Source organism: Rhizobium sp. BK313, assembly GCF_014193655.1.
Lineage (GTDB): Bacteria > Pseudomonadota > Alphaproteobacteria > Rhizobiales > Rhizobiaceae > Rhizobium.
Genome location: NZ_JACHZQ010000001.1, coordinates 969,483 through 1,027,153 on the forward strand (window position 1 = coordinate 969,483; position 57,671 = coordinate 1,027,153).

The 57,671-nt window shown below is 57.6% G+C and carries 47 protein-coding genes and 6 pseudogenes; 21 read left to right on the plus strand and 32 right to left on the minus strand.

Features of this window, described 5'->3' with window-relative positions:
* Positions 1–413 precede the first annotated feature (413 nt).
* Positions 414–578: a DUF982 domain-containing protein gene (locus tag FHT86_RS38780; protein ID WP_409527581.1), complete on the plus strand. Its 165-nt coding sequence runs from the start codon at positions 414–416 to the stop codon at positions 576–578.
* 141 nt (positions 579–719) lie between these two features.
* On the opposite strand, the pseudogene FHT86_RS37805 reads toward FHT86_RS38780, so the two are convergent.
* Positions 720–905 (minus strand): annotated as a pseudogene (locus FHT86_RS37805) (IS110 family transposase); the annotation flags it as partial.
* 325 nt (positions 906–1,230) lie between these two features.
* On the opposite strand from FHT86_RS37805, the gene FHT86_RS04635 reads away from it, so the two are divergent.
* The 3 genes from FHT86_RS04635 to FHT86_RS04645 all read left to right on the plus strand — a co-directional run bounded on the left by FHT86_RS04635 (position 1,231) and on the right by FHT86_RS04645 (position 3,844).
* Positions 1,231–1,848 (plus strand): flavodoxin family protein, encoded by a 618-nt coding sequence (locus FHT86_RS04635; protein WP_133705725.1) that lies wholly within the window; start codon positions 1,231–1,233, stop codon positions 1,846–1,848.
* A gap of 6 nt (positions 1,849–1,854) precedes the next feature.
* A complete protein-coding gene (locus FHT86_RS04640; RefSeq protein WP_409527565.1) occupies positions 1,855–2,439 on the plus strand; it encodes a UdgX family uracil-DNA binding protein in 585 nt (194 codons plus the stop codon).
* Positions 2,440–3,361: 922 nt separating this feature from the next.
* Positions 3,362–3,844 (plus strand): hypothetical protein, encoded by a 483-nt coding sequence (locus FHT86_RS04645; RefSeq protein ID WP_166656751.1) that lies wholly within the window; start codon positions 3,362–3,364, stop codon positions 3,842–3,844.
* 716 nt (positions 3,845–4,560) lie between these two features.
* Here the strand turns inward: FHT86_RS04645 and FHT86_RS04650 are convergent.
* On the minus strand, positions 4,561–4,809 hold the full coding sequence (locus FHT86_RS04650; protein WP_246779386.1) for a hypothetical protein: 249 nt from the start codon (positions 4,807–4,809) through the stop codon (positions 4,561–4,563).
* Between the two features lie 1,983 nt (positions 4,810–6,792).
* On the opposite strand from FHT86_RS04650, the gene FHT86_RS04655 reads away from it, so the two are divergent.
* The 3 genes from FHT86_RS04655 (at position 6,793) to FHT86_RS04665 (ending at position 10,369) form a co-directional block, all read left to right on the plus strand.
* The gene (locus FHT86_RS04655) at positions 6,793–7,041 is read left to right on the plus strand and encodes a DUF6894 family protein (RefSeq protein ID WP_246779387.1); all 249 of its coding nucleotides are present in this window, start codon (positions 6,793–6,795) and stop codon (positions 7,039–7,041) included.
* 1,364 nt (positions 7,042–8,405) lie between these two features.
* Positions 8,406–8,837, plus strand: coding sequence for a hypothetical protein (locus FHT86_RS04660; RefSeq protein ID WP_133705728.1), 432 nt, complete (start codon positions 8,406–8,408; stop codon positions 8,835–8,837).
* 215 nt (positions 8,838–9,052) lie between these two features.
* Positions 9,053–10,369, plus strand: coding sequence for an NRAMP family divalent metal transporter (locus FHT86_RS04665; RefSeq protein WP_133705729.1), 1,317 nt, complete (start codon positions 9,053–9,055; stop codon positions 10,367–10,369).
* 412 nt (positions 10,370–10,781) lie between these two features.
* On the opposite strand, the gene FHT86_RS04670 is transcribed toward FHT86_RS04665, so the two are convergent.
* The 9 genes from FHT86_RS04670 to groES form a co-directional block, all read right to left on the minus strand.
* A complete protein-coding gene (locus tag FHT86_RS04670) occupies positions 10,782–11,078 on the minus strand; it encodes a DUF3175 domain-containing protein (protein WP_133705730.1) in 297 nt (98 codons plus the stop codon).
* A 52-nt stretch (positions 11,079–11,130) separates the two neighbouring features.
* Positions 11,131–11,445: a plasmid stabilization protein gene (locus FHT86_RS04675; protein WP_133705731.1), complete on the minus strand. Its 315-nt coding sequence runs from the start codon at positions 11,443–11,445 to the stop codon at positions 11,131–11,133.
* A gap of 422 nt (positions 11,446–11,867) precedes the next feature.
* Positions 11,868–12,197 carry a hypothetical protein gene (locus tag FHT86_RS04680; protein WP_409527566.1) on the minus strand — a complete coding sequence of 110 codons (330 nt, stop codon included), beginning with the start codon at positions 12,195–12,197 and terminating at the stop codon, positions 11,868–11,870.
* Positions 12,198–12,595: 398 nt separating this feature from the next.
* A complete protein-coding gene (locus tag FHT86_RS04685) occupies positions 12,596–14,803 on the minus strand; it encodes an amylo-alpha-1,6-glucosidase (protein ID WP_133705732.1) in 2,208 nt (735 codons plus the stop codon).
* Positions 14,804–14,816: 13 nt separating this feature from the next.
* Entirely contained in the window at positions 14,817–15,911 is a 1,095-nt protein-coding gene (locus FHT86_RS04690) for a glycosyltransferase family 4 protein (RefSeq protein ID WP_133705733.1), read from the minus strand.
* An 89-nt stretch (positions 15,912–16,000) separates the two neighbouring features.
* On the minus strand, positions 16,001–16,420 hold the full coding sequence (locus tag FHT86_RS04695) for a hypothetical protein (RefSeq protein ID WP_133705734.1): 420 nt from the start codon (positions 16,418–16,420) through the stop codon (positions 16,001–16,003).
* Entirely contained in the window at positions 16,395–16,703 is a 309-nt protein-coding gene (locus tag FHT86_RS04700; protein WP_246779388.1) for a hypothetical protein, read from the minus strand. Before FHT86_RS04700 ends, FHT86_RS04695 begins: the two co-directional genes overlap by 26 nt.
* A gap of 52 nt (positions 16,704–16,755) precedes the next feature.
* Positions 16,756–18,384, minus strand: coding sequence for a chaperonin GroEL (gene groL / locus FHT86_RS04705; RefSeq protein ID WP_133705735.1), 1,629 nt, complete (start codon positions 18,382–18,384; stop codon positions 16,756–16,758).
* A gap of 60 nt (positions 18,385–18,444) precedes the next feature.
* A complete protein-coding gene (gene groES, locus FHT86_RS04710) occupies positions 18,445–18,759 on the minus strand; it encodes a co-chaperone GroES (protein WP_133705736.1) in 315 nt (104 codons plus the stop codon).
* Positions 18,760–19,034: 275 nt separating this feature from the next.
* Here groES and FHT86_RS04715 point away from each other — a divergent pair, with 275 nt between their 5' ends.
* From FHT86_RS04715 to FHT86_RS04725, 3 genes are all read left to right on the plus strand, one after another.
* Positions 19,035–19,307, plus strand: a complete 273-nt coding sequence (locus FHT86_RS04715; protein ID WP_133705737.1) for an usg protein — start codon at positions 19,035–19,037, stop codon at positions 19,305–19,307.
* A gap of 94 nt (positions 19,308–19,401) precedes the next feature.
* A complete protein-coding gene (locus FHT86_RS04720) occupies positions 19,402–19,692 on the plus strand; it encodes a hypothetical protein (protein ID WP_133705738.1) in 291 nt (96 codons plus the stop codon).
* 3,892 nt (positions 19,693–23,584) lie between these two features.
* Positions 23,585–23,824 carry a DUF982 domain-containing protein gene (locus FHT86_RS04725; protein WP_133705739.1) on the plus strand — a complete coding sequence of 80 codons (240 nt, stop codon included), beginning with the start codon at positions 23,585–23,587 and terminating at the stop codon, positions 23,822–23,824.
* A 280-nt stretch (positions 23,825–24,104) separates the two neighbouring features.
* Here the strand turns inward: FHT86_RS04725 and FHT86_RS38625 are convergent.
* Positions 24,105–24,334 (minus strand): annotated as a pseudogene (locus tag FHT86_RS38625) (plasmid stabilization protein).
* A 409-nt stretch (positions 24,335–24,743) separates the two neighbouring features.
* On the opposite strand from FHT86_RS38625, the gene FHT86_RS04730 reads away from it, so the two are divergent.
* Positions 24,744–26,264, plus strand: a complete 1,521-nt coding sequence (locus FHT86_RS04730; protein WP_133705740.1) for an ATPase domain-containing protein — start codon at positions 24,744–24,746, stop codon at positions 26,262–26,264.
* Positions 26,257–27,939, plus strand: coding sequence for an ATP-binding protein (locus tag FHT86_RS04735; protein ID WP_246779389.1), 1,683 nt, complete (start codon positions 26,257–26,259; stop codon positions 27,937–27,939). The genes FHT86_RS04730 and FHT86_RS04735 overlap by 8 nt, the downstream gene beginning before the upstream one ends.
* A 99-nt stretch (positions 27,940–28,038) precedes the next feature.
* Here FHT86_RS04735 and FHT86_RS04740 read toward each other — a convergent pair whose 3' ends face one another.
* The gene (locus FHT86_RS04740) at positions 28,039–28,494 is read right to left on the minus strand and encodes a hypothetical protein (protein WP_133705741.1); all 456 of its coding nucleotides are present in this window, start codon (positions 28,492–28,494) and stop codon (positions 28,039–28,041) included.
* Between the two features lie 308 nt (positions 28,495–28,802).
* Between FHT86_RS04740 and FHT86_RS04745 the strand changes: the two genes are divergently transcribed.
* From FHT86_RS04745 to FHT86_RS37815, 3 genes are all read left to right on the plus strand, one after another.
* On the plus strand, positions 28,803–29,276 hold the full coding sequence (locus FHT86_RS04745; RefSeq protein WP_133705742.1) for an Hsp20 family protein: 474 nt from the start codon (positions 28,803–28,805) through the stop codon (positions 29,274–29,276).
* Between the two features lie 72 nt (positions 29,277–29,348).
* Positions 29,349–29,648, plus strand: coding sequence for a DUF982 domain-containing protein (locus tag FHT86_RS04750; RefSeq protein WP_133705743.1), 300 nt, complete (start codon positions 29,349–29,351; stop codon positions 29,646–29,648).
* Between the two features lie 45 nt (positions 29,649–29,693).
* Positions 29,694–29,933, plus strand: coding sequence for a hypothetical protein (locus FHT86_RS37815; protein WP_133705744.1), 240 nt, complete (start codon positions 29,694–29,696; stop codon positions 29,931–29,933).
* A gap of 90 nt (positions 29,934–30,023) precedes the next feature.
* On the opposite strand, the gene FHT86_RS38785 is transcribed toward FHT86_RS37815, so the two are convergent.
* Complete coding sequence (locus tag FHT86_RS38785) at positions 30,024–30,953, minus strand: sigma-70 family RNA polymerase sigma factor (protein WP_133705745.1); 930 nt, start codon at positions 30,951–30,953, stop codon at positions 30,024–30,026.
* A 220-nt stretch (positions 30,954–31,173) separates the two neighbouring features.
* The gene (locus FHT86_RS04760; RefSeq protein ID WP_133705746.1) at positions 31,174–32,064 is read right to left on the minus strand and encodes an SDR family oxidoreductase; all 891 of its coding nucleotides are present in this window, start codon (positions 32,062–32,064) and stop codon (positions 31,174–31,176) included.
* A 1,615-nt stretch (positions 32,065–33,679) separates the two neighbouring features.
* On the opposite strand from FHT86_RS04760, the gene FHT86_RS04765 reads away from it, so the two are divergent.
* Positions 33,680–33,967: a hypothetical protein gene (locus tag FHT86_RS04765; protein ID WP_133705747.1), complete on the plus strand. Its 288-nt coding sequence runs from the start codon at positions 33,680–33,682 to the stop codon at positions 33,965–33,967.
* Between the two features lie 26 nt (positions 33,968–33,993).
* On the opposite strand, the gene FHT86_RS04770 is transcribed toward FHT86_RS04765, so the two are convergent.
* From FHT86_RS04770 to FHT86_RS04785, 7 genes and pseudogenes are all read right to left on the minus strand, one after another.
* Complete coding sequence (locus FHT86_RS04770) at positions 33,994–34,221, minus strand: DUF6894 family protein (RefSeq protein WP_133705748.1); 228 nt, start codon at positions 34,219–34,221, stop codon at positions 33,994–33,996.
* A 75-nt stretch (positions 34,222–34,296) separates the two neighbouring features.
* Complete coding sequence (locus FHT86_RS04775) at positions 34,297–34,560, minus strand: hypothetical protein (RefSeq protein WP_133705749.1); 264 nt, start codon at positions 34,558–34,560, stop codon at positions 34,297–34,299.
* 150 nt (positions 34,561–34,710) lie between these two features.
* Positions 34,711–35,142, minus strand: a pseudogene (locus FHT86_RS37825) (alkyl sulfatase C-terminal domain-containing protein); the annotation flags it as partial.
* 95 nt (positions 35,143–35,237) lie between these two features.
* Positions 35,238–35,378 (minus strand): annotated as a pseudogene (locus tag FHT86_RS38395) (alkyl sulfatase dimerization domain-containing protein); the annotation flags it as partial.
* Positions 35,378–35,542 carry an alkyl sulfatase dimerization domain-containing protein gene (locus FHT86_RS38400; protein WP_281413634.1) on the minus strand — a complete coding sequence of 55 codons (165 nt, stop codon included), beginning with the start codon at positions 35,540–35,542 and terminating at the stop codon, positions 35,378–35,380. The pseudogene FHT86_RS38395 and the gene FHT86_RS38400, both read right to left, overlap by 1 nt.
* A gap of 227 nt (positions 35,543–35,769) precedes the next feature.
* Positions 35,770–36,039, minus strand: a complete 270-nt coding sequence (locus FHT86_RS37830) for a hypothetical protein (RefSeq protein WP_246779391.1) — start codon at positions 36,037–36,039, stop codon at positions 35,770–35,772.
* A 932-nt stretch (positions 36,040–36,971) separates the two neighbouring features.
* The gene (locus tag FHT86_RS04785; protein WP_133705750.1) at positions 36,972–37,895 is read right to left on the minus strand and encodes a PhnA-like protein; all 924 of its coding nucleotides are present in this window, start codon (positions 37,893–37,895) and stop codon (positions 36,972–36,974) included.
* Between the two features lie 353 nt (positions 37,896–38,248).
* Between FHT86_RS04785 and FHT86_RS04790 the strand changes: the two genes are divergently transcribed.
* From FHT86_RS04790 to FHT86_RS04800, 3 genes and pseudogenes are all read left to right on the plus strand, one after another.
* Positions 38,249–38,458 (plus strand): hypothetical protein, encoded by a 210-nt coding sequence (locus FHT86_RS04790; protein ID WP_133705751.1) that lies wholly within the window; start codon positions 38,249–38,251, stop codon positions 38,456–38,458.
* A gap of 59 nt (positions 38,459–38,517) precedes the next feature.
* Positions 38,518–39,402 (plus strand): SDR family oxidoreductase, encoded by an 885-nt coding sequence (locus FHT86_RS04795; protein ID WP_133707077.1) that lies wholly within the window; start codon positions 38,518–38,520, stop codon positions 39,400–39,402.
* 48 nt (positions 39,403–39,450) lie between these two features.
* A pseudogene (locus FHT86_RS04800) lies at positions 39,451–40,604 on the plus strand (zinc-dependent alcohol dehydrogenase).
* 488 nt (positions 40,605–41,092) lie between these two features.
* Here FHT86_RS04800 and FHT86_RS04805 read toward each other — a convergent pair.
* From FHT86_RS04805 to FHT86_RS04830, 6 genes and pseudogenes are all read right to left on the minus strand, one after another.
* Positions 41,093–41,347 carry a DUF982 domain-containing protein gene (locus FHT86_RS04805; protein ID WP_133705752.1) on the minus strand — a complete coding sequence of 85 codons (255 nt, stop codon included), beginning with the start codon at positions 41,345–41,347 and terminating at the stop codon, positions 41,093–41,095.
* Positions 41,348–41,606: 259 nt separating this feature from the next.
* A pseudogene (locus FHT86_RS37835) lies at positions 41,607–41,724 on the minus strand (ion transporter); the annotation flags it as partial.
* Positions 41,725–42,260: 536 nt separating this feature from the next.
* Entirely contained in the window at positions 42,261–42,551 is a 291-nt protein-coding gene (locus FHT86_RS04815; RefSeq protein WP_133705753.1) for a hypothetical protein, read from the minus strand.
* A 181-nt stretch (positions 42,552–42,732) separates the two neighbouring features.
* Positions 42,733–42,945: a hypothetical protein gene (locus FHT86_RS04820; protein WP_133705754.1), complete on the minus strand. Its 213-nt coding sequence runs from the start codon at positions 42,943–42,945 to the stop codon at positions 42,733–42,735.
* 85 nt (positions 42,946–43,030) lie between these two features.
* Positions 43,031–43,555 carry a sigma-70 family RNA polymerase sigma factor gene (locus FHT86_RS04825; RefSeq protein WP_246779392.1) on the minus strand — a complete coding sequence of 175 codons (525 nt, stop codon included), beginning with the start codon at positions 43,553–43,555 and terminating at the stop codon, positions 43,031–43,033.
* Positions 43,556–43,650: 95 nt separating this feature from the next.
* Positions 43,651–43,929 carry a hypothetical protein gene (locus tag FHT86_RS04830; protein WP_133705756.1) on the minus strand — a complete coding sequence of 93 codons (279 nt, stop codon included), beginning with the start codon at positions 43,927–43,929 and terminating at the stop codon, positions 43,651–43,653.
* A 235-nt stretch (positions 43,930–44,164) separates the two neighbouring features.
* On the opposite strand from FHT86_RS04830, the gene ligD reads away from it, so the two are divergent.
* Positions 44,165–46,822, plus strand: coding sequence for a DNA ligase D (gene ligD / locus FHT86_RS04835; protein ID WP_133705757.1), 2,658 nt, complete (start codon positions 44,165–44,167; stop codon positions 46,820–46,822).
* Positions 46,823–46,831: 9 nt separating this feature from the next.
* Positions 46,832–47,875: an ATP-dependent DNA ligase gene (locus FHT86_RS04840; protein WP_133705758.1), complete on the plus strand. Its 1,044-nt coding sequence runs from the start codon at positions 46,832–46,834 to the stop codon at positions 47,873–47,875.
* Between the two features lie 498 nt (positions 47,876–48,373).
* Here FHT86_RS04840 and FHT86_RS04845 read toward each other — a convergent pair whose 3' ends face one another.
* The 4 genes from FHT86_RS04845 to FHT86_RS04860 all read right to left on the minus strand — a co-directional run bounded on the left by FHT86_RS04845 (position 48,374) and on the right by FHT86_RS04860 (position 57,554).
* On the minus strand, positions 48,374–50,725 hold the full coding sequence (locus FHT86_RS04845) for a glycosyltransferase family 4 protein (RefSeq protein WP_133705759.1): 2,352 nt from the start codon (positions 50,723–50,725) through the stop codon (positions 48,374–48,376).
* Positions 50,722–53,910, minus strand: a complete 3,189-nt coding sequence (locus FHT86_RS04850; RefSeq protein ID WP_133705760.1) for a glycosyltransferase — start codon at positions 53,908–53,910, stop codon at positions 50,722–50,724. The genes FHT86_RS04845 and FHT86_RS04850 overlap by 4 nt, the downstream gene beginning before the upstream one ends.
* A 55-nt stretch (positions 53,911–53,965) precedes the next feature.
* Positions 53,966–56,197: a UDP-galactopyranose mutase gene (gene glf / locus FHT86_RS04855; protein WP_246779393.1), complete on the minus strand. Its 2,232-nt coding sequence runs from the start codon at positions 56,195–56,197 to the stop codon at positions 53,966–53,968.
* Between the two features lie 190 nt (positions 56,198–56,387).
* Positions 56,388–57,554, minus strand: coding sequence for a glycosyltransferase (locus FHT86_RS04860; protein ID WP_133705762.1), 1,167 nt, complete (start codon positions 57,552–57,554; stop codon positions 56,388–56,390).
* Between the last annotated feature and the right edge of the window lie 117 nt (positions 57,555–57,671).

The following is a 57,671-nucleotide window of genomic DNA, read 5'->3' on the forward strand; positions in this document are numbered from 1 at the left end:
ATGGTGCATTCACGGAGAGTGTTGCTGCCCGCCGAGCCTGATCGGCGCCGGAAGGTGAAGGCATAGTTCGGACGATGGCCACCCGAATATTGATCATGGGCGAGCCATTGGTGGCACCGGTCTCCTTCGGATAAATGGCAGGGAATAATCGCATGGAGAGTATGCACGAGTGACATCCAAAGATTGCGCCCCGACAGTGACCGGTCCGAGTTGGTCTTGGGCGATTTTTCAGCCAGTCCGGAATGATTGCGTGGCGAGCATTGCTTGTGTCGCGCCGTGTGGAACACCACGCGTTGGCCGACGTTTTAGCCGCGGAGGAAACACCCATGTCGAAACATCTCTGGAACGGCACAGTGACGGTCGCAACCCGCGACCCCGGCAAATACGTGACTATCAACGATACAAAACGAGCGATGCAATTTCTACTTCAGGAATGGCCAAAAGACAAACCGGATAAGCTACATGCTCTGGCGAAGAAGATTTTGATCAATGCGCACGAAGGGCGGGCCTCGGTGGATGACGCCCGCGACGCCTTCATGGCGGCGGCCGTCGCGATTGGAATCTTGTGGAGAGACTGACATCGAGCAGAAGGTTTTTGACCAGCGGCCGGGGGATGCCTCGTTGAAGCAGGGGTACTTTCTCGGGAGCGGCCATCGGAAGGGTGTGGCAGCAAGACGTTCCTCCGGACCATAGCAGGTCGACTCGGGGCCCGATTGCGCATCCTCGATGATCTGCGTCAGCAAGGCCAGGTTCGCGATTCCCTGCGGTGCAACTACCCCGTGCTCAGCCCAGTGCGCGCGGAGGGCGTTGATGAGCTGCGTTCTCTGACGGACGGACAGATCGCGTGTGCGGAAGATCATCGAGGAGGCCTGCTGACCATGTGTCTTCGGAACCACGAACCGCATCGCATCGACCGGATTGACGCTTGCTGCAAAGACTTTGATGAGGACTTCGTTGGCAGCCGGGGACGGACGATCCATCTCCTCGATCGCCATGACTTCCGGTCTGCCGACGATGGATGCGCACAGCCTGCATGGATGAAACTCCATGTTCGGGATTTTTCGTTCTTCAAACGGAAACCGCATCCGCAAAGCGATTGTTCCCTGGCAGTCGGCACGCAGGGAACAACTCACCTGATGATCGGTTTCGCTTTGCGAACCGGAGGCACAAACGCACCCCGAACATGAGGTCGTTGGAATGGCCGACCCGTTTTCGCAACAGGAAGCAACCATGTCTTTGAAAGCACTCGCCTTGAACGGCACCCTGAAGTCCTCGGATTCTTCCGAGCCATCCTCCACTGGCAAATTGCTCGAACTCATTGCTGAAGAGTTCAAGAAGCACGGCGTCGAAACCGAGACCATTCGACTTGCCGATCACAACATCAAGCCGGGCGTGACGTCGGACGAGGGCGAAGGCGACGCCTGGCCGGAGATTCGCAGACACGTTCTGCAAGCAGATATCCTGCTCGTCGGCACGCCCATCTGGCTCGGACAGCCGGGCAGCGTCTGCAAGCGGGCACTGGAACGCATGGACGCATTTCTCGAAGAAACCGACGATCAGGGCCGCATGGTGTCTTATGGCAAGGTCGCCGCCGTCGCCGTGGTCGGCAACGAAGACGGCGCTCATCACGTTTCGGCGGAACTCTTCCAGGCTCTCAACGATGTCGGCTTTACGATCCCCGCCAATGCGGTGGCCTACTGGGTTGGAGAGGCCATGGGATCGACCAATTTTGTCGATCTCAAAAAGACACCCGAAGCCGTCCAGACGATGGTATCCATGCTGGCGCGCAACACGGCCCATCTCGCCAAGCTTCTGAAGAAATCCCAATATCCGGGCGAGGAGGGGTAGCAGGCAATGCCGACGACCACCCACAAGGCGCAGGTCCCGCCTGCTTTTGCAGAACCCCATCCACAGGTAACAAGTTTGAGCGCGCTCCGGCGCCAAGCTGGCACCTGTGAACGCTGCGATCTCTATAGGCATGCCACCCAAACCGTGTTCGGCGAGGGCCCGTCCGGGGCGAGGGTTGTGCTGGTTGGCGAACAGCCAGGAGATCAGGAGGACATCGCCGGCAAGCCTTTCGTCGGCCCCGCGGGCAGGCTGCTCGACGAATGTCTGCAGGAAGCCGGTATTGATCGTTCGCTCTGTTACGTGACCAATGCGGTCAAGCATTTTAAGTTCGAACGACGCGTCAAACGGCGCCTTCATGCCAAGCCGAACGCCGGTGAGATACAACGTTGCGCCTGGTGGCTGGGCGGGGAACTAGAGCTTCTGCGGCCTGACCTGATCGTGGCGCTCGGGGCGACAGCCCTCTACGCTCTGATGGGGCGATCTGTCGGACTTACAAAGGAACGAGGCCACGTTTTTGCCGGCAGCAAGCGGCACGCCTGTCCTGGTTACGATCCATCCGTCCTACCTGCTCCGAATCCGCGACCGAAATGATCGCGACAGCGAGCGGCGGCGCTTTATCAGCGACCTCAAGAGCGTTCGCGATTACCTGGATGTCCCGATAATAACGGCAAGGCGAAACGCCTAAAGATCGAAATTGCCGACGGCCGGAAGTTCCGGTTGCGAGCCGACCTGCTCTTCAGCACCAGGCGACGGGGCATAATTATGCCCTAAATCAACTCTCGGGCGCGGCAGCGCCCGGTTTGCTGGATCATTAGCCCCGTCGTTCACCGGATCGGGGCTTTTTGTTTTTTGTCTATTTGAGGGGAAAAATAAAAAAAGCCCCACTATGAGTGGGGCTAAGTGTGCGGAAAGGAAGCTAGGTCACTAGCCCACGCGCGTAACGATCCAATGCGTTTTTTGTTCCATCGCCGTTCGGCAAAAAGCCCGCCGCGACGGGAGTTGGGAAACGTCGCGGCGGGTCGTTTTGCAGCATCTGCCACGCTGCAAGCCGTCGGGAACCGGCGGCATATATCAAACAAAATTTGCGAGCTCTTGTTCCTGCCGCGGCTCTAGTTGTCGAGCCTCACCTGATGCGGTCGAAACACTGCTCTCCGTAAAAGGCAGCGGAAAAATCTGGCTCGCCAATGCGTGCCTTTGTTTTTAATCAATGGTTTGAGTGGCAGACCGAAACGTGACATGGATCGCGGGCAATGGAGGAAATACCGTGTTTTCGCTATTGCCGCATGGGTCTCCGCTTCTTTTATAACCACCGCGTTTGCTGGAAACTGTTATCATTCCTGAACGAGCCTCTGAAGGCTCTAGCTGTGGCGGCCGCGCTGATGACCAAAAGTCGGGCGGCAAATACCGATCATATATGCTTTTAATCATGACAGTTAAGGCGTCCTTCGAGGCGGCTTTTCTCAGAACATCACAATGAAACTGGTATCGCACTGGCGGCGAGACAGGAGATACTATGCCAAAACCGTCTGCTCAGATCCAAGAATCTCCCAGCCTCTGGAGCGACAACGAGCTCCGTTCAGAGATCAGGAGCTACCCAGATCAGGGTCCAAGAAAGATCGCTGAAAAGTATCTCCACATCGCACTGGGCGAGATGGAATATGTGTTCAGATCAATGCAAAGAATTCTTTTGGCGCGTTACATCGGGGCGGGATCGTTCGCAATTGCTTTCAAGAACGGAACGATCTTCACGGTCGGACCGCCGGTGTTCGATACCTGCAAAGGCTGCATGGCATCCGCTCCGATCATTCCTGCGGTCGAAAATAGGTCGGCAAACTCGGCCTATTATACATGGCGCACAAAAACCGCCGCTGGCAGGGGCGTGGCCAGCGGCGGCTCGGCTTGGAGGTGGTTGGTCAATCCGCGCGATTGCCAACCGATAGCTCAACATCGAGCTTCTCAATTTGTTCCATCGATACGTGCATTTTTTGTCTTTTGACTGCGGGGAAAATGCCATCGTGCTCAAAGCAATACCAGCGGGTTTTCGCCTTGGCCGGGTTCATAGCCGTGACCGCCCCACTTATTGCAGCCATTATGTTCGCACCAATGCTCGAAATGAATTGGCTCGTGCGCGCGGCCGTTCGTCGGCCTTGAGATCGTCGTCCATTCATCCATCCCGTTGAGTCGCTTTAGTGCGTCATAATGGCCTACGGAGTCGCGTGTCGCCTTTCCAGCAATCTCTGGTGTGACCATGACGCGAATTTTAAACAGTCCGTGACCGGACGGCGCGTGACGCCTTTCTTACGGCGCTGAGGAAGCGGGTACTCTTCAATCGATAGCTCGGCCAACAATTCGGGAAACATCAAATCGAAGCCAGCCGCTGCGGTTTGGGACGCAAGCGACGGGCCAAGGGTATCGCCGTTTGGTGAAGTGCGATACCGGGCGGCCCCCCATGCCACCATATAAGCCGGCCTAGGTTTTTTGAACGATGTGCGGACAGGACAATAGCGCCTCTGGAAAACCTCACCGCTACGGGGGGCGCAACGGTGAGGTCGAAAACCCAAGGCAACTAATGCTGAGGATACGGCATTAGGCTAGGGACAGGGCGACCGAAGGGGATTCAGCCACCCATCACAACAATATGCTTATTAGCCGCGACTAACAAAAGCAAAATATCGAAATCCACAATCGCCTTGTTCCCTCACTGAGGAAGTTTTATTTCCGCTGCGGGTGGGGACTGGCGAGGGTCACGAGCTTGTCCTCGTCATGTATTCCCTGCTGGTACAGTGCAATAATGGTTGCTGCTGTTTGTTCGGCGTCTTCATTATCGCGCGCGATATTCCATTTTAGTAAAATGGCATCAAAAGCGCGTTGACAGACGGCCAGGTCGGTTGAGTCCAGAACAATGCCAAGCTTACCGAGATACTTGCTGATCATTTTCGATTTGATGGTCTCGTTTGTCATCGCCACAATTGGCGGTCAACTTATCGTCTACTTAAAATGACTTCATGACAATACCGTTTTCGGCAGCGGATATTCCAGCCATCGTTGCTCATAGCAAAACCAGCGGGTTTCGCCTTTACCAACATCGCGCCGGAACCGCCCCACTTCTTGCAGCCGGGCTCCTCGCACAAGCGTTCAAAATGAACCGGCGCTGCCAGCCTCGTATCGGCTCGCGTGTTCTAAGCATGTTCCGCCCATACGCGGAATAGCGATATATCACGCCTTCACAGCCGTAAGCCGTCCATATGACGCGGCGGTCCGCTAACTTGTTCTGTCCCACTTCACCATCTTCACCTAGGTCGCACAGTCACGTGGTCTGGACTGCTCCGGTGGGTCTGAACCGAACTGGCCGTGAGAAGTCGTACAACTTCCGCGGCCAGCTCTCTGACATCGTAAACTATCGCTGCCCCGTGAGCGATAGTCGCCGTCCTGACTATTGAGGTTCGATCGGAAAGCGTGACTAGAGACGCCATCTTTTCAGGGTTTACGAAGACAGGCATCGCGGCTTGCCCAATCAAGGTCAATTGCACAAGTTTCATGGTCTCTCTCCGGGAATGAGAGTTTTTATCTTAGAAAACGCACCATTATTGGCTTAAGTTTAGGGCCGACGAGCGCTGTGCCGGCTTTGCCACTCGGAGAGCCACATTCTCGTTATTCAAGAATAGGATGAGCGAAGAGGGTAGGGAGCCGCAGATCAGTGTACTGTGGACTTGATCTTCCCATCCATACGAGATCTCGGATAGATCTCGTTGAGGATCTCGGCCAGTTGCTGGGCCCGACTCTCACTTAACCCATGTAGAATCTCTCCACCGAAACACGCGGGTGTCTCAACATCATGATCCCATACCGTCCAGTGATCGGTCGGATCGCAGACAAGATCGAATCTAAGACGTGGAGTGGGCATCTTGGCAGCTCAGTTCGCTGAGGTAATAAAAGTCTTAGGCCGGCATGATTAATTTTCTTTTGAGATTGTGGAGTAGTGGAGAAAAGTCTTTTGCGCAACTTGGGCTTCTAGTCCGACCAAGCTTTATCTGACTGGTTCACCCGCAGAGCGTTCATTCCTGGATCATCTCGTTCCGAGGGAGCCCGTCGCCGGTGGGACCTCGACGACGGGCCTGGGAAACGGGAGGACGACATGGGGCGAATGCGCCTCCCTGTGGCAAGTAACCGAGCCGCGCGCTCATTGTTCCAAAGAGAGAAAAAAGATCATCACGGATTGTAATTCTTCGCAGCAGTGCGCTTGTCGATGTTCGATTGCCTGCACTTCTACTGCGCGCTCCTCGACTCGAGAACAGCCGCCTTTCATCGGTGTCCCCGAAAATCTCGTTCTCAAAATGTTCTGGGTGAGATGGAGAGTAAAGCCCGTCACCCAGGGAGTGCGTGACGGGCTACCGCGGAGGCTACGCCGCGAAACGAACTAAAGGGTGCGGTAAAGTTCGAACCGCAGGCTTGCTAGTATGTTCCCGCCGCTCGCAAGAAAAACAGGACTTCGTTCGGATCGCCTTAACGATGGCTTCAACTTCACCGTTCGTGATTAGCGCCAGCATATGAAATATCGCCCGGATCGATAAGGGCGCCCGCCATTTCCAGCTCGTGCCGACAGGCCACTAAACCCGTGCTTGCAGGTTTCCCTCACTGCTGAGCAGGCGCCGTTGCAGGCGGTGTTGCGGTTGTTGGCGGCTGTATCGAGGTAATCTCCGTGCGAGGCCAAAAGCTCCACGCCAGTGCGGCGATCACAATTACAGCCAAGATAACTATCCACGGCGCCCAGGTACGGATGGGTGAAGCGGGTCTAGGGTCACGCGTCGGTCTATTGAAATCATCGTTCATGGTCTCCTCCACATCCTTCATCGAAAGCTGTAGGTGGCGGAATATAATTTATAGCTAAAGTGTCGGTGGATCAGACGCCGCCGTCAAGAGTTGGGCGCCGGAACAAACCATCGGTTGATCAGTTTCAGCGGCATGCCAAAGTATTATTTCCATATCCGCACCAGCGACACCTTCCTCCCGGACGATCGAGGTTTCGATTTTCCAGACTTTGAGGCGGCCAAGAGAGAAGCGATGACGGCGGCCCGCGAAATGATTGCGGAGATGGTGATCGACGGCGACCCTATCGATGGCATGCGGTTTGAGGTCACTGACGAAAGCGGCAATGTCGTCCTGACATTACCGTTTAGATTTGTACTTGACTGATCGGGGAAGCCGTTCGTTTTGACAGACATTAATCGCGGAATAGTTCCCAACCGTCGGAAGCTGAGCGCCTCGGCAAAACGTTCGTTCCATAACCTACTCAAAATGGCGGCAGCCGCCTGCAACCCGTCAGGCAGCGGGCATCGGCAGCGCAATACCAGTGCCTCGAGCCGTAGCCGCCGCCATTTGTATTGCCGGCTCATCCGCATTATCGGTCACCTTTTGGTTTCCATTTAGTGGCAAAAAATTTTCTGCCGAGATGGGGCAAGATGGACAAGTTAAAAGCCCGTCACCAGGGGCGCGTGACGGGCTCTTACACCGCACGGGAGGCGACAGAAGGGACAACCCTATCGTCGCGAGGAGCCAAACTGCGGTCTTGGAATATGTTCCCGGCGAATTATCAGGGCTGTTTTCGCATTGTGGCATTATGCGAAATCGTCAAATTGGTTCGGCCCGTCGCCCCCCCAAGCGACGGGCCTGGTTGCGTCGTCAAAGGTTGGGTATAGCCGACGCAGCCGCGAGTTCCGGCGCCCCCCGGCATCTCGCAAGCGACTAAACTTTTTTGTCTAAGATTTGTTCCTGGCGAAAATCGAGGAAGTGGCCCGCCGCGGGCTCTGAGGGAATGATGCTTTGCGGCGGGCCGGGGAAACCGAACCAGTTGAGACAGGAAGGTGGTTGATTTCCTCGCCTACCGAACTTTTCGAAGGAAATAAAGTTCCCATTCATTGCCAGGACCCCAGAGCGTATCAGCTGTGGGTGGCGGGCAGCTGATCAATGAAGGGTCGGCCGCTTCCGATAGTCAGGGTGGCGAGCAGGCTGACCGCTTTCGCGGCTACGTCCTCGGCGAGAGAGATATCGTTGACAGCATTGCCAGCCGATACGGCGCGAATTGCATTGGCAAAGGACACCTCATCACTATCTCGAGGGCTTCGTTGCCTTCGGCGCCGGCGCATCTAGCATGACACTCAAGGTTCGATGCCAAACTCTCCAGCACCGCTCGCCGGTCAACAGGTGACATCTCGCGAGTTTGCCGGGCACTCACGACCGTGGCTTCCTGGCTTCGCGGGCATTGCGCAACCGTGCGGTTTTCTCGTCGCGCAAGCGTCGCTCCTCATCTATCATTTCGCGCGCAATATTGGCTCTATTTTCGAAAGCCTTCCGTTGAGGACTTGGCTTGCGCCGGCACCTTGCTTGAAGGGGCCGCCCGCCAGAGCATGCCTGCATCTGGCTGTGTCAGGCTTTTGCGGTGTCTAAGACCGTGGCATAGCCCACCAAGACTACCCGTGCTATGTCGGATTTCGAAATCGGATACCGGGCCCAAGGTTTTCGCCCGGCTGTGCCTCGTGCAACAACGGCTCGAAACGCGAGTGCTCAGCCTCGTCAGCAGCCCGTTTGTGGAAATCCACCTTCCGTCCCGCAAGAAACCGCTGATTGCCACGACGGAAGAAGAAATCGAATGCTGGCTGGAGGGTGATGCGTTCGCCGATCAACGCGAACGCGCCAAGCGGGATCTCGCCGAACGTCGCGAAAACTGGGACGCCGTCGATGAATTTGTCGGCTATAGCGGCGCCAAGACCGCCGAGACGATTTCTTTCGATCACGAAAGCCGGCTTGTGGCCGCACTCTGGGCGATGCCCGCCCATACCCTGCCGGCGATTGCGGGCAAACTGCACTCAATCATCATGCACGGGGCGCCGAGGCTCGACACCGACGATTTTCCGTGGCCGCAGGTCCGCTCGGTTCTCATCAATCTGCTCGGCATGTGCCAACCATTAGCTACTCGGGCTGTCGGTCCTTGATCAGGTCGAAGACGGTCACGCCAAGCGCCGTCGCGAGCTTATCAAGCGTGCCCAGAGTAGGAGATTGCTTGCGCAATTCCAGCGCGGTGGTCGAGGTCCGGTGCATACCAACCCAGAAGGGATCCGGGTGTCAAGTTCGTGCTTCGGGAACTTCCAACTTGCAGGAGTGTTGAGCGTGAAATCCGTCTTAAAATCAGGCGGAAAGGAGAACACTCATGCCAACCCCGCAGGATGACGGCGACAACCGCGACAAACTCAATTCTGTCGTGGAGCCAAGTAAGCCGCGCATCCTGGAAGTCCTCGGGCCCGGGCTCATAACCGGCGCTTCAGATGACGACCCGAGCGGCATCGCTACTTACTCTCAGGTTGGAGCTCGCTTTGCCTACGGCGCGACCTGGACGCTGCTCTTTTCCTATCCTCTGATGGTGGCGATCCAGATCATAAGCGGAAGACTGGGGCGAACCACTGGTCGTGGCGTGGCCGGCAATCTCCGGAAATACTACGCCAGCGCGCTTGTGCTGCCCTGTGTCACGCTTCTGCTTCTCGCGAACACCATCAATATCGGTGCCGATGTCGGCGCGATGGGAGATGCCGCCAAGCTTGTGCTAGGCGGCTCGTCCCTGCTCTATGTCGTTATTTTCGGCCTCGCTTCCGCCGCGCTGCAGGTGTTTCTGAAATACGAACAGTATGTGCGCGTTCTCAAATGGCTGAGCCTGGCGCTACTCGCCTATGTGGCAACCCTCTTTGTCGTCAAAATCGACTGGACTGCATTCGCAGTGGGATTCTTCATCCCACATATCACATTTTCGGCAGACTTCCTGACGGCGATTGTTGCCATTTTCGGCACAACGATCAGCCCATATCTCTTTTTCTGGCAGGCTTCGGAGGAAGCGGAGGATCTGAAGGAAAAGCCAAAGCGCGACCCGCTCAAAGATCACCCCGAGCAAGCGCCGGAGGCCAATCAGCGGATTACACTGGATACATTCATTGGCATGGGGGTATCCAATTTCATCGCGCTTTCGATCATGGTAACGGCCGCCGCCACTCTGAACGCCCATAACATAACCGATATCAATAGTTCCGCGGACGCCGCCAAGGCTCTGGAGCCTATTGCCGGCAAATTCGGCGAAATCCTTTTTGTCATCGGCATTATCGGCACGGGCCTGCTTGCCGTGCCGGTTCTTGCCGGATCCGCTGCGTACGGTCTGGGCGAGGCCTTGAAATGGCCCACGGGACTGGCGCGAAAACCCAGGGAAGCAAAGGCTTTCTATTGGGCTATTACCGTTGCAACGATCCTGGGTGCTGCATTGAATTTTAGCAGCATCAATCCGATAGATGCTCTGTACTGGAGTGCGGTGATCAACGGAGTCGTCGCGGTCCCGATCATGGTCGTGATGATGCTGATGGCGACCAATTCAAAGGTTATGGGTGACCACACGATCGGGCCCTGGCTCCAATTTTTCGGATGGCTCTCGACCGCCGCCATGGCTCTTTGTGCCATTGGAATGGTTGCCGCATTTTTCATGAAATAAAAGTCAAAAGGCTCTCCCGCGCTTATTTCGACGCGCGGCGGGCCCAAGCATACGGAAGATGCCCGAGGCCACGACGAACGGCCTGGTGCTTTCGCGGCGGCAACGTTCCCCCGGTGATCTGCGGATCATCAGCGACACCGGAATCGCGGAATTATCCGGCGAAGCGAACTGTATAGGAACCAAATGTGCCGACAGCTGGTAGTTCGGCCTACGGCGCGAGCTATACGATCTAGAAATTGTCAGCCACCTCGCCCAGAGATTGCAGCACCAGACACTGAGGTCAGCCGGCGGTATCGGCTTGGTCGATAATCGCTAGAAACGATGCCTGCAAAGCCTGCTGGCCTTCGTGGTCGTCGGCCGGGGATTGTCATTCGGCGGTTTTATCATTCTCTGGATCACTGCGTGGCGCTCGTCAGCGCTTTGGCTGCTTGCCAAAGTCGTGCCGTAGCTCGTCCTTGGCACGCTCCAGCCTCGAAAGTCGGGACTTGGACAACTGTTTACCGGCGCGATTGATGTAGAACGTCAGCATCGACATCGCGGACTGGAATGCGGTTGCCTTTCGGCGGGGACTTTCCTCGGCAGAGTGTTTGAGCGAGTCCGCGATCTTCTTGGCGCTCCGTTGCTTGAAGACCCCGCCTTCAAGGTCCATCGCGTCGCTATTGTCGGTCACGCCCTGTGACCACTTCTGTTTTGATTTCTTTTTAGGCATGGGGAAACCTCCTCAAGATAGCGGCGCCATTGGCGGTGACGCCGTATCCAGTTCAATGATGGGAGTGCTGCTCGTTGCGTTTTCGGGTCGCAGCCGCCTTTTTGGCGGAAGCGGAACGCTCTTCCTTGGTTCTCGATGCCGCCGCCGCGCCGCCCTTGCGTCCACCGTTTTCCGAGGAGGCATGGTTATCGGCGTGGCCGCGGCCGGAGCCGGATTTCTTGCCGCCGCCGCTTTCCTTGTTGACGGTGGCCCAGGCACGGCGTTCGACTTCCTTCTCGGAAACGCCACGATCCTCGTAGCCTTCCTCGATGTGCTCGGCCTTGCGCTTCTGCTTGTCGGTATATGCCGACTTGTCACCTTGGGGCATTGAAAATCTCCTTGGGCTGATACGAAAAACGGGAAACAGTATTTGCGCGTCAAAGTTCCACCGAGCTTCCGTAGGCCGGCGGAACAACACCAAATCTACATCTGGCGATGCGTACTTCGAGGTCAGCATCAAGCAGGCGAGGAACGCTCCGGGCATTTTTGGTGCACGCGGAACCAATGCCAGTTGCTGGGGTTTGTTGCCTATACCCTCTGACCACGACATCGAAAGGCATTTCCATGACACAGACGACGTTCCGGGAACCGCCTCTGAGATTAATATCTTAGAGCACGCTTCAGGTCTGGGAGTCACAACCCAGATGCGGGCTTACGAAGATAGAGACTGAGCCAGTCGAGCGGTCGAACGACGTCCGATGTAAAGTCGAGGGAGGCAGAAACCACATTACCCAATCCGCCGTGCTCCTGCTACAAACGTATCAGAATCTGTGCGATCTCCGTCAGAGCCGTTGGATCTCGATCGCGCGGACGACGATCGCGTCCTGCCGAAACCGCTTCCAATTCCTTTCGATAAGACGACCACCATGAGCGGTCGAGGTCGTCGACCATAGCCTCCGCGACGACAATGCGATCATGTTCGACGTCCCCGTCGTCGTCCCAGAGACCTTCGGCGGGGGACTGGAGATGCAGGGTCACCCCGCCAAACTTGGTAGTTAGCTCGTCGCGAACAAGGTCGAGGTTCGTCCGGTTTCGACGGATGTGCGTCACGGGAAGAAGAATTTCGACAGGATAGGGCATGGACAGCCAACCGTTGTTCCGCCTGAAGGTTCCAAGGAGCGATGTGTTCGCCGTCGCGGTTACCCCTTTCGCACTTCTGTGCGCGACTTCACGCTCGACCCGAGTTCCACAGGTGATCCTTCAAGAGCCGGTTAGAAAGGAGGGGTGATGTCACATGCATGATTCAGCGGGTTGACAGTTCTTGCCCACCGTTCGGGATTGCATTCTTTCGGTGCGCGCTGCGTTTCCTGTTCAGCGCTAATCCTGGAGTGATTGCGTCCGATGGCAGACCATAAGCTTTTAACATACAAGCAAAAGCGGAACTTTAAGCCCTCCCGTAAGCCGAGCAGATCATCGCGACGGGTGCAACGCAGTCTGAACTCTCCGAAGCTTTTGCGTGTTGTGCTTATTGCGGGCCTTTATGCGGTCGTAAGCACGCGAACATCGCCGCGGCGATCGATGACATCGACCACAACCTGTTGGCCCGAGCGGCGAATGGCGACGTCGGCCGAGCCGGTACCAACCTGCAGGCGCCGCAAGATGACCTCATTGAGAAAAGCCGGTAGCCGCGGCTCGTTGAGGCTGATGAGCCGGCCGTTCGGCTCGAAATCGAGACCCAGGCAAGACTGCAGCAACAGGAGAGGGGCAGCCGCCGCCCAGGCTTGTGGCGAGCATGCGACCGGATAGAAGGTCGGGCCCTGCGCGCGCTGCCGCGACATCCCGCAAAAGAGTTCGGGGAGCCGCCGCAGATCGATATAGGTCGACGCCGCAAACAAGCCCTCGAAAATCCGAATGGCTTGAGCGCGGTAGCCATAACGAACGAGGCCACTGGCGATCAAGGCATTATCATGCGGCCAGATCGAGCCGTTATGATAGCTCATCGGATTATAGCGTGCTTCGCTTGAGGCGATTGTGCGAATTCCCCAGCCGCAGAACGACGAAGCGCCCATCAAGGTGTGGGCAACAACCTTCGCCCGTTCCGGATAGGCAATACCGGTAAACAACGCGTGGCCGGCATTGGAGGAGCGGACCCGGCAGGGACGCTTGTCTCCGTCGAGCGCCAGTGCGTAGGTGCCGAGTTCCTCGTCGAAGAAACCTACGTCGAAGATCCGGCGCAGCCCTTCCGCCCTTGCCAGGAATTTCGACGCGCGTTCCGGCCGCCCCAGCCATCGAAAGATCTCCGCCGCGGCCTCCCAGGCGCCATAGACATAGGCCTGCACCTCCGCGATCGCTATTGGCCCTTTGGCACGCGTCCCGTCTGCATGGAACACGGAGTCGTGGCTGTCCTTCCAGGCTTGGTTGATCAGCCCTTCTTCAGTCTGCCGACCATATTCGACGAAGCCATCGCCGTCGCGATCGCCGTATTCGTCGATCCACGTCAGTGCTGCCTCGATATTTGTGAGAATGGTCTCGAGGGTGGCAAGGTCCCCGGTGCGATTCAGGTATTCGCCTGCCAGCATGACAAACAGCGGTGTTGAATCGATGCTGCCGTAATAGCGCCGGAAGGGCACTTCGCCCAGTTCCGCCATTTCTCCGTAGCGGACCTCGTGCAGGATTTTGCCAGGCTCGGCATCAGACGCGGGATCGATCTCGGTCGCCTGATTAGCCGCCAGATGGCAGAGCACGCCTCGGGCGATATGCGGATCGAACCACAGCGTTTCCAGTGCGGTGATCAGGGCATCGCGTCCGAAGACGGTGCTGAACCATGGAATGCCGGCATAAGGGTAGGGGCCTTCCGGTTTGTCGGTCAGCAGCATGTATAGATCCGAGACGCTTCGCCGCGCGACCTCATTGAAAATGTCGTTGGACGTCACGATCGAGGCCGCGCGCGACGAAGAAGCGCGCAATGCCCGGCGGGCGTCACGCAGCCCCAGAAAGAAGGAACCTTGGCCCGGATCGCTTAGGGTATGGTCGCAGCCAATATCGAGAAAAAGTGATCTTGTGTCATGCGGCTCGAGAACGAGATTATAGATGATATGGTCACTGCCGATGTGGTCCGGTCGAGGGGCAAAGGACAGCCGGGCGAATCGCTTTCGGTCGTCAAGCCCCATATAAGAGAGCGTAACAGTGTCGTGCTCTATAACGGCGGGAAGGTGGTGGCCCTTCCGCGCTCTTGACGTCCCCCGGACCTCAAACAGATCGGCGAAATCGCTGGCAAAAGCTATTTCGACCCGCACATGCTGCCGCCGCTCGTCATAGTTTTTGACGGCCAGGCGTTCATAGCAGTGCTGGTTCCACAGGAAGCGTGTTCTACGAATGTGAATAAGATCGTGCGCAAGGACGAGTTTCCCCTTCTCGTCGAAGAGATCCGGATTGGTCAGATCGCAGGTCATTGTCGCATTATCGTCGCGGAGCGTCGACGACAGCAGCATCGGCCGCTTGCCGTTGATGGTCAGGAAAAGATGCGACAGATATCGCGTATCGCGGTGGAAAATGCCCTCCGGGCTGTCGGGCCCGGCGAGTGCATCCCCATTGTGATCGAACACGGCAAAGATGTCGCCGTGCTTGAGGGTAAGAGGCCGCCGCTCCTGCAAAGAAGCCGTCGCCGGAATGAAGAACTGGCCCCCTGGGGCGGCCGGGCCTGCCGACGCATCGGCTGGATTGCTGTCTGCAGAGATGCTCGCCATACCAACATGTCTCCTATGCCACGACCTGGAGATCAAGATCCTGTCCGTTGGCACGGCGCAACGGCGCCGCCTTGGTGCGAACACCGGGCAGATTGCGATAAATGTGGAGGTAATCGCGCGCCATTCGCCGAGCAGAGAAGCGCTTTTCGAAGGTCTCGCGTACCTTGCGACGATCCATACGCAGCGCCCATTCGACGTTCTCGGCGGCTTCCGTCACGCTATCGACCAGGATGCCCGAGATACCGTTGTCGACAACCTCGGGGACTGAACCACATCCGAAGGCAATCACCGGTGTGCCGCAGGCCATCGCTTCGATCATCACCAGTCCGAACGGCTCCGGCCAGTCGATCGGGAACAGCAGTGCGTCCGCATTGCCCAGAAACTCCGCCTTCTGATGTTCGTTGATCTCGCCGATGAACTCGACGTTCGGATGGCTCCTGATCATCGGCTCGATCATCGTTTCCCAATAAGCCTTGTCTGCATTGTCGATCTTTGCGGCCACCTTTAAGGGCATGCCAACTTTTGCAGCGATTTCGATCGCCCGGTCGGGTCGCTTTTCGGGAGATATCCGCCCCAGGAAGGCGAGGTAGTTGCCTTTGGGCTCCTTCGTGAAGGGCAGCATGTTGAGAGGCAGGCCATGATAGACCGTCCCCGACCAGTTGACCGGTGGCATTGGCCGGCGCTGGTCGATGGAAATCGACACCAAAGGAATATCGGAAAAGGCCCGGTAGAAAGGCTTGAGATCGGGCAGGTCCAGACGTCCATGCAATGTTGTGACCGTGCGATCGGCGAATTCCCGAATCAGGGGGAAATGCAAGAGATCGATGTGGAAGTGAAGTACATCGAATTCATGCGCCCGCCGCCGGATTTCCTCCAGCATCACAACCTGATGCGGCAGATGGTCTTTGATGGCCGGATTGAGCCGCAACGCGACATCCGAGCACGAAATCAGGCGCGCGTTGGTGAAGGAGTCGCCGCTGGCAAAAAGTGAGACGTCGTGGCCCTGGGCGACAAGTTCTTCGGTGAGATAGGAAACAATACGTTCGGTTCCCCCATAGAGTTTGGGCGGAACGCTCTCGGCGAGTGGGGCGATCTGAGCGATCTTCATCGGCAAAACCTCCTCAACTGAGTAAAGAGTCGACGGCAAAAACCGGGTTCGCGTCCTCGAAGAGGGACGCGGCAAGTCAGATAGGATCTCTACATCTCGAATAGCTGTCGGCGAAATTCTCCTTTCCGATAGCTGCATGGGCCAACCCCGCCAAACCGACGCGATCGCGGCCTGCGACGATGGGTCGTGGGGACGTCGAAGGAACTGGACGTGCTTTGCGTGGCAGATTGCTGATCACGCGCATCGAGGCTTCTTAGCGCTTCGATGATCTCATCGTAAGACACGGCTTTATCCGTGCCGGGATACAGACGAAGCGCTGGAATGGACTCGATGGCAAAGATATCGGACGCCCAGGAAGCAAGAATGGCGCGCTTCTCGTCATCGCTGATGTCGGCGGCGAGCACGTCGCGAGGGTGACCGAAATGACTTCCCGGATGAAGCAGATGCGCAGCGCTTATTGCTGCGTCCGCGTCCGGACTCTTTTTACTGTTGTTGATGTCCTCTCTCATTTTCTGGCTCCATAGATAAATCGATGGTTCCTGGGTTGATATTCCGGAACTTATCAAGATGCGCGTACCGCTCCTTACGAGCCACCGGTATGTCGGCGATTTTCATCGCCTCTGACAGTAGTGCGTCGCGCTCTCGCACGCCCCTGTTGAACAATCTGGCGACTGTTGTCGTCAGCGTTCCGATAGAGAACGGGTCGTCCGTTACCCCTTTCGCACGGGCAATCTCTTTTACGACGCTGGCGCACAGGCGCGCCTCTTCTTTCGACGGCAAGTTCAACGTCATTTAACGCTCCACATGCAGCCCGCCCCCGCGAAGGGGCGGGCCTCATCGACCGTTAGAAGTCCATTCCGGCGCCAGCCGGCATAGCCGGCGCAGTTTCCTTCTTCGGCTTCTCGGCGATCATCGCTTCCGTCGTCACCAGAAGACCGGCAACGGAGGCGGCATCCTGGAGCGCGGTGCGAACGACCTTGGCGGGGTCGATGACGCCCATGGCGTAGAGATCACCATATTCGCCGGTCTGAGCGTTCCAGCCGAATGAGAAATCAGCCTTCTCACGGAGCTTGCCGACGACCACCGAGCCTTCGGCGCCGGCATTCTCGGCAATCTGACGGACAGGAGCCTCAATTGCGCGACGGACGATCTCGACGCCGACCTTCTGGTCCTGGTTGGCGGTCGTGAGATTGTCGAGTGCCTTGACGGCCCGCAGCAACGCCACCCCACCACCCGGCAGGATGCCTTCCTCGACCGCTGCGCGGGTTGCATGCAGCGCATCATCGACTCGATCCTTCTTTTCCTTCACTTCTACTTCCGTCGAGCCGCCGACGCGGATGACAGCGACACCGCCCGCCAGCTTGGCAAGACGTTCCTGCAGCTTCTCGCGGTCGTAATCGGAGCTGGTCTCCTCGATTTGCGCGCGGATCTGGGCAACGCGCCCATCGATTTCCGATTTCGAGCCGACGCCATCGATGATGGTGGTGTTCTCTTTCTCGATCGCCACCTTCTTGGCACGGCCGAGCATATTAAGCGTGACGTTTTCCAGCTTGATACCGAGATCTTCGGAGATCACGGTGCCGCCGGTCAGGATGGCGATGTCTTCGAGCATGGCCTTGCGGCGATCGCCGAAGCCGGGAGCCTTGACGGCAGCGATCTTGAGGCCGCCGCGCAGCTTGTTGACCACGAGCGTTGCAAGAGCCTCGCCTTCGACGTCTTCAGCGATGATCAGCAGCGGCTTGCCGGACTGGACGACCGCTTCAAGCACCGGCAGCATCGACTGCAGGTTAGAGAGCTTCTTTTCGTGGATCAGGATATAGGGATCCTCGAACTCGACGCGCATCCTGTCCTGATTGGTGACGAAGTAAGGCGAAAGATAACCGCGGTCGAACTGCATGCCTTCGACGACTTCCAGTTCGGTTTCAGCGGTCTTGGCTTCTTCAACGGTGATGACACCCTCGTTGCCGACCTTCTCCATTGCTTCCGCGAGAAAGCGGCCGATCTCATCGTCGCCATTGGCCGAGATGGTGCCGACCTGAGCGATCTCGGAGTTGTTGGAGATCTTGCGGGCGTTGGTCTTCAGTTCCTTGACGACAGCGTCGACGGCAAGATCGATACCGCGTTTCAGGTCCATCGGATTCATGCCGGAGGCCACAGCCTTGGCACCTTCCTTGACGATCGCCTGGGCAAGGACAGTCGCCGTTGTGGTGCCGTCCCCGGCTAGATCGTTCGTCTTCGACGCCACTTCGCGCAGCATCTGGGCGCCCATGTTCTCGAACTTGTCTTCCAGTTCGATTTCCTTGGCGACGGTGACGCCGTCCTTGGTGATACGCGGCGCGCCGAACGACTTATCGATCACGACGTTCCGACCTTTCGGACCGAGCGTGACCTTCACGGCGTTGGCCAGCACATCGACCCCACGCAGCATGCGTCCACGGGCATCGGTGTGGAATTTGACTTCTTTCGCAGCCATTTTTTCACTCCTTCGATAGGCAGCTATTTGACTGATAGGTTGAATTAAAGACTTATTGCTTCAGGCGGCTTGCTTCTGTTCCGCCTGGGCTTCGATGATGCCCATGACATCGCTTTCCTTCATGATCAGCAGGTCTTCGCCGTTGATCTTGATCTCGGTGCCGGACCATTTTCCGAACAGGATGCGATCGCCGGCCTTCACGTCGAGCGCCTGGATCTGGCCGGCCTCATTGCGCGTGCCGGGACCGACGGCGATGACCTCGCCTTCCTGCGGCTTTTCCTTGGCAGTGTCGGGAATGATGATGCCGCCCTTGGTCTTTTCTTCGGATTCGACCCGGCGGACGAGAATGCGATCATGAAGCGGTCGGAACGACATGTTTTCCTCCGTTGAGCAAAAAAGATGACGTTGATCCCTGGCCGGACCGGATGACCAGTCCGGGCGGGTACGAACCTCGAATGAGCGTTCGCGAGGAAAATTTATTTTCGGGATTTTTCGATTTCAAGAGGTCAGAATGAAAAAATTAGCACTCGTGTTACATGGCTGCTAACACACTGGAAAGAAACAGCAAAGCTTAGAGGAGCGTTCAGAAATCAGTTGATGACCGCAAAATTTTGCGCCACTTTTGCAATGTCATGAAACGGAGATGAAGCATGCAATTCTCATCGGATCTGGAGCGTCAGCTCAATGGCTATGGTCTCACCACCGCGCACATCCTCTACCGCATTCCCGATTTCGAATCCGTGCTGCAAACCTACGTCTGGCAGGACTACGATCTCGCACCTGATTTTCCCGAAATGCACAGGTTCCTGGACTTCTGGCGCGACAGCCTCGACGGGCCGCTGCATTCCGTCCGTTACACCCACCAGCGCCTGATCGGACCGAATGAATGGCGCCGTGTCGAAGGCGAGTTCAAGCTGCACTGAGGTCTTGAATCCGGATTTTTCTCTTCTTAGCTGTTTCGCGATCGAGGCTAGATGAGCTCGGTCGCATCGCACGTCGGTTCAGAGTGAGACAGATATGGAAGAGAAGATCAAGATTATCGAAAACCTCAGCATCGAAGAACGCGAAGAGGTCTTTGTCGATATCGCACGCGTCCTTGAAGGGACTGCACGTGAAGCCTTTGTTGAGGGTGAGCGCCGCTTCGCTGTGCTTTCCGCCAATATGGCCGAGGCGATCCGTATCAATGCCGACGAGTTGGCGCGCGACGATGTGCGGAACGCCACGCGCGTACTGCAGCAGGCGACGGCCATGATCTCGCGGTTCAATGCCGTACATCCCTATCGGATGACGAGTCACTCAGTCCACTAAAGATGTGAACCCGCCAGGAATTCTGAGTCCGCCCGCCACCAAGGTTTGAGCCTATCGACTGCCAAATTACGATAGCAACCCCCGCTCTGGCGCGCACAATTAGGGAGTTGATGGAGACTTTCGCTGAATGTGGAGCGAGCCGTGTCGTCGGCAATCGCAGTTGGTGTCGGCGCAGCGCTGCTGGCAGACGCTTACGCTTCAAAGCATGAGCGGAATGACGTTGATGCTGCTGGCGGCCGGAGGATTGCCGTTCGCCGATTCCATGAGCGAATGTTTTGTTGGAATGCGCAGAACGAGAATCGTAACCGATGTTCCGCCATCATGCTCGCCTTTGGGAAGGTGCCATCGAAATCGCCGCAGGTGGAAGATGGTCTTCGGCCTCCAGGGCGAGACGCTTGTCATGCGGATCGAGCGATCACCCTTCGTGAGCCCAAAGACTTGAAAGCGTCGAGCGCCAGGCCCACAGTCCGCTGGACCTCAGGGATCATGCTGGACCTAATGTCGGCTGAAACCTCGATCTACCCCTTAAGCGGCGCGTCAGAGTGCGAAGGAAACGTTTCTTCGCATGACGCCACATTGCGCCAATGGGAGCTAAGCCATTACTCGCACTCTGCTCATCCTCTCTCAGCTGGACAAAGCTAAGTGAGAAGTCGTCCAGCCATTTTTCGTGTCAGAGACTTGAACAAAGATCGGCCTTTTACCAAATCAAAAACACCAACCTGACGGCCAGTACTCTCAAACCCGTATCGAAAAAGACGAGCCAAGACAGGAGGTTCTAATGGCGCGTGGCATGTTTGAGAAGCCCATTCACCTCAGTGAAAGAAATTGTAAACCAGGAAGAGGCGCGCGACCGGAGTTTTTCTCGCAGGTCGTGCCCTTTTTCCCCGCGAGTGACAGCAACTTTTTCGATCTGTTGCGGGCGCTAGGCGAATTGGAACTGCCGGAGGACTGCCATGCAGCAGCAGCTTAGTAGAAAGCGAGCTCCCAGGGGCGCCGGCCATATCAAGGATCTAGTTGCCGCAGTGTCGCTCCTTCTGAAAATCGCGTTCAATGTGATCTTTTGGAAGGTTATGCACAGTAAGCGAGCCTCAGACGTGGCGTTCGATCGCTCGTGATTGCCAGACCAGAAGATTAAGCGGTGCAAACATTCGAGGGGTCGCACTCGCTTTTCGTTCCTTTTGAGTACCACCCATTGCGATCGACCCAGGGGACGGACAGCCTCCCCGGGCGACTAGTGCCCTGTACCCTGTCGGACGCCGGCAAGCGCGAATTCGCGCACTTGCGCCGAGCGCTCAACAAAAAAATAATGGAGCTACTTGCTGGGCGGCCGGTAAGACGCGGCTGACCCAATGACCTTTCGAACTCGCGAAACCCACCACCGCCTCTTCTTTCAAAACACTGAATCTCATTCGGCAGCTGCACCAAGGCTGTGGAAGATGGTCTGCTGATGAAACGGGCACATGACGTCATTTCAGCGTTTTGTAAAATGACTGGATAAATGCAGGGAGGATTTCATGCTTAAGCCGTCTCAGTATAGCGTTGAGAAAGAAAAGACCTGCGGCGAGTACACCGTGACCACCATTGAAAAATGGTCGAGTGACGAAGAGAGAGAGAGAGTACTTCACTGACGAAGAGAAGCTGACTCTTATGCAAGGAGGAGCAACGCCGGCTCGGGCTGGGCTGGTGATACGCTAGGAAGCGTGCGTTGCACACGGGTCGACCGCGCCTTGAAAGTTGGCTGTCGTAGATCCTCCCAGGCGCGCCCCAAACAGCTGCCCCTGACAAGGCAAGCGGGGGCAACGGACGCATGATCCTCGGTCCGCAGCATCGAGCGAACGCCTTCGCAGCGAGTGCCGCCTCGACATACGCGGTAGGGGCGAGCTCGGCGCTTCCATGGGAAGAATAGCGCAGCGCATCTACGCTTTGCAATACCGAACTCACGATGACCCGGATACGGCCAGCGATGGAGAAACGCCGCAAACGCTGCGTTCGGTTCGTCTCTCATAGCAAAGCGACAGCAGATCCCGCCACGAGGACCTGTCCACCAAAAATAGGTGGACACCAAATCATGGACGATACTACTAAACTGCTGGTGTAGACTGTTGGTCGTGACAGCCGCCGTCGATATGACCCTACCTCTCGAGATGAGCTCGTCGCACGGCGTGAATGCCAATCTCGTTCGGAAGTGGATAAAGAAGGCCAGAGAGGAGCGTCCTTGCCTTTGGTCTCGGCATCCAGTTCATATTGCTCCAGATATCTCAGCAGCGAAGGCGCTCGTTAGACCGATTGCGCGGCGAAGGATATGTGTTCTCCTGCGCTGAATAAGCGCATAAGGTTTTTTCGGGCGACCGTCATAAAAAGGGCTAGCCGAAGCGGGGTAAGGTACGGTCATCAACAAGGATGCCCGCCACCCTCAATATTCTTTCGCTTCCGGAGTTCCCGCGGCTCGACTTCCCGCCGATCTCCGTCGGAGACGGAACCAAACAATCCGTCGACGTGTTAAAGCTTTACTGTCAGGAGGCTGAGATGGATCTGGTTACGACACTAGCAGCATGCTTTGCAGCTTGCTCGTTTGTCTTCATAGTTCTCACGCTGCATTGAACTCCCCCGCATCTTCATCCATTTCTCGGATTGAGCGCCGACCGCAGGTAACCCCTCGGCGCTGCAGTCGACATAGGCAGCCCGGTTGGACCGATCTCGAATCTGTTACTTTCCGTATTTGTTCGGGTCCCCAACTAATGGGTGATTGCCAAACGCACGCCGAAACGCACAGTATAGAAACCACCTTGGCGGCGGCGCGAGCGGTTTCAGCTTCAATGCCCTTTTATAATAGTGAACGTAGCCTTGATAGTTTGGGTCCCTGATCCAAGGCAGTCGCCCCTCCGCGATTTTGACAGGAACCGTGCCGCAGGCTCTGCGTTTCCTGCGTGCAATCTCGACGGAGTCCGCGATATGGACCAAACACGACGAGACGACGATGCTTGGGCAAGGCGATTTTCCAGCCGTGCGCTGGAGGATGAGCATGTCCAGCATCTGCGGTCACTTCCAGCGTTTGAAGCGCCATCCAAACCAGATGCCAGACTTCAGACCCTTCTGGAGAGGCTGGCGCAGGCTGAAGCTAAGGGAAGCGATATATAATCCTTCGCTGCTCGACCTCTAAAGCTCAACGCGCCTGCAATGGCTTCACCGCCTCGCTCCACTTGGCGAGCTCCCTAGGCGTCGCGTTGACGATATCCTGGGATTTGCTGATCAATCAAGGCCTCTCATCATTTTGAGCCCAAAATCTGGGGCGCCGCGGCGCGTCGAATTGATGTAGGAGAAGCGAATGACGCGAGTTCGGTTGGCTGGGCAGCGACAGGACCGAGGCGGCGTAATATCACGCAACCGTGCGGCTCGAGCTGCGACGAAGCGATTTTGACTAGCCACTCTAGCCCGCTGACCACTTGCTCCCTGTTGGCCTCATCCGAAAAAGCTGATTTCCTTCAGGCCAGCTTCCGGTGGGACGGCTGGCCGGAACCCTTCACGGCATGGCGGAGCAAAAGGCTACCTGGGACTTCAAAAGTTGAGATGATCTGAACTCCGGCGGCAAGCTGGTGCTAGTTCGCCGGGGGTGTCCATTGGAGAGTGATGAGCAGCGGGGGGAGGCTAACGAGAACCGGCTTCGATTCGATCACGGCAGTCTCGATCTGACATCTCGCGCGACACCAACGAGCAGCAGGAACGATTCGTCGGGCGCTGTTCGGGAAGGCTGCTCTAGCACGAGACGAGACGCTTTCCCGCTGCCACCCTCCGCGAGTACGTTTCCTGACCGAAGTCTTGATCCTGCAGATCCCGGTGCCATCTTGAATTCGTATGGCCGCCGCCAAGAGCGGTCTTTTCGGAGGAGATAACAATGTCGGAAAAGTGGAATATACCAATCGAGGTCGGCTTCGGCGTGTCGGGATACAGAACCGTGAATGGTCCATTCGACGCGATGATTGTCCTAACGGACCTATGGCCAAAGAGATCCGGCCAGCGCTTTATCAAAGCTCGCAATGCCTGTAGAGCAGCCATTGCTGGTCGCATCGGTGTTGAGGATGCCCGAAGAGAGTTTCTCGCCGCAGCAGAAGAGGCCGAACTCAGCACCCACTAAGGTCGAAGTATTATTCGAGGTGTTGTTCCCCTTAGTCGCCCGCGCGACGCTGTTCCAGTCCGCAGCGTTCCACGACCTCGCCCAAACTGGACCTCGATACGCCTCTACAAGGGTCGGACGCCTCAGCAAAAGTAATACACGTGCTGCGAAGGACAGCGGCTGAAAATCGCGATGGAGTGCAGCATCCTCTGGACAAGTGCGTCGCTTTCCGATGGGCCGACACTCCCGCCTGTCCCCGCGGTTAGCTGGATACACGGGAGGCTAAAAAGTCCAAAACCAACTAAGTTAAGGTGCTCCTGAGGCCGGCGGTCGCTTCGCGAAGAGCGGCCCAAAGTGGCTGCCGCCGCAGCAGCGCCTTAGGTCCACCCTTTGCGGAGGAGGCGTGGTTTTCGGCCTGACCTCGGCCGGATCCGCATTTTTTGCCACCGCCCCTTTCATTGTTGAGAGTGGCCCAGGCGCGGCGCTCCGCTTCCTTTTCGGAAACGCCACGATCTTCTAGCCTTCCTCGATGTGCTCGGCCTTGCGCTTCTGCTAGTCGCCATAGGCGGACTTTTTGCCCTGGGGGTCTGGAATGTCGCCTTCGCTGATGTGAGACTTGAAACGCATGGAAATCCCTGGTCTCCGACCAAAGTTCCGCACTTCGCCATCTCGCACGGCGGCCGTCACGCCCAGACCGATCGAACGTTCGCTTCACGAGATGTTAAATTTCGGAACCAGCCTCGCGCTCCGAAGTTTTTAGTCGGGATCGCAGGGGCGATCTCGAACAACCCAAGGAGGATCCTGCCTGCATCGTAACCGCGTGATGGCCGGAAAGGGTTGTGGACTCGTGACCGTCCTAGCGCCGCCATCACAGCCACTTGAGGCTCAACGCCAGCGATCTATATCCTTTCACCTCTAAGTCACGCTGCACAGGTAGGACATGTCCGAAAGATCACATGAAGTGGAGACCATCGACGCGCCGCGCATTTCCAGCGGTGTGGAGGGGCTTAATCTCATCCTTGAGGGTGGCCTGGATGAAAACCGCTTGTACCTCTACGAGGGCCGCCCCGGCACAGGCAAAACCACGATAGCTCTGCAATTCCTCCTAGAAGGCGTCCGGCAAGGGGAGCAGGTGCTGTATATCACGCTGTCGGAGACGGAACGCGAACTGCAGCTTGTCGCCAAACGCCACGGCTGGTCCCTCGACGGCGTCACCCTCTTCGAGCTTGTTCCTCCGGAAACGACGCTCGATCCGGATCGCGAACTCACGGTGTTTCACCCGGCGGAGATGGAACTGAACGAGACGACGAAGCTCATCCTCGACCGGGTGTCCGAGCTCAACCCAAAGCGGGTCGTTATCGACAGCCTGTCCGAGTTGCGTCTGCTTGCCCATAGTCCCCTGCGATACCGGCGACAGGTGCTTGCGCTGAAGCACTATTTCACCAGCCGGCAATGTACAGTCATTCTTCTCGACGATTTGTCGTCTCAGCAAAACGACCTTCAGCTTCATTCCATTGCGCACGGTGTCGTCCTGCTGGAGCAGACCGCGATCGATTACGGCGCAGAGCGGCGGCGTCTGCGGGTCGTAAAAATGCGCGGCGTCAAGTATCGCGGGGGTTATCATGATTTTATCATCGAGAAGGGCGGGCTCCACGTCTTCCCCCGGCTGATCGCAGCGGATCACCATAATGCATTTGAGGAGGAGTTTACCTCGAGCGGCATCGCAGAACTCGATCAGATGCTGGGTGGCGGGCTCGAACGGGGGACAAATGCCTTGTTTCTCGGCGCGGCCGGCGTAGGCAAGTCGTCGCTCGCGCTGACCTATGCGTTGGCAGCTGCCGACCGGGGCGAGCACGCCGTCATTTACGCTTTCGACGAAGGACGAGGAACCCTGCAGGCGCGAGCCAGGACTCTCGGCTTCGATTTGCAGGCACATCTGCAAAGCGGGATGATCCGCTTGCAGCAGATCGATCCGGCGGAAATGTCGCCAGGCGAATTCACGGCCAACGTCCAGAGAAGCGTCGAGAACGACGGTGCCCGCGTCATCGTTATCGACAGCTTGAACGGCTACATGAATGCAATGCCGGACGAGCGTTTCCTGATCCTGCAGATGCACGAATTGCTGACCTATCTCGGGCAGCGCGGTGTCATGACGATCCTTGTTCTCGCTCAACATGGGCTCGTCGGTCCTCTCGAAGCGCCGCTCGACCTGAGCTACCTCAGCGATGCCGTTGTGATGCTGCGTTATTTCGAGGTGAACGGCACGGTGCGTCGTGCGATCTCGGTCGTCAAAAAGCGAAGCGGCAAGCACGAGCATAGCGTTCGCGAATTCAGCCTGTCGGATAAAGGGATTCGGCTTGGGCCGCCGACGGCCGGCTTCATTGGCGTGCTGGCGGGATCGCCCCATTTTACCGCGGCTCCAGCAGTGAGTTCAACTAACGGACATGATAGCGTTGAGTGAATCCGAGCCCGACCCAGTTCTCGTTTTTGCGCCGGTCGGCAGGGATGCGGCCGCTTCGGTCGACCTGCTCGCGCGCAATGGGATCGCTGCAAAAGCCTGTCGCGATCTTTCTGCTTTCGTGGCAGCACTTGAAGCAGGAGCTTCAGCAGCGTTTCTTGCCGAAGAAGCGCTGTTTGGAACACATGCCAGCTCGTTATACAAATGGGTCTTCGACCAACCCCCGTGGTCGGATCTTCCCTTCATCCTCCTCACAAGCCGCCAGGAACAAGTGGGCATCGAAGCATGGCGGCAGGAGCTGATTGCCAGGTTACGCAATGTTGCTCTTCTGGAGCGGCCGGTCCAGGCGCTGTCACTGGTCAGCACGATACAGGCAGCGCTTCGTGCACGAACGCGGCAGCTGGAACTTCGCGCGTTGCTCGAGGAACGCGAGCGTTCCGCACAGGAGCTTGAGCAACTCGTCGTGGCCCGAACACAGGAGCTCGAAGCGGCCAACAAGGCCCTGCGCGACCAGATGCGCGTTCGGGCACAGGTCGAGGAGAAACTTCGTCAGGCGCAGAAGATAGAGGCAATCGGCCAGTTGACGGGTGGCGTTGCTCACGACTTCAACAACCTCCTCATGGTCATTTCCGGCGGCCTCGAAATGCTTGATCGGCAGGCGGACCCGGCGAGGCGCAAGCGGCTGATGGACGGCATGCGGCAGGCTGCTGAAAGAGGATCGGGCCTGACACGACAGCTGCTGGCCTTCTCCCGGCGTCAGGATCTCAAACCGCAAACCGTCGACCTGGCGCGGCAGATCGGCGGCATGCGCGAGTTGCTCGACCGGAGCTTGAGGGGCGACGTCCACGTCGTCATTGATCTCTCACCAGACCTGTGGCCGGTCGAGGTCGATGCCAGCGAACTCGAACTCGTGGTTTTAAACCTCTCGGTCAATGCGCGCGACGCGATGCCAAAGGGGGGCACGATTAAGATCACTGCTGAGAATGAGGCGGCACGGGCAGAAGGCAGCGGTCAAGGAGACTTTGTCCGCCTCGTCATCGCCGACGATGGTTGCGGAATGACACCTGAGGTGCAGGCGAGGGTATTCGAGCCTTTCTTCACCACGAAGGACATCGGCAAGGGGTCGGGCCTTGGTCTCGCGCAGGTTCACGGGTTTGCTCAGCAGTCCGGTGGGAAAGTAGAGATCGAAAGTGAAGTGGGGAAAGGAACCACGATCTCGCTGTTGTTGCCGCGCTCCCCGAACAGTCCTGCGTCTGATCAGCACAACCTTGTCGATTTGCATGTCGCGAGCAGGCGGGCAGAAGCAGCCGGCAACGTGCTGCTGGTGGAAGATGACGACGAAGTCGCTGCGCTCGTTGCTCAGATGCTCGACGAGCTGGGATTTCAGGTGGTGCGGGCGGCGACAGCTGCAGCTGCACTTGGCGCCTTGGCCAACGGCCGCACCGTCGACCTCGTGTTCTCGGACATCATGATGCCAGGCGGGATGAACGGCGTGGAGCTCGCGAGGGAGATCCGCCTGCGTCGCAACGATCTGCCCATCCTGCTGACCAGCGGTTATTCGGAGGCGGCCAAACAAGCGGCGGAGGCACAGGGGATTAAGATCCTGCGCAAGCCCTATCAAATGGCCGAACTCGAAGAGGCGCTCCGGCAAACTATGGCCGGTGAAGACAGCACTTGAGCCTGCATCACGCGCCAGCTCTTGTCGGTTGCCCATTGCTTGGATACTCGCACATCTTTTCAATGCAGATCAAGAGTGTTGTGTCGCGCCGGGCGATCTTCACCGCAACGACCAGGCCATCGAATGAGCACTGCCTCCCGATTCCCCGCCGAACGCCTCCAGCAGGTGTTCGACAGCGCCGTTGATACCGGGATCATCATTGCTCGACGTCGATGGCACAATCACCGGCTGGAGCAAGGGCGCTGAAGCTCTCCTGGGTTGGTCGCAAGACAAAATGCTCTCAGCAAGAGCCTGGAGGCGAACTTTCCGCCGGAAGGAGGAGGCGCCGCGCTCATCGAGGCGGAACTGGCCGACGCCAGGTCCAAGGGAAAGGGCAGCGGCGAAGGATGGCGGATGCAGATGGGCGATGGCCGCATAGGGGCAGTCGGCAAGACAACCCCGATAATGGATGATAAGAGAAAGCGTGTCCGTTTCGTGAAATTTCTGTGAGATCGTACCGAGAAGCGCGAGATTGAGATGGCGCTGTGGGAGCGTACCCGCGCTCGAGATCCTCAAGCGAGCGGGAGCAGACCTCGCTCGCGAGAACGACCAAGAGAAAATTGACCAACTGGTGACGGCAATCTGCGGCACGCGTCCTACAAATGCCTTCGGGAAGTCCAGGATAATGCTGTGGTTTACGAGTTAGATTGACTGGCTTCGGCCACGCCAAAAAAGGCCAGAATTTTTTCTTGCCGAGCTCTTGAATCCGAAAATCCCAGAAACCAAATCGATTGCCGCCAGCCGCTGATGAAAGGGCTGGCCCTTGCTGGGAGCGCCATCTTTCGGCGCTTCTGTATCCATGTTGCTTCAAGGAGGATATGGCTATGGCGACATCTTACGACTACGCACCTCTTTTCCGTTCGAGCGTCGGCTTCGACCGGGTTTTCAATCTTCTCGAAAACGCCCAGCGCGCCCGCTCGATCAGCGACTGGCCGCCCTATGACATCGTCAAGACCGGCGATGACAGCTATCGGATTTCCGTTGCTGTGGCAGGCTTCGTCCAGGACGAGCTCGACATCACCTTTCAGTCCAACCTTCTGACCGTTACCGGCAAGAAGCAGGAGACAGCCAATGAAGGCTACCTGCATCGCGGCATCGCCGGCAGGCCGTTCGAACACCGGTTCGAGCTGGCCGATCATGTTAGGGTGGATGGCGCGGACCTAAGGAACGGTCTGCTATCGATCAATCTGGTTCGCGAGATCCCGGAGGCACTGAAGCCGCGCAAGATCTCCATCCAGAGCGCTTCCGCTTTGCAGTCTGCTGCGCCCGCACAGATCGAAGGGCAGAAGGTGGCTTAAACCGCATTGTCCGCAGGAACAAGGGCGCCGTGGATACGGCGCCCATATATCCGGGTTGGGAAGGAGAGAGCGATGAAACCCGATATGTTTAAACAGCCTGTTTCTATTGTTGTCGGCCTCGGCTTTCCGGCCGAGGTTTGCAGCGTGATGGACGCCTACCGGCATCTTTCCGAGTGGCCGGCTTCACTCCGGGATACCGCGCATTCGGTCGCGCTCAAGGCGTGCAGTGCCGCACTGCGTGGGGAAATTGAAGCGGATACCGCTCGCGGCCTATTTGCCGCATTTGCCGAGAAACACGATCTGCTGGCGCCGGAAACCAATGTGATCGCCGCCTCACGCCTGCGGCGCGACCGTGATCCGCACGTGAGGTGAGGACCGATGATGCGCAACACGTTGCAGTAGGCGGCCAGCAGCGCGATGGCTATGGGGCCAACGGTCCTGCTTCAGGGTATGCAACTTCGGCGGCCGATCGATTTAGTGAGAGCGCCTACACTTTCAGTTGACGACAAGCGGGCGATCCTCGCGGCCTGGGCGTCGGACTTTTACGCTGTGGAGTCAAAACCGGCCCTCCGTCAACTGCCCGGAATGCCAGAGCCGGTCTCAATCGATGAGGTGCAGTCTGCGCTGAAAGAACTCGATCGATGCTACGGTATCTGATGGCTTGCGCGTTCAGTCGGCCTGCTTCATCGACTTGGACAGCCGATTGATCGCCTGTTCGAGCGATCGTTGGCCGTTGCCATAAACCTGCTAGGCGCGGCCTCGCCATCTAGCCAGCGAAATGGTACTCTCTAACAATGGCTTTTCTAAATCTTGCAAATATGACAGACAATAGCGCCGATGGCGTTGCCAGGGCGATAGATGTGTGGGAAGCATGCCACCTGAACTCCGAAAGCACCGGTTCCCAACGGGGGCCGAGACGCCGGCTTCCACAGCGGCATCCTCGCTGGACAAGCCCGGCGCCACTTCTCGCCAGAACCGACACAGGTTCTCGAAGTAGCGCGAGACCTCCTGGCGCCCCTCCATTCGGACACGCGAGACGAGTTCAAGCCGAACATCGTCCGCAAGCATATCGCGCACTGCGTCAAAGTCTCTGGCGTTGAAGCAATCGACATACTTCGCAAGTCGCCTCAGATCATCCTGACTCAAGACGGCCGGCGGTGTCCTAGCGTCCACGTTGCCAACTTCGCGAATGCGAATCCGACCGCGATGCAATGAGGCCTTTACTGCTGGAATGCTCAATCCTGTGATCTCGGCGACTTCTCGCAGGGAGTAGCCCAGCACGTCCATAAGAATGACGCAGCCGCGGTGTGAAATCGGCAGGTACATGAAGGTCTTGAGGCCGGCTGACGCGATAACTCGTGCATCTGCCAACACGCGATCGTCGATAGCCATGTTTGGATCTTCCTCAGAACGCAGAACGTCCTGCCGCCTCCTGCGACGTATAAAATCGACAGAAGCATTATGGGCTACCCGAAAAAGCCAGCTCTCGAGATCGAGGATTTGCTTCTCCGCCCAGGTCTCAATGGCTTTAACGAGGACTTCTTGGACGATGTCTTCGCCATCGATTGCAGATCCCACCATCCGAGAGCAGTAGCGATGAACCTTGGGGCGTAGATCGCCCAAACGTTTCTCGAATACTTGGTGGTCGTGAATGTCATTAGGGATGGCTGACGTCATCTTCCAGTCCGGTTTTGGGCGATATCGATTCCAAAGCCGTAGGCGCCCACGACTTCGACTTCATTGGCCAACGGTCGCTCTTGAATTCGCATACTGGCATCCTTTTGAAACGTGCGAAATGCCTGAAGGTCTGAGAGCCCTGGCGCGCCCTCATTTTGTTCGACGAAATGGACGAAACGCCCGTCTCCGTAGCGCAGCACCATGTAGCGAAGGCGTTTGCTTATGTCGTCCTCCGGTTGCCGAGAAACACGTCAGCATTACGCTCCGCGAACTCCGCAAACGTCGTTGGTCGAACTCCGAACTTCTCATGGGTGGTGAGGTAAACCCGGGACCGAGGTCGTTTCAGGCGTTCAGCTAGTTGCTCATCAAGCGCATTGGCAAAGCTGGTAGGCATTCCGTTGGCGAGCAAGCTTTCACGGCGTTTCTCAGGCGCGATGGCTACGTAGCGCACCGGCCTCCCGATAACATTCGATATCCGCGCGGCGATATCATCCATTGTCAGGGCCTCGGGACCAGTCATGTTTAAGCTTTCGCTCTCGTGACCACCATCATGGAGGAGGCGGTGGGCGACCTTCGCGATATCTCGCACGTCAACCGGCGATAGTTCGATGTTCTCGAATGGCAGCTGCAGTAGCCCTGTGGCGGCGATGTCGGGGGCTTCGCGCAAGTATACCTGCATGAACTGGGACGGGCGGATATGCGTCCAGGCCAATCCAGATCGTTCCAAGTAATCCTCTATGTCTTCGTGCATTTGCGTGAAGCGAAACTTGGATGGATCGAAACCAATTCCCGATTCGGCACCGGAAAACTTAATGATGTGCCGGACGCCGTTTCGCTTGCATGCGTCAATGAAGCAGCACTGCGTTTCGAACATATTGGGTGTGGGAGAGGAGATCATTAGCACCCGCTGAATGCCGTCGAGTGCCGCATCGAGCGTATCGGGTTTGCCCATGTCCCCCTCCACCAGCTCCACTTCGGCGAGCCGATCGAGTCCAATGTCCGAGGCTTTGGCGAGGTTTCGTACCAGGGCTCTAACGTGCTGCCCTTCGCGCACGAACTCGTCGATCGTCATACGACCGTTCTGACCTGTACCTCCAGTTATCAACAACATCTGGTTTCCTTTTGTGGCTTAGCGAATGGGATCCTTGCTTCCCTTCACTCTCCTATGACGTTTCGGCCGACCTAAAGGATTCGGGATTTTTGGCTCACCGCGCAGTTTGAGAATGGCGTGAAAAATGGCTAGCTGAGCGCTAGGCCCGCAGACGTCTTTGCCGTCCTTTGGATTGAATCCCGGTCATAGGGTGCGGCGTTCTCTGGTGTCAGTTGAAGTCTCGACACCAAGGCAACGGACGGTTCTGGCAAAGAACAGGAACTTTGTTTCCTTCAAAATGTTCGTTAGGCAAGGAGATCAACCACGACCCCGGTTCGGTTTCCCCGACCCGCCGCCAAACGTCGTCTCACAGCGCCGCGGCGGGTCACTTTCTATTTTTCGCCAGGAACAAATCTTGAAAAGCGGAGTTCGAGGGCTTGCGAGATGCCGGGGGCGCCGGACCTCGCGGCTGCGTCGGCCATTCCCATTGACTACGCAGCCAGGCCCGTCGCGTGGGGTGCGACGGGCCAAACGGACCTTGCCGCGGTAGGGTGGTCGCTTTATGCCAATATCTTCGCATAGGCAGCGGCATCAACGAACGCTTGCCGTGCAACATCCACGCTCGTTGTGACGCGCAGTGGGAGAAGGCAGCCCCGTTTTGCGGCCCAATAGCAGAGCTTCCCGTTCGGGCCACTGGTGATTAAGGAACTCGAGCGCAGCTTTCGATGAAGGATGTGGAGGAGACCATGAACGATGATTTCAATAGACCGACGCGTGACCCTAGACCTGCTTCACCTATCCGTACCTAGGCGCCCTGGATAGTTATCTTGGCTGTAGTTGTGATCACCGCACTGGCGTGGAGCTTTTGGCCTTGCACGGAGACTACCTCGATACAGCCGCCAACAACCGCAACACCGCCTGCGACGGCGCCTGCTCAGCGGTAAGAGAAACATGCAAGCAAAGACGGATTTTACATTGCCGTAGTGACTTGTCGGCACGAGCGGGAAGTAGCAAATCGAGTCCGTCCACGGGGCCATGGACGAGGCCCTGAAGATCGACGCCCGACGTGACGGCGTTATTGCCTGGGTGAAGGCAGCACCTACCTGCGCGAATACATTCCCCCAAAAGTCTTGTTTTGGATGGGGGAGCTACCTCTCGGAAAACTGTAAGAATAAGCAAACGTTTAAAGGGCAGCAGGAACATAAGCCTCTGGCCCGCCGTTTGAAGTGTGCGGCTGTGCTTATCGCACAATGCAAAAGCCGCTAATCCCCGACGTGGCGAACATGACGTGCGTTTTGGAGAATGAGATGACCGAATCGGAAACACATCTTCCCTTCGATGAAGGCGTCCGACGTATATTTCGGTACACGTGGCTGCTGACATTGCAGCCTCAAGACGGCCGTCAGACACGCCAGACCGATCTATGTGGTTGGGACGGCGACATTCCGATCGGCCCTGTTGAGAGAGGGGCTGCACGAAGGGATGTGGCTATGGAATGAGCCAGGGCTCGGCCTCGAACCCCGCCTGCAACCTCCACAGGGATATGAGCGAACCGCTAGCGAAGCTGCGTCGAAGGTTGAAGATTATTATGACAGGCTGATGACCCACATCGAGAGTGATATTGGGGGCGAAAATCATGACCAAAAAAATCGATGAGCTCACTGACCGTGTTCGAGATATAGACGCGAGGTGCTCGGTGCAGGAATTGCTCATTGCCCAACTGCTGGCCCGCGTTGGCATTGTTACCGGCGATCCTCACCTTTTCGTCAACGGCGTCATGCAACTCGTTGGGAACGATTTGAAGGACGCGGCAGCACTAGTTACGAACAAGGAGGACGCTCAGCGCGCGGCTTATGCGCTGGAAAGCTTTGCGAGCTTCGCCACGATGATGCAGCAAGCACTTGAGGTCGTTCCGAAGAATTAAGCCTCTCAAAGGAGCGGCTTCGCTGATCAATCAAGGAAAGATTCAAATGGCAACACCAGCACGATGTCGCCCTTTTCGTCGGCGACCTCAAAGGATAACCCAACTATCGGCTCGCCGTGCGTCGCCATATGCATGACCAATTTGCGTACTGCCATGCGAAGATTTTTCACCGCCTCGATGCCAGGTAGTTCGAAACCCTCGTCGTCTTTTTCGCAGGCGCCAGTGTTACGGATGTGAAAGAAATATCTTGCCATTGTGCTGAAACAGGCTGACCCAGGTTTGTTCCCAAACCGAATTAGCCTTGACGGCTTTGTCGATCTTACGAGACTTTAGCTAAGAGCCATATTCCGCCGCCTTCCGTTTCTGATGATCATCCAGACCGGCGCATCGCGTGCCAATTTGCGTTGCAGTCCGCACTTGTCCAGGTCGCCGCGCGTGCGTTGGCGACCGGATGGAGTGAGCGCGAAGGGGCGGCGGCTCTTGTCGATCCGGCCGATAATCACATGCTCGCGCTCATCACGACGGGCGAAGTCGAAGCCATCATTGAGGCGATCCGAGAGGAGTCCTGATTTTCTTGCGAGCGGTGGGAACATACTAGCAAGCCTGCGGTTCGAACTTTATCGAACCCTTTAGTTCGTTCCGTGGCGTCGCCTCCGCGGTAGCCCGTCACGCGCTCCCTGGGTGACGGGCTTTTATTTTGCCCATCTGCCCCAGTCAGCAGCGCATTTTGGGACCAGACCTTCCTAGGGGCCCTCGTAGTAGGTCGCGTCGTCCTGTAAGAGCTCAGCCTTTGGGAGTGCCTCGTGCCTCCTCGTGCCCGGCAAAACCTCGAACCAGTTGTCAAACGTGGTCATTGTCGAGCCAAGCTGAGCAAGCACCTGCGGATTGCCTTCCATTTTTGCCTTCCCGGCATTCACCTTGTCTGACAGCTTCGCAGTGCCGATCATCACATCCTCGAGTTCGCGGCGGTCGATGGCAATCGTCAGATCGGCGTCGTCAGCTTGATAGCCGGCGATGGTGGTCAGCGTGGCGTTGCTCATCTCGACAACGAACTTCTCGCCATTATCCGGCGTGACAAGATTGATCTTGAAATGCATGCCCTCCGCCTTACGGCTGTCCATCTGGATGCCGAGATAGTTGAGAAAAAGCTCGATGCTGGTGCCGCGCACAAAGTCGGGACTGCCCGCCTTTGCAGCTTCACCACGATGACGCCGTCACGCAGTTCCTTGGCGCCGGCCAAGAAGCTGTTACGGAGACTGGGGCTTTCGAACTGGTAGCCCATCTGCTCGTAGGTGTCGGCGAGCAGATCTTTTGCGTCCTGATTGTCCGGTTCAGCATAGACCAGCTTGTTCAGATTTTCGGTGGCAAGCCGATAGTTGCCCTCGGCATAGAGATCACGGCCTTTCGCCATCACCTTTGGAGGCGCCGCCCATCATTTCCACGTAAAGCGGTGCAGACTCTTTCCGGCGACAGCGGGACCAATGTCGCAGGGTTCAGATCCCCGAATCCGAGGTAGCGCTGAATCACGGCCCGGCTATTGTGCAGGTAGGAGCCGTGATAGCCACGGCGTACCATTGTTCCTGCAGACTCGTGGGTGGCTCGTAGACGTTGTGGATCTGGTTGATAGTGACGCCCGTGTTTGCCAAGTGCAGAACCTGGTTGTTCAAATTCGCATACGCGTTATCCACGCATCACTTCGGCAATCCGCTCTTTTCCCCAACGCGGCCAGCTATGGGATGCGAACATCACATCCGCCTGATTGCCGAACCGGTATAGCGCAACGTTGATGTATTGCGACCAAGCTAGGGCATCCCGCACCGGCGCCCCTCGTAGCGTAAGAACATTGTGCAGGCTTTGACGATGTTTTCCGCCGCCCAGAATGCCTTGAAGTCCGGGAACCAGGTGTTCATCTCCGCTGGCGCCTCGGTGCCTGGCGTGTTTTGAAAAACCATCCTTGCGCCGTCGATGGTCAGTTCCTCAACAGGTTGTTCGATGCTGATGGTGGGGGGCAGGATGCCTTGGACACGGCTCGGATTGTTCCGGTCTTCGAGCGGCAAATCGAATCTGTCCATGAGGCCATAGACGAGGCCCGAGTGATCGCCGACCTACACGATGATGCTGTTGCCTGGGGTCGCGAAGGCAGCACTTACCTGCGCGAATACGGTCCGCCAAAAATCCTATCTTGGATGCGGGAGCTACCTTTTGAAAAACTGTAAGAAATTGTCTGGCAACGGGAGGATCCGTCCGGTTGGAACGTCCCCCACGAGGGGCCCACGCACAACTTGATCTTTGTATTAGGCCTCGCTACAATCCTTTCAGAGACACTCACTTCTACCCCGCCGTTCAGGTCGTTCAGGCGGGGTTCTTTTTGAAATATCCATTGGTGTGCCTATTAGATAATAAGCTTATAATTAGGACAGTCTGGATCAAACTCCTAGCCTCACTCTGTCCCCCATCAGCGCACCGTCAGTCGCGCGATTCCCAAATGCGCTGGAACTTTTCCCCATTACCCAGGTTCGATATGCATGTGGCCGGGATGCCACAGGGGTATCGCATAATGATGCCCTGGCCCGTCGCTACTCGCCCCTTTGCGGCGGGCCTACCCGATCATTACCGGGAGAATGCATGCACCAATGAAAAAAGCCCCTATTCTGCGAGAAATAGGGGCTGAGGTGTAAAGCAGCCGGTCGCGGGCACGTCCGGCGGTTGTTAAATACTGTGCAAATATGACAACTTCTATACACAATAACTTGAATTAAAATAGCGCTATCGGCCGCCCCGGCCTGCTGGCGAAGGCCTTTTCCAGGCCCGTTACGTGATCTTCGGTCTGGCCGCGACGGGTTTCGAATGCTTCCTCAGATGAATGTGCGGCTTCCATCATCTTGGGCAGGGCCGCCAGTATCCCAGTATCTGCTTCTCAGCGAAGTAGATGTCCTTGTGGGTCTCATAAAGGAGATCGCTGAGGTTTTAGTTATGCATGTCAGTGTTCATTGTGTTGAGATGACTATGGGTTCCGGTCGCGGTTATATTCTTCGAGGAGGGGGCTTGGCTTCGTGCCAGCCACACCGCCGAACCAAGCTGCAATCAGGCCGAGAACGAGTGCGAGAAAGCCGATCAGAGCGCCTCTGGAAACCACCTCCGTCGTGGTCTGTGCCGCCTCCAAAGCCTGTTGCTTTGCCTGATCGATGGATGCCCTGTAGTTGGACTCGTATTCATCGATCTTCGCGCGCGCCTCGTCGACAGGGATATTTTGCGCCTTTGCCAGAGCGTCGGCGGCACGGGCCTTGGCGTCCTCGACCTTGCTTCGGTCGCCGGTCGCTACGGCTTTCATCGCCGTGACTGCCGCCGTTTGAAGGGCTTGCGGGTCGGTGCCACCGCTGGCCTCGCGGATTTGCCGTTCGATATCGGCCATCGGATCGGTTGCCGCGGCAATCGCAGGCGCTGCGGTGGTCGCCACGGTTGCTGCCGTCTTGCCGACGCCGGCGACCACGCTCGAAAGGCCGCTGAAAGCGCCGCCGACGAGTGCGCCAACCGAGGTCGTCAAGAGGTAGAGTATGACCAGAGTGGTGACAGCCCAGGAGGTGATGCCGTGGAAACCGCCTGTGGACTTACTAGGACGGCCGGAAAGCCGGCTCGCCGCGTAGGCGCCGATAAACGACGCGACGATGCCGGAAACGACAAACCAGAGGCCGCCGACGATGGAGAAACTGGTCGCTGTAGGATTGTCCGATGTGGCAGGGTCGAGAACCGCAGCGCCAATCCCGACGCCGAGAAGATTGAGCAGGAACTGGGCGGCGAGGGCGAGAACGACGCCGGCAAACACCGCACCCCAGGATATCTTGTTGATGGTCGCCGTAAGACGCGGGTCGGCCGGGTTGACCGCATACGGAGTATCACCAGGCAGGCGGGAGATGGATGGTTGGGACATTGTACAAGCCTCCGGAGTTTTTTTACGGATCTGTGAATGCGGTCCCAACTCCCGCTTCATCCGAATGTTCCAGGACATATTTCGCTCCTGCTAGCGGTCACTTTCAGAGACGCCGATGCCGAGCAGGATGAAACGTGGCCTGATCGCGAATGATTCAAAGGTGACACCTCGGAAACACGTAAGTCCGCAAAGTTTGCTGCGACTAGGTCGACCGACATTGACCGGTTCTCCATGTCTGGCACGCGACCTTTTCGGCCAGTTCGCGGCAAACGATCTCGCGAACTACACTCGAATTGGTCGGGGTATGCGGCTATGGGGAACTTGGGGATATTCTGCGTGCACAAGTGCATGCCTTGGGAATTGCCGTCGACTTTATTGGTCTGCCAGCCGTGGGATATCCGGACGTTAACCGTCAAATGAGCCAAGTAAAGATCGGCGTAGTTTGCGGCATCAACGACGGCGATGCGATCAGTTGGTTCCGCTCGAAAGCGCTGGCGGTGGAACAAGTAGCGCCCACCGAGGTTTGTCTCGTCTCAACGACGAACGGGAGCAAAGACGGATGACGATCAGCGAGACTGGTCGCATCCGCGTTCCCCGCGTTTTCAAGGACCAAGTTAGAGGAATGATTGCCATGCAAGACCCGACCACGAAACACCCAAAGCCCCCCTTCGAGAAGCAGAAGCAACCGTTCCCCGGTCTTGCAACCCGGATGAACCCAAAGCCAGATCACGGCGAGATCTCGTATAAGGGTTCCGGTCGCCTGGCGGGTCGCAAAGCTCTCATCACGGGCGCTGATTCCGGCATGGGACGTGCCGCAGCGATCGCCTACGCCCGCGAAGGCGCCGACGTCGCCATCAACTATCTTCCTGACGAGGAACCGGACGCGAAGGAAGTCATCGCGTTGATCGAGAAGGAAGGCCGCAAGGGTGTGGCACTTCCAGGCGACCTCCGCAACGAGGCATTTTGTGAGAAGCTAGTGGAAGACGCCGCGAAGGCCCTGGGCGGTCTCGATATCTTCGTGAGCAATGCTGGCCGCCAGCAGCAGGCCGGAGCGCTTTCTGACATCACCACGGAAGGCTTCGACGCGACGATGAAGACGAATATCTACGCGATGTTCTGGCTGACCAAGGCGGCACTCAAGCATTTGCAGCCGGGCTCGGCCATCATTATCACTACGTCCGAGCAGGCGTACGATCCTTCCGGGGATCTGGTCGATTACGCGATGACCAAAGCTGCCGGCATGAGCTTCACCAAATCCATGGCAAAGCAGCTCGGCCCGAAGGGCATCCGCGTCAATGGCGTGGCACCCGGTCCGATCTGGACACCGCTGCAGGTGGCGGGCGGCGCGACCATGGAGAAGCTCGAACAGTTCGGTGGCAAGACGCCGATGGGTCGTCCCGGCCAACCGGCCGAGCTGGCGTCGATCTACGTCCAGCTTGCAGACCCGACGGCGAGCTATGCGACGGGTCAAGTCTATGGCGCGGCCGGCGGCGGTGGACAGCCTTGACCTCCGCAACGGCAATCGACTCATCCAAAACGAGAACGCGCAGAGGAGATCGACCATGAGGCATTGACCTGGCACGGAAGCGGCGACATTCGATGTGAGGAAGTGGACGATCATTCAGGACGTCGCGACGCGATCATCAAAGTGACGAGCTGCGCCATTTGCGGGTCTGACCTGCATCTCTACGGCGGTCCGGGCATGCATGCCGGCGACGTGATGGGCCATGAAACCATGGGAGAGGTCGTCGAAGTCGGCCGCGGAAATTCCCAGCTTAGGATCGGCGACCGCGTAGTCGTACCGTTTACGATTTCCTGCGGCGAATGCTCCATGTGCCAGCGCAGCCTTTTTTCATTGTGCCAACGGTCGAATCCTTCTGGCGCCAAGCAGGCCGAGCAGATCGGGTATCCGACTGCAGCCTGTTCGGGTATTCCGACATGTACGGCCGCTTCCCAGGTGGACAGGCCCAGTACCTGCGCGTGCCTTTCGCCGACGTCGGACCGATCAAGGTTCGACGGTCTCAGCGACGAGCAGGTCCTGTTCTTGAGCGATATCTTTCCGACCGGTTACATGGCGGCGGAGAATTGCGACATCCGGCTGGGACAAGCTATTGCGGTGTTCGGTTGCGATCCGGTCGGCCTGTTCGCGATAAAGTCCGCCTTCCTTCTCGGCGCAGAACGAGTGATCGCCATCGACACGGTGCAGGAGCGGCTGGCGCTGGCTCAGCAGACGGGCGCCGAGATGCTCGACTACACCGACTAGGCCCGCAGAAGCGGATCGTCGAGATGACCGGCGGAAACGGTCCCGACGCTGTCATCGAAGCCGTCGGAATGGAGAGCCACGGCACGGGCAGGGGCATGCAATCCGTGCAGTCCAAGCTTACCTCAACGGAACGGCCATGCGTTCTAAACCAGGCAATCCTCGCATGCCGTCCGGGCGCGACTGTCTCGCTTCCGGGCGTCTTTATTGGTCCAGCGGTCCCGGTGCCGCTTGGTGCCTTCGTCGGCAAGGGGCTCACGCTGAAGACCAGGCAGACGCACGTGCAGCGCTAACTCGAACCACTGATGAACCTCATCATCGAAGGCAAGATCGACCCGTCCTTCCTGACCACCCATCGCATCGGATTTGAAGCAGGGCCCGCTGCTTACAGGACCTTCCGCGATAAGGAAGATGGCTGCGTGAAAGTCGTAATTCGGCCGAATGGCTGAACTTCGACGGCTGCCTTAAACGGCCTGTAGCCGAGTGAGATTATGGAGGCTATGGGCTCTCAGCTTGAGCTCGAGGACCTGGGACTCGAGTACGAAATCCGCTTCTACACGTCTGGCGAGGATTGCCCGAATCGACTGGATTTGACGGCTGGCTTTCGGAAGGAAGTAGAAGGGCGCTACCTGCGCCTTCGCTAAGTAGGAGTTCTGCCAGAACTGGGTTCTCCTGCATTCAAGTCCAAACATCGCTCTTGCAGATGTCCCACAAGCAGCCCTCCGGCAAAGTTCTCACATTGAGCGGCTGGATCGGCTTGAGCGCGGTCAGGCGCCGTTGATTGAGATTTATCGGGAGACGATTCCCGAAGCCGCGGCCACTGGGGAAGCTTCTTGAGCGCGAGATCATTGGAGTCCGGATCGACAATCAAACCTGAAGCTCTATGCGGCTCTGGCGTCAAACGCGTTCACGCCTGCCTGCCTCGGAGAGCATGACCTCACTCCTCGTAAATAAATACCCCTGCCTCACGAGCCGCAGCGATAAAAGCTTCACGAGCTTCACCGATGGTCGCTCGGCCTTCATGGACTTTGACAAGAACTTGAGCTGCAGCGACATAGGCTTTGCCCTCGACGGTATCTGGCCATTCGTTCAGCAAGAATTCTGCCGCGCGTTCAGTGCTGTTGATCATGACGTAGTGTCCGAGCTTCACGGTTTCGATCGTGACTGGGTGATCCCACAGTTGTCTGACCATGGCGATATTCCTCCGCTCAGAACCGGCAATCGGACGCTTTGTTCCAAGCCCGTAACCCAAACAATACAGCTTCCGACAACTTTGCTCTGCGAGGCCCTTTCGGTGAGCAATCGGGGTCCCAGTTCCAAGTCCTTGAGTGGTCCCCATGAACGGAAATGTGGCAGATCAGTGCCGATTTTCAATACTGACAATCATACAAGGAATATTGTCGGATATCTAAGCAGGAAGACGTCAGATCAAAACCCGCCGCTGCTAAGGAGTTGAGGGTTTCTCCGCAGGCCTTGCAGTGAACAGCGTCCCAATCGTGCCGCGGCCGCCCGCGTCTGTGGCATGGAAAGGGTGACCTTGTGTGGTCAAACGATCGCCTGGGCGATGCGGATGATCATCGTGATAACTCTTCCGTCTCGTGCATCAAGACATGGGCTTTCGAATGCCCGCCGAAACCGCTGGTCACAGAACGGCACCTTTTTGTTGATTTCTGAGGATGTCGCGCGCTCTGGACATCCGCTTGGGAGGAAATGTCGATCGTCGGCGAAAGTTCATCGGGGATCATCCTCTTCTCGACAAGGCGAAAGCCGCCGTCTATCTCTCCACTGACCGCGTTCATGTGCTCCGTGAGGGTATCATGAACTGCCGCAAGGGGGCACAGTCTTTATCCCCGGCGTCTATGTCGGCATGGTCGACAACGATCGGCGCGGCGATGAATAAGGGCTGACGTCGAAGATGGGCCAGACCCACGTCTAAAAGTACACGAGGACCCTAACGGAGAAGTTAGAAGCAGGTGGGATCGATCCGAGATTCGTCATCACCATCCAGCATCCCTTGAAGACCCACCCGATGTACGAGAAGTTCCGCGACAAGGGCCTGAATCCGGTGAACAGGGGCGGCCACTCTCGCCGCGTTTCCCGGCCCTCTAGGAATTATTCAGTATTCGTAGCCGCCTGATCTCCTCAGCGAGCGCCAGCAGGCTCCTCGAAACTGTCAAATTGGATATCTCCTCGATATTTTCGGCGACGCCCGAGATCGCGTGGTCGACAGCCACGTTGATCGGTGCAACCTTGCCCGTCTTCAGGATCAGCTCCCGCAGTGCTCGAGCCATCGACAATCCGCGCTCCAGGAGCCGGCGCTTCTCTGACGGTCCCAGCTTCTCGACTTCGTTCGCGGCCCGGACAAGCTCGGCGATGAAATCAGTCGTCTTCGTCAAGAATTTTGATCTCCGGTTCGGTGCGGACCCTAAGCAATTCACGTTTTCCGGGTACACATTCGAGCTGCGGGTCCCGGGCAGTCGTTCGTCACATCGGGCGAACCGGTACCGTCCGCGAATGCTGCCACTCTATCGACCTGCATCCTCATCCGCAATTTGTGTTCCAAGTGCCCTCAAATCCCTAGTCGTTCGCGGCGCCGGGAGGCGAGATCACGGCGTAGAATTCGAATTCTTCCAAGGTGTAGTGCTGATCCGAACTCAGGATGGCTACTGTGAGGTAGTCGGGATGTCGCCCAAACACGGTCGAAACCTGCACAACCTCCATTTCGTCGCTTTCTATGCGGCGTGCCCAATAATAACCGTCAGGTTGCAGTTCGGTTCTGGCGATGGGCATTGCGCAGGCTCCTAGTGGCGCTAGTTATTTCGATGATTGGCGTCGGGCCCAATACGAGCCGTATCCCATCACTCGTTGATAATCCCTAGTTGATCGAGATCGCGGCGACGGGGTCGGCATCGCCGAGCATTTCCGCCAAGTGCAGCCGTCCCCGCGAAACGCGGCTCTTGATGGTGCCGACTTTGCATCGGCAGGCCACCGCGGCGTCCTCGTACGAAATACCGTTGGCAACGAGAAGGATAGCCTTTCTCTCCCCGGCCGAGAGGCGTCGAAGCGCTGCGTCCACGTCCACCGCGCGCAGCGCCCAATCCTGTCCAGCCAATACCGGCACGTCGTAGGTCACTGCGTCGTCCAGCCCGCCGCAGCTTTCACGAATTCTTCGCCTGTACGCACTGCAATACGCGTTCCGCATGATCGTGAACAGCCATGACTTCATGCAGGAACCTGGTCTGAAGTGGTCGAGGTGACCGAGCGCCCGGAAGATCGCCTCCTGCACAAGATCGTCGGCATCGCTGCTGGACCGCACGAACCGGAAGGCGAATGACCGAAGCGCTGGTATGAGCGTTACAATTTCCTCCTCAATGCTGGTAGAACTCGATAATGCCTGCAACCGCGTAGCTCCCGTTAAAGTGGGCCAATGCCCGATAACGCACGTTGTTCCATGTTCGAAACCGTACATTCATCAATCGGGAGGACCGCATTGATTCAAACATCTAGCATTTGGAAAAATCCGCGTGGTGAAAGCTGGAATGTCCGGTGGCAGGCATTCAGCGTTTGAACACCGGAATCGCCCTGAACGATCGAAGCCGCTTGACTGGCCTCGATCGCCTTAGTGGTGCGATCGCGGTGTCCGTCGGGAACCTTCGCCTCGCGACCGAGTTCGGGTGTGAGGGAGGGCATGAAATGACCGACGTCTGCGAAGAAGCAATCAGGCGGGCAGCGTATGCGATGAGGGAATGCGAGGGTCGGCCAGATGGCCAGCATGGCGCGTCCGGATTCATCCGTCCCGAAGAACATCTGAGGCAGGCGAGGGCGGTCAGGTTAGACCAGCGACGATGTGATGGCCCGAGGGACTGAAACCACCCCTTATCAAGAAGGCCTAATGGAAGATAGGGAAGGCTCGTCTCCCACCAAGAGCCCGCCGCCGTACCGCCCGGCTCGTCCAAAGGCCGAAACGCCAGCAAGTTCCGTTGCCGCAATTTAAAAGGTCGAGGCATTCATGGTGGACGACACGCTCTCCAAATATAGATCGAAACGCGATTTCAAGGTCACTCAGGAGCCGAGCGGCGCTGGCCGCCTTAAGCCTTCCAACCGCCAGCGCTTCGTCATCCAGAAGCATGACGCCACCCGGCTTCACTACGATCTGCGCCTGGAGCTTGACGGAGTCTTCAAGTCTTGGGCGGTAACACGCGGCCCTTCGCTGGATCCGCGAGACAAGCGGCTTGCTGTGGAAGTTGAAGACCATCCGCTGGACTACGGAGACTTCGAGGGAACGATCCCAAAGGGTGAATACGGTGGCGGCACCGTAATGCTCTGGGACCGTGGCTACTGGGAACCCGAAGGCAAGAAGACACCCCAGCAGGCTCTCGAGAAAGGCGACTTCAAGTTCACGCTCGAGGGAGTACGCCTTCATGGCAGCTTCGTCCTTGTCCGCATGAAGAATGATCGCGACGTCGGCGAGCGTAGGAATTGGTTACTCATCAAGCATAGGGACGAGTTTGCCGTCGATGGAAACGGTGCCGCGGTTCTCGGCGACGCCACGTCGGTGGCGTCCGGGCGCACGATGGAGGACATCGCCGCTGGAAAGGGCCGCAACCCAAAGCCCTTTATGGCATCCGGCGGCGCCGTCGAAGCGGACGCCGTCTGGGACAGCAGCACGGGTCTTGCCTCGCATCGACGGAAAGTCGGAAAAGAGAAAGACGAAAAACCTTCGCGCACGAAACCGAAGGCGCCGAGCAACCTCCCTGACTTCGTACCTCCGCAGTTGTGCGAGAGCCGCGAACGGCCACCATCCGGGGCCGGCTGGATTCATGAGATCAAGTTCGACGGGTATCGCATCCAGATGCGGGTGTCGGACGGCAAGGTCTCCCTCAAGACCCGGAAGGGGCTCGATTGGACCGCACGATATCAAGCCATCGAGGAGGCGGTCTCCGCGCTCCCGGACGTCATCATCGACGGTGAGATATGTGCCCTCGATGAACACGGCGCACCGGACTTCGCCGCTCTGCAGGCAGCGCTTTCCGAAGGGAAGACGTCCGACCTCGTCTACTTCGCCTTCGATCTCCTGTTCGAAGGCGATATCGATTGGCGAGGCAAGCCTCTAGTGGATCGAAAGGCCCGGCTCCAGGCAGTTCTCAAGGAGGCGGGAAAGAATGAGCGCCTTCGATTTGTCGATCACTTTGACACAGGTGGCGACGCCGTGCTCAAGTCTGCGTGCAGACTCTCGCTTGAAGGGATCGTTTCCAAGAGGGCGGATGCGCCGTACCAGTCGGGCAGGACCGATAGCTGGGCGAAGTCCAAATGCAGGGCCGGGCACGAGGTCGTCATCGGAGGCTGGGCGACGACCAACGGCAAGTTTCGTTCTCTACTGGTAGGGGTGAACCGTGGAGATAGCTTTGTCTATGTCGGACGTGTGGGGACGGGGTATTCCGCAAGCAAGGTCGAGACGCTTCTGCCCCGTCTTCGAGCCATGAAATCGAACCTTTCGCCTTTCACCGGTATCGGCGCGCCAAAGAAAGGTAGCGACATCTTCTGGGTCGAGCCCGAGCTTGTGGCGGAAATCGAGTTTGCAGGATGGACTGCCGATGGCCAGGTTAGACAGGCTGCCTTCAAGGGTTTGCGGGAAGACAAGCCCGCAGGCGAGGTCCAGGCGGAAATGCCGGCTGCACCGGAAAACGTCCAAGTGCCTGAGCCTGAGAAGGAAGTCCCAAAGGCCAGCCGTCGCAAATCGTCCGCGAAGGCAAATGTCATGGGCGTCCTCATATCCCACCCCGACAAGACGCTATGGCCGGACGCAGGCGATGCCAAGCCTGTGACGAAGCTCGACCTTGCGATTTACTTCGAAGCCGTCGGTCCGTGGATGCTTTCGCATCTCAAAGGCCGACCTTGCTCTATTATTCGCGCGCCGGATGGTCTTGGAGGCGAGCAGTTCTTCCAGCGTCACGCCGGACTTGGGACCTCGAACCTTCTGGAGCTGGTGACGGTCTTCGGCGACCGCAAGCCGTACCTTCAAATCGACCGTATAGAAGGGCTCGCGGCGGTCGCCCAAATATCGGGGCTGGAGCTTCATCCTTGGAACTGCGAGCCGGACCAGCCCGAGATGCCGGGTCGGCTCGTATTCGACCTCGACCCCGGAACCAACGTCCCCTTTTCCGTCGTCGTGGAAGCCGCGAAGGAAATGCGGGATCGTCTCGATGCTCTTGGACTGGTTAGCTTTTGCAAGACGACCGGAGGCAAGGGCCTTCATGTCGTGACACCATTGGTCGTGGACAAGAAGAGCAAAATGACATGGCCTGTCGCAAAGTCGTTTGCGCACGATGTCTGTCTGCAGATGTCGAGGGACGCCCCCGACCAATATCTGGTCAATATGGCCAAGAAGCTCCGTAACGGCCGCATCTTTCTTGACTACCTGCGAAACGACAGAATGGCCACGGCTGTTGCTCCGTTGTCGCCTCGAGCCCGTCCAGGCGCCACAGTGTCGATGCCGCTTACCTGGCCGCAAGTGAAGGCAGATCTCGATCCCAATCGCTTCACCGTCAGAACAGTGCCGGCTCTTCTTGAGAAGACCGACGCCTGGAAGGACTATCTCGATAGCGAGCGTTCGCTTGAAAAGGCGATCGAACTTTTGGCCAAGTCCTCGAAACGGTCAGCCGCTTAGGGATAGCCAATGGCGAAGAGTTCCGACGCTCAGGAGTTTGGATTGCCACTCGACCTGGAGCCGATGGAGGCAAAATCCGCCGACGAGCTCCCCAACGAGGAGGGCTGGCAATTCGAGCCAAAATGGGACGGATTTCGATGCCTGGCCTTTAAGGAGGGCGACGTCGTCGATATCAGAGCGAAGTCGGGAAAGCCGCTCGGTCGCTACTTTCCAGAGATCCTGTCTTTGCTGAGAGGTCTGCCACTCGAAAGGTTCGTCGTCGACGGGGAACTGGTGATCGAACTCGAGGGCAGGCTCTCATTCGAGGCCATGCAGATGCGGCTGCATCCTGCCGAGAGCCGAATTCGCAAACTCTCCGCGTCGACACCCGCCAAGCTTGTCCTGTTCGACTTCCTTTTGTCGCCGGATGGGACCTCGTACGTCGACGAACTATTGGCTAACCGGCGCCCTTCTTTGGAAAGGGTCATGAACCCACATCTGAAACCGGCAGAACTCGTCCTGTCGCCCTTCACGACTGACATCGAACAAGCCCGCCGGTGGCTGTTGGAGGCTGGCAACGGCGGGACGGATGGCGTGGTCTGCAAGCGCCTCGACGGGAAGTATGAAGTCGGAACTCGAGCCATGGTGAAGGTTAAGCGTCTGCGGACGGCCGACTGCGTGGTCGGCGGTTTTCGTTATTCAACCAAGTCCAAAGAGGTCGGATCCCTTCTCTTGGGGCTATACAACGAAGAGGGCGAGCTGGATCACGTGGGCTTCACCTCGACCATTTCGGACGCCGAACGCAAAGTGCTCACGAGGAAGCTTGAAGCCCTGCGCGGGCCCCCAGGATTTACAGGCAAGGCGCCGGGCGGTCCTAGCCGATGGAGTACCGAACGGACGGGTGAGTGGGAGCCATTAAAGCTTGAACTCGTCGTCGAAGTCAGGTTCGACCATGTGACCGGGCATCGATTTCGGCATGGCACCATGCTGATGCGTTGGCGGCCCGATAAGAAGCCGTCGCAGTGCAGGTTCGACCAAATTGAGCAGGCCGTCCCTAGAGATCCGACATCCTAAGGTTCGCTTCCGTCTCGCGCAATTCGCCAGGACGGCGCGGACGCCTGTTCCGCCCGCAGCAGTACCGACGTCGCTCGCACCTTGAAGACCGCCGATAGTTACATTAGCTGGGCGGTCGCAATAGTGTTGTCGTCTTTCTCGCCTCATCGTTGGCATCTCGGCGGCGGCAGAAGCGAGGAGGGTACGGCGGTCCATCATATTCTCCTCGTTGAAACTGCCCGTTAACCTTCGCTCGTACCGAATGTTCCGCGATGGGGAACATTCTCTGCGTCGCTTCAGATTTGAAAGCCCGGCTGATTTAACCGGCCCGTGCTATGCTCGTTCCTAGACGCGATGGAATGCCTTACTCTGGCTCTGGCCGGAGTGGGACTGCGACTGTGATTGGCGGTCGTCGACCCTCGACTTCAGTCTTGCGAACGGTGTCGTTGCCTGCCATGGCAGGCATACCCATGTCGCTCGGGAAGGTCTTCGTCGGCGCCAGGCGACGCCCATGTATTGTCAATTTTGATCGCCAAGCTTTCCGGTCCCACGCCGAGTTAAACCAGTGTGGGTCTGATGGGTGGCAACCGTGGGCCCTAAGCCGGTAAAACCAAATGTTTCCGAACGGAACGTCCCAATCCGCGTATCTAGAATTGCGGCTGCTAGTGGCTGATAAACGCGTCGCCCGGAGCGTGTGATATCGGCGGATAAGAGACCGTTTTCGCAAGCCCGATCATTGTCCCAACCAGGATGATTGACGATTGGATATAGGCACAATCCCTCAAGTGGCACACCAGATTGCATTGCTATTGCGGCCTGCCCTGCTACGTATTCGAACCACGACGCGCGTCGTTCGTCCTCGATACCTGTCTCGGCTATTAGTATCGGCTTGCCGTATCGCGCGAAGGTTTCGACCAGAATTCTGCTGAGGGGTTTGTAGAGTGGGTGACCAATATCAATCGGCCGTTCTCCATGGATCCACTGGTTGTTGAAATAATAATTCACGCCAAGGATGTCGAGATAGCGCTCGCTTCCTCCGATCTGGGGCCACATCCGGCCCGCAATCAGGTCCCAGGCTTGAAACTGCGACTGGAGGTGTCCTTCCGCAGCGCGCCGATGTTCGGGACGCGAAGGATCAGCAATGACATTTATGACGGGTTCGCAATGAACAAAGCGCGCACGAGCGTCCACAGAAGTGATAGCCTCCATAGCAGCGATCGCGGCACGGGCAAGCTGCACTTTGAGCTCAAAACCTCGACCGTTGGCAAAAGGATTCAAATAACCCGCGTCGCCGCCGCCCCAGGAGAAAAACGAGATCTCGTTGACAGGGCAATAAAAGGGAATGTCATCGCACTCCTCGCGCACCATTCGAGCGCATGCAGACGCGAAACGGGCGAAGCGATCGACAAAGCGTGACGACCAGATGTCTAGTCCGTCCGGCCAGCCATAATGCAGCAGGTCCCAGATGACCTGCGTTGCCGTATTTGCGGCTGCTCGGATCATCGGCCGAGCGCTCGACCAGTCAAAGTCACCGGACTTCTCGATCAAGTGCCATCGGAAACCATCCCGCACGGTGCGGATTCCAAAACTTTGAAGCTGGCGGTAATCCTCCTCGGCATAACGATCGTGGCCGATAGCGGCTATCATGTCGAGACGACGGCCTTGGGTCTCTTCCTCGTTCGACCTTAGCTGATGGGTCGAACATTCGAAACCGCCTTGCAGGAAGGATTGGAACAGGCCGGTGGGCCCGGATGCCCTGTGTTCGCGAAGGACACTATCTAGCAACTGCTCCCATTGTGGTAACACCGCGTCAACGCAATAGCTCGTTTCGACCTTCCCCCGCAACGAGGCGCCAAGTGCCCGCCGACGCGAAGGGGATTCGATCAGCGAGCGCATCTGCTCGGCGACGATAGCAGGATTTCCAAAGGGAACGAACAACCCAGATACCCCGTCAGCGATTTGCTCCATCGCGCCGTTGTCGGCCGTGGCGATCACGGGCAGGCCGGCTGCACCAGCCTCTGCTATGACATGTGGCATGCCTTCGCCGCGCGAAAGCCACGCAAAGATGTCGAATGCCGCCATCAGCGCGGGGATATCCTTCCTGTCGCCGAGGAACTGTAGCACGTCACTAATTCCTCGTCGGGCGGCAAGGCTTTTCAGCTTGACCGCATAGTCCGGCAGGAATGAATCGTGTCCACCGACAATCACGAAACGAGCGTGTTGCGTGGTGGCTTTCACCATTGCGGCTGCTTCGATAAAGTCTTCGACATTCTTCTTGGGATCGAGCCGGCCGACCCAACCAATTAGAATCTCGTCTTCGGCGATACCGAGGCTTGCGCGGGTGGGGCCCCGCTGTAGAGTATCGTACGCCGATAGATCGACCATCGACGGGATCTCCAGGGCATGATGCTCGCGCCCCGGCATCCGTGATGCAGCAGCGTCGCGAATTGAACGGCATACTCCGATGTAGCGTGTTGTAAAATGCTTGGGGCCCGCCAGCGCTTCGGAGACCAGCCCGCCATGTTCGATGAGGGGCGGGCGAAGGTGGAGGCGCTCCAGAGCGGGATAGATATCCGCGACGTTCTGGCAGGAGATGACCACATCATAGCCGGGGATTTTGGAGGCAAGATAGCGAACCGTATCGTCGAATGAGAGTTCATAAGGTAGTGTATCAACGTCGATCCCGAGGGAACTGAGCTGCTCGTGCGTCTGATCCGGCATGCCGGGCCTCCTGAAGCAGGCGACAACATCGATACGATAGCGCCGACGGTCCAGGTTTTTGGCGAGTAGCCGCACCTCGGTTTCTTCTCCCCCGACGACTAGCCAGGCGAAGACGAAAAGGATTCGGATAGGTGTTGGTTCAACAGTCATTCGCCGACCTTGAATACGACCTGCAGAAACTCCGGCCGTTTCTCGACCAGATCGACTAGGAAAGCGGGAGCCTCGTTCAACGGGACGACGTGGGTGATCATGTGCTCCCGGATCGTTCTACCTTCTGAGCAAAGGAGGTCTACAGTGGCGTGGGCAAGTCGGCGGCGGTCCCAGAGGGGCGCCAGTCCTCGTGGGACACGGTTGATCTGCGCGCAGCGGATACTAAGGCCATTGTGATGAAATTCCTCGCCGAGCCGTAATGCATCGGCGCCACCCTGATAGAAGGCAAGGTCGATCGCCGTGCCCTGCGGACGCAAGGCCTTGAGCGCTGTGTGCAGGCTACCTGCATGGGCCCGTGTCTGGAATACGAGGTCCGCACCGCGACCCATCGTGCCGTCGTGCCAGCAAGCCTTGGCATGCTGCCAGGCCTGCTCCTCCGTCATCGCGGTGAACCCCATGGCGTCCGCCTTGCTGCGTCGGAAATCCGAGGGGTCGGTGATCACGACCTCCGACGCGCCGAGCGATCGGGAAAAGAGGGCGGTCATCAGTCCCACGGTGCCGGCCCCGATGACAATCACCGGCCGGCCGGCAACGCCCACGCCTAGCGTAGCGACATTTGTCCCGAACGCTTCCGCATCGGCATGCAGTATCCCGTTGGCGGCGATTGGCCCCATCTGGGCGACGAAGACGCCAAGCAGCGGGTCAAGCTCCGGCGGTAAATCGACAAGCAGATCGTGGAACGGGTCCGCTGTGTGACCGGTCTTATGCGCGTAGGTCGTGGCAAGCACTGCCCCATTTGAGAAACCCTGCGCCCTTGACTCCGAGACTTCTGCGACCTCCATGTAGCCAAGGAATGGAACGGGATAGTGTAAGTCGGGCTCGTTATCGATGAACACGCCACGCCCGCCATCGAAGCGGGATCGAAAATAAGGATTAGTGTTCTTCATGAATGTCAGCTCGGTTCCGGCGGATAAGCCAGTATACAGCGTGTCAAGCCGCACCTGACCCTCCGCTGGTGGACCTTCCTCATATTCGAAGAAACCGGCCCGGCCCGGGGCCTCGATGCCGAGGGAGCGAACCCGGCGATGGCCAACCGCAAGCCCTTGAACCGCTTCCGGCCGAGGCTGCATCAGCAAGGGCTCTAGTTCCCGCCGGCTTATCTCTGGCCGGGCGAGGTGTACGGGTTGACCACTGCGAGCGGAAGATACCACCGCCAAGGCAAGCCGGTGCGTGGCAAGTGCATCGTCATAGGGGCAACGGATTCGATTTTCTTTACCGCGCACGGCGTCGATAAAATCGCGGTCTTCACGCCACACCGGGTCCCCGTCAGCACGACGCACAGGCCGGCCCCTTCCGACATCAACCATAAGCTCACGGTCGGTCAGCTCGATGGCAAGCTGATCAGCAAAGATGTGCAGCCCGACGCGGTGGCTCCAGCCAAGAAGGCACGTCGACGCGAAATTGGCGACCACTCCTGCTTCAAAGGTGAGGCTTGCGGTCGTAACGGTCGGCACGTCGAGTCCGGGAAAACCTTGTCTGTCCTTGTACCCCGAGCGCCCGTAAACATCGGTTACTTCACCGACCAGGAACCGCGCGAGATCGAGAAGATGCGTCGTCTGCTCCACCATCTGGCCGCCGGATTTGTCCTCTTTCCACCACCATCGGGGGGGCGGTGTCGAGTCCAGCCAATATCCGGACAGCAGTTGTGCAGGATTGGCCGCCAACAGGCCCCGCACCTCGTCGACGATATCGAGATAACGCCAATGATAGCCGACACCCGTGATGAGGTTCCTATTCGATATGGCTGCAGAGATTTCTTCAGCTAATGAAAGGTCCAGCGATACGGGCTTTTCAACGAAAAAAGGAATTCTGCGCTCTATAAGGTCACGCTCAGGCTCGCCATGGGCAAACGGCGGGATGCAGATGTAGACAGCATCAAGCCTTTGCGTGTCCAGCATTTCGCGATGATGGCTGAATGATCTGGCGCCGAAGCGCATCGCCGCTTCGTCGGCTCGGCCACGATCGGGGTCGGCGAATCCTACAAGTTCGACATCGTCGAAGCAGGTCAGAATGTCCAGGTGCCGGTGCGCGATACCTCCGACGCCGATGAAGCCCAGCCGTGTTTTTTCCATGGGATTGTCCTCTCGCATTTGATCTGCCGGATGGATCAGGAATCGCTCGTAGACGGCTCCGGTCTCTGCTGCCATTCGATGGACGGAAAAGTCGCGCTCGAAACGTTCGAGGCCGGCCTTGCCTATAGCCGCCAGACGCTCCGGATTCCCAAGCGCCCGATTGACGACTGTGGCCAGCGACATTGAGACTCCTGGTTCGGCGAAATAGGGATGATCTTCACCCAGGGCCTCTACCGTCCCGCCGATCCGTGTTGCAATCACCGGAATAGCGAGCGACATGGCCTCCAGAACCACCAGCGGAAGCCCTTCGAAGCGCGATGGAAGAATGAAAAGATCAGCGATCGCCATGATATCGGCGACATCGGATCTGTGTCCCAGAAAGTGGGTATAAGAGCCTACTCCCAATTCACTCGCAAGGGCTTTGACCGGTTCTTCCTCCGGGCCGGATCCGATGAAAAGCACGGCAACAGAAGGATAAACTTTTAAAATGCCCGGCAGGGCATGCACCAGCGACGCCTGATCTTTCTGTTTCGTGAAGCGTGCGACGGTCAGCAGGACAATTCGGCCGGCCATTCCCAGTTCCTGCGTCAAAGCGGCTGGCGTCTTCGCAGGCAGAAGCGGAAAGATGCCGTTGCGCACGACCGTCAAACGCGACGGCGCCACATGCGCCTTACGAAAGCTTTTTCGCGAAGCCTCGGAAACGACGATGTGATGCGCCAGTCTTTCAGTTTCACGTCGGTAGTGTTCTTGCTGTTCTGGGTCGGTGAGGAGATAAGGAAGATGCTCGGTGCGGATGATAGGGATGGTGCGAGCGCTTACGCCCGCCGCCAAGTCGTGCCCCTCCCATGCAATTCCTGCGTGGATGTGCAACAGATCGATCTCCGATCTTGACAACCAGTCGTGAAATTCGTCGCTATTTTCAGCCAGCTTCACGCCCATTCCGTAACGTGCGGCACGCGCCAACAATCCCGTACTATCTTGCGAAATCAACGCTATCGTTACATCCCACCGCCCGCTTAAAGCACGCCCTAAAGCGAGCATGTGCTCGCCCATGCCAGAGGGATCGAGGCTATCGGTTGCGAGAAGGACGCGGGGCTTTCTCGTCAAGTTAAGCATCGGCAAGCGCTTTGGTTGTCTCATGGCGCTTTTGCAAGCGGCGGTGCGTCGCCAGTGCCTGACCGACAACTTGGTCCATGTTGTAGTATTTATAGGTGCCAAGCCGCCCAACAAACGTTACGTCGTTTCGCACCTGTCCCAGTGCAGCATATTGCCTATAAAGCGCCTGGTTGTCTGGGCGTGGAATGGGATAATAGGGATCTCCGTCGCCACGCGCGTATTCATAACTAATGCTCGTTTTCGGATGCACCTGTCCGGTCAGATGTTTATATTCCGTAATGCGGGTGTAAGGCACATCCTCGGAGGGGTAGTTGACGACTCCCACCGGAAGCAGTCGTCTGACATCATGCGTCTCGTGGCGGAACTCCAGACTACGATACGGTAAACGTCCGAATCGATAGTCGAAGTATTCGTCAATGGGGCCTGTAAAAATGGTATGATCTGCAAGCCCTTCGCGCTTGATATCGGCAAAATCTGTGCCGACCATGACCGTGATGTTTTCGTGGTCCAGCATTCTTTCGAACATGCGCGTGTAACCGTTTAGAGGCATAGCCTGGAAGCTATCCAGGAAGTACCGGTCGTCCGTACTAGTGCGGGTCGGGACCCGAGCCGTCACCGATCGGTCAAGCTCCGACGGATCAAGCCCCCACTGTTTGCGAGTATAACCTTCAAAAAATGTCCGGTAGAGGTCGGAGCCTACCTGCGATATCACGACGTCGCGCGCTGTCTTCACCGGATCGCATGGCTCGGCACGGTCGGCTAAAAAGCGCGCTGCGGCAGCTTCGTTTGTGAGATCGAGGTCATAGAGCGCGTTCAGCGTCGTGCGATTAATCGGAACGGGAAGGTGCAGGTCGCCGACTTGGGCAAGCACCCGATGTTCATACGGTCGCCACGCCGTAAATTGGGAAAGATAGGCGAAAATATCCTCGCTATTTGTATGGAATATATGAGGCCCATATTTGTGAACAAGTATGCCAGCCTCGTTGTAATGATCATAGGCGTTCCCACCGATATGGGGCCGCCGGTCGCATATGAGAACTGTCTTGCCACTCTCTACGGCCAGGCGCTCGGCCAGAACCGAACCAGCAAATCCCGCCCCTACGATAACATAGTCGTAAGCTTTCGGCGCTGAATGGCACACCGCACGCGCGCCCACCGTCGCCGCGGGAGCGACAGGGCCGGTTGTTTGAAAGGCGGCCTGTCTTACAAGCGTCGACATGCTGCGGAAGGTTGTGTCCCAGGAGGACTGGGCGAGGATCTCGTCTACTTGCGCCAACCACGCGCCATCCGAGCGTGCCATCACAAGCGCGGCATCGCACGCGTCCACAAAAGCCTCGGCGCCCTCGGCCAAGAACACACCTGGTACTTTGCCGTAACCGCGGACGACATCGACGATTTGCGTTGCGACCACTGGACATCCTGCGGCCAGATACTCAGGGGTCTTCGTCGGGCTGATGAACCGCGTGGCCTCGTTCAGCGCGAATGGCATGAGTGCAGCATCCCAGCCCGAGAGATAAGCGGGAAGGTCGGTGTAGGCCTTCTGACCGAGATAATGGATGTTGGAAGCCCGTGGCAATTCATCGAGAGAGATTTTTGTGACTGGTCCTAAAAACACGAAGGACAGGTCAGGTCGGGACGACGCGACCAAGCGGATAAGGTCGAGATCAAGCCTTTCATCAATCACGCCATAATAGCCAAGACGTGGCCGAGGGATCGCTGCTTGATCGGCGGGCTCGCGCAACTGGTCGCGGGCGGCGGCGAAGTGATGGGTATCGACGCTCGACGGAAACAAATGGATATTGTCGTGCTGGTTTCTTTTCGCTTCGTAGAGGCTGGCCCCCCCGGTGAAGACCACGTCGGCATGGGCCATCAGCGCCGTCTCCGTCTTCTTCAGATTCGCCGGCGCGAATTTGAAGTTCGCCAGTTCGTCCATGCAATCATAGATAACTGCAACCGCATCGACATGTGCCGCAAAGGTGAACATCAGCGGCGTATAAAACCACAGGATCGGACGCCTGCCTCCTTGAAGTGCGATCAGCTCGTCAAGCAACTGGCTGAGCGCGGACTCGCGTTCGGATTCGCTCCACCAATGGGGGATGCGCGGCCGGATCGACTTGACCGTTGTGCCTTCAAATGGGTGGATTTCCAGGTAGGCGAGATGGTGGTCTGTCGGTATGAATTCCTCGAAAAAGAAGACTTGGCGCTCTCGTGAAAAGCGCTGCATCAAATGCTGCGGCCTTTGAAGAACAAAGTCCCATCTCAAATGCGAGAAGCAGATTAGAGGCGCGTCGAGGAATACAGTGTGGTCAGACGGTTGCGGGACAGAATTGAGCATATTCGTTGAGCACCTCGTGATAGAAGTGCCTGCGAACTCCAGATCAGCGCAAAAGTTCCCACTGCTGCCAATTATCCGCCTAAGAGCGAGAAATAATGCGCTTCAGTTTCCGGATGGTATGTGGCCACGTCCAGTTTGCCAGGACAACCTCGCGGGGAGCGAACGTCTCATGCCGTGCCAGCATGTCGCGGATTCCCTCATGAAAGTTCTCTGCCGGAGCCATGAGACCCGTTCTTGGTGTAATGTACTGTAGACCACAGCGCAGCTTGCTATTGGCAAGGACCGGTATTCCGGCCAACATATATTCCGTTAGGATAGCAGGAGCGCCATCGTCGACGCCGCAGACGACCCCGATCCGCGCTTGGTTCATAAGCCGGTTCACTTCTTCGAACGGCACTCCCGGTGGATCGATGAAGTCGACATTGATCCTAAGTTCATCGGCTTGCCGGCGCAAAATGTCGATCATCTCGCCGTAGCCGCAGACGCAGATCGTGCGTAAAGAGCGAGGCAGTTTGTTCAGAGCCTCAAACAAAATGTCGTGCCGTTTGTAAGGTTGCGCGGCGGCAACGTAGATAACATCATGGGTCTTAGGCAGGCCCAGTGGCTTGAATGTTAACTCGGAGGCGAATTCGGGCCCGATCGGCATGATCGCGGTGGGGATGGTCGGATGGCGCAAGCGCACTATCTGTGACTGCCACTCGGAGCCTGTAAGAATAAGGTCGAAATGCCGACTTACTTCGAAGGGCACGCGTAAGGCAGGTGCGTCGATCGAATTATAGATCTTAAAACTGTCCTGGCAAGCTAACAGCACGTCTTCACTGACGCCGAGGCCCCACACGCACAAGATCGATGGCGGCCCAAAGGCCGAAAGATGGCCGAGCATGTCATTCGAAGCGTGCGGCGCTGCTGATCCATTCATTCGAAAGGCGCGACGAGTTAGAAACTGGCTAGTACTAGGCTGGTCGAGAGGCGGTTTCTCGCCACGCCAATGTGTCCAAATCTCAGCACAGTCAACAAGCCCGCCACGGACTGCCGCAAGGGGAAGCCGCTCCAGGTAGCCGCCGACGACTTCAACCGCCTGCCTCAAGTGCGGAGCGTGTGGAATGCTTCCACGCTGCCCTGCAAGCCATTGTTCCCGAAATTGGCGCACGGACTGCAAGTCCCCGGCTTCCGATTTCCCATCCTGGAAATCGCTGATGACGACAATGCGCCGCAGCCTGTTGGGCGCTGCCAAATACGATACCATGACGAAAGTCCATGCAGCTCGAGGGACGTCTACTGATTAGGGGGCGGATAACATCCGGCCTCGTACTAGGTTCCATGCGCCCACGGACGGTTGTACGAGGCGAACTATCATTGAGAG

Bases quoted from the DNA above. Each gene is read 5' to 3' on its own strand.
- FHT86_RS04820 (WP_133705754.1), bottom strand. From the start codon at position 42,945: ATGCCCATCGCCAGAACCGAACTGCAACCTGACGGTTATTATTGGGCA.
- FHT86_RS04775 (WP_133705749.1), bottom strand. From the start codon at position 34,560: ATGTTCCCACCGCTCGCAAGAAAATCAGGACTCCTCTCGGATCGCCTC.
- FHT86_RS04680 (WP_409527566.1), bottom strand. From the start codon at position 12,197: ATGCCCTATCCTGTCGAAATTCTTCTTCCCGTGACGCACATCCGTCGA.
- ligD (WP_133705757.1), top strand. From the start codon at position 44,165: ATGGTGGACGACACGCTCTCCAAATATAGATCGAAACGCGATTTCAAG.
- FHT86_RS04765 (WP_133705747.1), top strand. From the start codon at position 33,680: ATGACCAAAAAAATCGATGAGCTCACTGACCGTGTTCGAGATATAGAC.
- FHT86_RS04725 (WP_133705739.1), top strand. From the start codon at position 23,585: ATGTCGGAAAAGTGGAATATACCAATCGAGGTCGGCTTCGGCGTGTCG.
- FHT86_RS37815 (WP_133705744.1), top strand. From the start codon at position 29,694: ATGGCTATGGGGCCAACGGTCCTGCTTCAGGGTATGCAACTTCGGCGG.
- groES (WP_133705736.1), bottom strand. From the start codon at position 18,759: ATGTCGTTCCGACCGCTTCATGATCGCATTCTCGTCCGCCGGGTCGAA.
- FHT86_RS04635 (WP_133705725.1), top strand. From the start codon at position 1,231: ATGTCTTTGAAAGCACTCGCCTTGAACGGCACCCTGAAGTCCTCGGAT.
- FHT86_RS04700 (WP_246779388.1), bottom strand. From the start codon at position 16,703: ATGACGTTGAACTTGCCGTCGAAAGAAGAGGCGCGCCTGTGCGCCAGC.
- FHT86_RS38785 (WP_133705745.1), bottom strand. From the start codon at position 30,953: ATGACGTCAGCCATCCCTAATGACATTCACGACCACCAAGTATTCGAG.
- FHT86_RS04640 (WP_409527565.1), top strand. From the start codon at position 1,855: ATGCCGACGACCACCCACAAGGCGCAGGTCCCGCCTGCTTTTGCAGAA.
- FHT86_RS04760 (WP_133705746.1), bottom strand. From the start codon at position 32,064: ATGTTGTTGATAACTGGAGGTACAGGTCAGAACGGTCGTATGACGATC.
- FHT86_RS04805 (WP_133705752.1), bottom strand. From the start codon at position 41,347: ATGGTCAGACAACTGTGGGATCACCCAGTCACGATCGAAACCGTGAAG.
- FHT86_RS04715 (WP_133705737.1), top strand. From the start codon at position 19,035: ATGCAATTCTCATCGGATCTGGAGCGTCAGCTCAATGGCTATGGTCTC.
- FHT86_RS04785 (WP_133705750.1), bottom strand. From the start codon at position 37,895: ATGTCCCAACCATCCATCTCCCGCCTGCCTGGTGATACTCCGTATGCG.
- FHT86_RS04690 (WP_133705733.1), bottom strand. From the start codon at position 15,911: ATGAAGATCGCTCAGATCGCCCCACTCGCCGAGAGCGTTCCGCCCAAA.
- FHT86_RS04795 (WP_133707077.1), top strand. From the start codon at position 38,518: ATGATTGCCATGCAAGACCCGACCACGAAACACCCAAAGCCCCCCTTC.
- FHT86_RS04695 (WP_133705734.1), bottom strand. From the start codon at position 16,420: ATGAGAGAGGACATCAACAACAGTAAAAAGAGTCCGGACGCGGACGCA.
- FHT86_RS04650 (WP_246779386.1), bottom strand. From the start codon at position 4,809: ATGACAAACGAGACCATCAAATCGAAAATGATCAGCAAGTATCTCGGT.
- FHT86_RS04845 (WP_133705759.1), bottom strand. From the start codon at position 50,725: ATGACTGTTGAACCAACACCTATCCGAATCCTTTTCGTCTTCGCCTGG.
- groL (WP_133705735.1), bottom strand. From the start codon at position 18,384: ATGGCTGCGAAAGAAGTCAAATTCCACACCGATGCCCGTGGACGCATG.
- FHT86_RS04745 (WP_133705742.1), top strand. From the start codon at position 28,803: ATGGCGACATCTTACGACTACGCACCTCTTTTCCGTTCGAGCGTCGGC.
- FHT86_RS38400 (WP_281413634.1), bottom strand. From the start codon at position 35,542: ATGGTACGCCGTGGCTATCACGGCTCCTACCTGCACAATAGCCGGGCC.
- FHT86_RS04850 (WP_133705760.1), bottom strand. From the start codon at position 53,910: ATGGGCGAGCACATGCTCGCTTTAGGGCGTGCTTTAAGCGGGCGGTGG.
- FHT86_RS04665 (WP_133705729.1), top strand. From the start codon at position 9,053: ATGCCAACCCCGCAGGATGACGGCGACAACCGCGACAAACTCAATTCT.
- FHT86_RS37830 (WP_246779391.1), bottom strand. From the start codon at position 36,039: ATGGACAGATTCGATTTGCCGCTCGAAGACCGGAACAATCCGAGCCGT.
- FHT86_RS04840 (WP_133705758.1), top strand. From the start codon at position 46,832: ATGGCGAAGAGTTCCGACGCTCAGGAGTTTGGATTGCCACTCGACCTG.
- FHT86_RS04860 (WP_133705762.1), bottom strand. From the start codon at position 57,554: ATGGTATCGTATTTGGCAGCGCCCAACAGGCTGCGGCGCATTGTCGTC.
- FHT86_RS04830 (WP_133705756.1), bottom strand. From the start codon at position 43,929: ATGCTGGCCATCTGGCCGACCCTCGCATTCCCTCATCGCATACGCTGC.
- FHT86_RS04730 (WP_133705740.1), top strand. From the start codon at position 24,744: ATGTCCGAAAGATCACATGAAGTGGAGACCATCGACGCGCCGCGCATT.
- FHT86_RS04645 (WP_166656751.1), top strand. From the start codon at position 3,362: ATGCCAAAACCGTCTGCTCAGATCCAAGAATCTCCCAGCCTCTGGAGC.
- FHT86_RS04685 (WP_133705732.1), bottom strand. From the start codon at position 14,803: ATGGCGAGCATCTCTGCAGACAGCAATCCAGCCGATGCGTCGGCAGGC.
- FHT86_RS04675 (WP_133705731.1), bottom strand. From the start codon at position 11,445: ATGCCCCAAGGTGACAAGTCGGCATATACCGACAAGCAGAAGCGCAAG.
- FHT86_RS38780 (WP_409527581.1), top strand. From the start codon at position 414: ATGCAATTTCTACTTCAGGAATGGCCAAAAGACAAACCGGATAAGCTA.
- FHT86_RS04770 (WP_133705748.1), bottom strand. From the start codon at position 34,221: ATGGCAAGATATTTCTTTCACATCCGTAACACTGGCGCCTGCGAAAAA.
- FHT86_RS04720 (WP_133705738.1), top strand. From the start codon at position 19,402: ATGGAAGAGAAGATCAAGATTATCGAAAACCTCAGCATCGAAGAACGC.
- FHT86_RS04670 (WP_133705730.1), bottom strand. From the start codon at position 11,078: ATGCCTAAAAAGAAATCAAAACAGAAGTGGTCACAGGGCGTGACCGAC.
- FHT86_RS04750 (WP_133705743.1), top strand. From the start codon at position 29,349: ATGAAACCCGATATGTTTAAACAGCCTGTTTCTATTGTTGTCGGCCTC.
- glf (WP_246779393.1), bottom strand. From the start codon at position 56,197: ATGCAGCGCTTTTCACGAGAGCGCCAAGTCTTCTTTTTCGAGGAATTC.